The sequence below is a fragment of the Streptomyces sp. ADI95-17 genome, from assembly GCF_003846175.1.
Classification (GTDB): domain Bacteria; phylum Actinomycetota; class Actinomycetes; order Streptomycetales; family Streptomycetaceae; genus Streptomyces; species Streptomyces sanglieri.
On sequence record NZ_ML123048.1, the window covers coordinates 812,537 to 870,207 of the forward strand.

Consider the following 57,671-nt stretch of genomic DNA (forward strand, 5'->3'; position numbering starts at 1 on the left):
GGTGTAGCAGTCGGGTTCCTTGCGGCCGTCGGCGTAGTAGACGGGGCGCGGGGTGACGGTGATGTCGGTGTCGGCGCCCATCGCGTACCACCAGCAGATGTTGGCGACGGTGTAGCCGGGGTGGGCTCGGCGGGCGGCGTCCCAGAGTTTGTCGCCCGCGACCAGTCCGTTGTGCTGGCGCCAGAGCAGGACGTCGCCGAGCTCGCGGAAGTACCAGCCGTTGGCGACGATGCCGTGCTCGGCAGGGGTGGTGCCGGTGAGGAAGGTGGACTGGGCCGCGCAGGTGACGGCGGGCAGGACGGTGCCGAGCGGGGCGTGGGTGCCGGACTGTCCCAGGGCCTTCAGGTGCGGCATGTGGTCGAGGAGCTGTGGGGTGAGGCCGACGACGTCGATGACGAGGAGAGGGGTGGGGGTGAGGGTCCCGGTGGGCTGCTCGGCTGTGGTCATGGGAGCTCCTTGAGGCCGAGGTCGACCAGGAGGTCGCGGGCGAGGGTGAGTTCGGCGGCGATGCCGTCGGCGAGCTGGGTGCGGGTACGGGGCCGCAGCGCGGCCGGGAGCGCCTGCCAGGTGTACGTCTCGACCTCCAGGTGCCTGGTGAGGGGGCGTGCGCCGCCCACCAGGCGGGTCAGGGTGGATCGGAGTACGGGAAGGGTGGAGGTGAGCGGTGGCGCGGGTGGTGCGTGCAGGGGGACGTGGAAGTGGGCGCGCCAGGGGGCTCCGTCCGGCAGGGCCCGGCCGGTGACGGCCTCGTCGAGGTCGTCGGTGCCGCGCAGTCCGGCGGCGGTGCTGGTGCGGGTCTGGTGCAGGAAGCGGGGTTCGGCGAAGGCGGCGAGTGCGGTGCGTACCTCGGGGAGGTGGGGGTGTTCGGCGTGCAGTGCGGCGGAGAGCTGTGATTTGACGATCGGGATGTCCGCGGCGCCCAGTGTGTCCAGGGCGGTGTGGGGCTCCTCGAAGGAGGTGGCGAGGTGGCAGGTGTCGACGCAGATGCCGATGCGTGGGTGTGCGACGGCGGTGAGTGGGGCGATGGCGTCGGCGGTGGTCTCGACGGTGCAGCCCGGCTCGGGTTCGAGTCCGACGCGGATGGATTTGCCGGTGAGTTCGGCGAGGGCGTCGAGGCGTTCGCCGAGGGTGGTGAGCGCGGTGTGTGCGGTGCGGGCCGCTTCCGGGTCCGATTCGAAGGGGGTGCGCCAGGCGATCGGGAGGGTGGAGATGGTTCCTTCGGTGGCGTCGTCGGGGAGCAGGCCGGCCAGGAGCCGGGCGAGGTCGGTGGTGTGGGCGAGCCGTTCGGGGTCCGTCCAGTCCGGCTTGTACACCCGGTACTTGACCTCGTCGGCGCCGAATCCCTCGTACGGGAAGCCGTTGAGGGTGACGACCTCCAGGCCCCGGCGGTCCAGTTCGGCGTGCAGGGACCGCAGTTCGGCCGGGTCGTTGACCAGGGTGCGGGCCGCGTCCCTGGCGAGCCAGAGGCCGATGCCGAGCCGGTCGCGGCCGAGGCGCTTGCGGACGGGTTCGCAGTGGTCGCGCAGTTGGGCGCGGACGCCGTCGAGTGTCTCGGCGGGGTGGACGTTGGTGCAGTACGAGAGGTGGACGGTGGTGCCGTCGGGGTGGCGGAAGCGCATCGCCTCACTCCCCTCCGCGCAGGATGGAGTTGCCCTCGTGGAGGGGTTCGGGCGTGGCGATGCCCAGCTGGAGCCGGCCGCTCTGCCCGTAGAACTCGACGGGGTTGCGCCAGAGCACCTTGTCGACGTCGTCGTCGCCGAACCCGGCGGCGAGCATCGCGTCACCCACCTTGCGGGTCTTGAGCGGATCGCTCCGGCCCCAGTCGGCCGCCGAGTTGACCAGGATCTTCTCGGTGCCGTAGATCCTGAGAATCGCGATCATGCGGTCCTCGTCCATCTTGGTGTCGGGGTAGATGGAGAAGCCGGCCCAGCAGCCGCTGTCCCTGGCGTCCTTCACGGTCGTCTCGTTGAGGTGGTCGAGCAGCACCCGCTCCGGGGGGAGGTGGGATTCGCGGACGACGTCGATGGTGCGGTGCAGCCCGGCGAGCTTGTCCCGGTGGGGGGTGTGCACGAGGGCGGGCAGGCCGTGGTCGGCGGCGAGCTGGAGCTGGGTGGCCAGGGCGGTGTCCTCGGCCGGGGTCATGGAGTCGTAGCCGATCTCACCGACGGCCACGACGGAGTCCTTGACCAGATAGCGGGGCAGGGCGTCCAGGACGGGGGTGCAGCGCGGGTCGTTCGCCTCCTTGGGGTTGAGGGCGAGCGTGCAGTGGTGGGCGATGCCGTACTGGGCGGCGCGGAAGGGTTCCCAGCCGAGCAGGGCGTCGAAATAGTCGAAGAAGCTGGCGGGCGAGGTTCGGGGCTGGCCGAGCCAGAAGGAGGGCTCCACGAGGGCGCGGACTCCCGCGTCGTACATCGCCTGGTAGTCGTCCGTGGTGCGGGAGGTCATGTGGATGTGCGGGTCGAAGATGCGCATCAGGACTCCTCCGTGGGGGCGGCGGCACCGGGGGTGGTGAGTTCGAGGACGCGGGTGAGGTCGGCCGGGACATCGCGGCCCGCCGCGATGCGTTCGGCTGCGAAGTCGCCGAGCATCCGGGCGAGTTCGGCGTCACCGCGGGCGCGGCGGGCCAGGCCGTCGACGGCTTCGACTCCGACCCCGGTGAAGAGGCATTTGAGGACGGCGTGGCGCCAGTTGTGCGCTTCGAGATGGGTGGCGGCGTACGGTCCGACGGCCGCGGCGATGAGCCGGGTGTCATTGGTGCGCAGTGCGTCCTCGACGAGCGGAAGGGCGGTGGGGCCGAGGTCCAGCCGGTGCAGGGTGAGCAGGACGGCGCGTCGTTCGGCGGCGGTGCCCTGTTCGTAGAGCCTGGTCAGGGCGGGCAGCGTGGCTCTGGCTTCGATGAGCAGGAGGGCGCGTACGGAGTCGGCGTGTTCGAGTCCGGCGTGCCGGCCGGCCGCGGCGTAGCGCAGCTCCCACGGTGGGGCGGCGTAGGGGCCGCCGGGTTGTTCGGTGTCCTGGTGGGCGGCGGCGTGTTCCGCCTCGGCGAGCGCCTCGTCGAGCCAGGCGCGCGCGGCTCCGCCGAGCTGTGCGTCGAGCTCCTTGCGGGTCAGCAGCGGGGGGTTCGTCGGGGACATCGGCATGGCGTCGCTCCCTTCGGCGGTTCAGCGGCTCGACGGACTGTGGCTCGACGGGCTGTGGCTCGATGGGCTGTGGCTCGACGGGCTGTGCTTGCGGAGGAACTCGATGGAGGTGCGGGCGAGTTCGGGTCCGGCGTGGGAGTGGCGGGGCAGTTCGACGACGGTGAGGCCCCGGTAGCCGGTGTCCGAGAGGGTGTCGAGTGCTTCGAGCACGGGCGGGAAGTCGATCTCGCCCTCGCCGAAGGGGAGGTGTTCATGGACGCCGCGGCGCATGTCCTCGATCTGGACGTGGCGGAGCCAGGGGGCGGCCTCGCGGACGCAGTCGACGGGCATGGCGGGTTCCAGGCACTGGCAGTGGCCGATGTCGAGGGTGAGTCCGAGCGGTGCGGGATCTCCGGTGAGGACGCGCAGGTGGTGGAAGTCGGCGAGTGTGGCGAGGAGGTGGCCGGGCTCGGGTTCGATCGCGAGGGGGATGCCGGAGCGGTCGGCGGCTTCCAGTACCGGGGTGAGGGAGCCGGTGAGCCGTTGCCAGGCGGTGTCGGGGGTGGTGTCGGGCGGGGTGATGCCGCTGAAGCAGTGCACGGCGTGGGCGCCGAGGTCAGCGGCGATGCGCACGGCCCGGACGAGCAGCCGGGTGCGGGCGGCGCGGGCCTCCGGGTCCGGGTCGAGGAGGGAGGGGCCGTGCTTGCGGCGCGGGTCGAGGACGTAGCGGGCGCCGGTCTCCACGGTGACGCCGAGCCCGAGGTCCTGAAGCCGGGCCGCCACGTGGGCGGTGCGGGCGGCGAGGTCCGGGGCGAGGGGGTCGAGGTGCATGTGGTCGAGGGTCAGGCCGACCCCGTCGTACCCGAGGTCGGCGAGGAGCCCGAGGGCGTCGTCCAGGCGGAGGTCGGTGAGCCCGTTGGTGCCGTAGCCGAGGCGGATCGTCATGTCGGGCTCACCTTCCGGGCGAGAGTGCGGGCGATCGGTACGAGTCCCATGACGGCGAGCGCCGTGCCGACCGCTCCGGTGCGGGCGGCGAGTGCGGCCTGGAGCGGGATCATCGCCCGGATGCCGCCGCCGACGGCGCGCTGGGTCAGCGGCGGGGAGGGGTTGAGCGCGGCGTGCAGGAGCGGGACGGCGGCCGTCCGGACGTAGGAGCCGGTGAGCGCGGTGCGCACGAGGCCGGGGGCGGTGACGGCGAGGGGCGCGGATGGGCGGTGCGCGGGGCGCGGGAGGGACCGGTCTCCGCCCCGTCCACTCCGCATGCGCGGGGCTGCGCCCGGTGCCCCACGCCGTTCACGACGCGTCTGCGCGGTCGTCTCCGGGGCTGTGCCCGGTTCCCCGCCCCGCGCACGCTCCGTCTGCGCGGTCACCCCCGGGGCCGTCCCCCGTTCCCCGCCCCGCCCATTCTCCGTCCGCGCGGTCGTCCCCCGGGCCGTGCCCGGTTCCCCGCCCCGCGCACGCCGGGTGTGCAGGGCTGCCGCCCCCAGTGCGGTGACGGCCGCGAGGGCGGCGAGGGGGGCGGTGGTCGATCCGCCGTGTGCCTCGTGGCGGGAGACGGCGGTGACGGCGTAGGTGTGCGCGCCGAGCAGGCCGGCGGCCGGAAGGGCACCGAGCACGGAGCCGCGCGCGGCCGGATCCGGCCCCGCCCCGGGCCCCGTCGTCCGCACCGCCGCCCCGGTGGCGGTGGCTCCGAGCAGCAGGTCGAGTCCGCGGGCGGCGGCCATCGCCGCGGGTCCGGCCGGGGTGTGCTTCAGCCGCAGGTCGTACGCCCACACGGTGGCCGCCAGTCCGGTGGCCACCGCGAGGGCCGGGCGGCCGGCCCGGGCCGCGAGCCCCAGACCGGCGGCGGTCAGCGCGCCCGCCGCCGCCAGGGCCGCTCCGGGTGCGATCCGCCCCGAGGGGATCGGCCGGTGCGGGCGGTCGACGGCGTCCTCCGCGCGGTCGGCCCAGTCGTTGAGCGCCATGCCCGCCTCGTACAGGCAGAGCGAGGCGCCGACGGCGAGTGCGGTCGAGCCGTTGGGGCGCCGGCCGCTCGCCGCCGCCCCGGCCAGCGCGTCGCCGGGGACGGTGAACAACGCGGACACCCGTAGCAGTTCCGCCCAGGCGCGTGCCGTCATCGTTCCCCCCGCAGCGTTCCGGCGAAGGCGAGCAACTCCTGGTACTGCTCGAAGAGGGCGGCCGGGCCGCCGTCCGGGTCCTTGAAGTAGAAGCCGAGCTGGGGCAGCGGGCCGCTCAGTCCCCGCTCGTGGGCGCGGGCCAGCAGCCTGGCCAGATCCAGGACCAGGGGCGCGGCCAGTGCCGAATCGCAGCCCTGCCAGGTGGTCTGGAGCACCATCCGCGCGCCGAGGAACCCGTCGAACGCGATGTGGTCCCAGGCGGTCTTCCAGTCGCCGAGGGCCGGTACGTCGTCGATGTGGACCTCGCCCTCGGGTGCGGTGCCCAGGGTGTCGGCGAGTACGCGTTCCTTGCCCGCGTTCTTGGCGGCCGCCGCGCCCGGGTCGGCCAGCGCCGCTCCGTCGCCGCCGCCGAGCAGGTTGGTGCCGGACCAGGCCCGTACGGGCAGGGCGCGTTGCACGAACATCGGGGCGAGTACGGAGCGGAGCAGGGTCTGGCCGGTCTTGCCGTCGCGGCCCGCGTGAGGAAGTCCGCAGTCCGCGACGGTGTCCTGGAGGGCGGGGGTGCGCAGCCCGGTGGAGGGGGTGAAGTTGACGTAGGGGCAGCCGGCCCGCAGTGCGGCCGCCGCGTAGAGCGAGCTGGCGGGCAGCCGTTGTTCGCCGGGGTCCGGGAGGGGTTCGGTGGACGCCACGTTGATGACGACCGTCCTGGCCAGCTCGTTGCGGTGCGTGAAGTCGGTGAGGTCGGCGGCGAAGGCGGCGATGAGTTCCTCGTCGCTGCGGGTGTCGCCGGGCAGTGGCCCGCCGGGCCGGATCCCGGTGTCCGCGGCGGCGAGTTCGGCGTGCACCGCCGAAGGCAGTCCGTGCGGCAGTACTCCCCCGGCGGCCAGTGCCTCGGCCCGTTTCGGCAGCGGGCAGCCGGTGGTGTCGTGTCCGCCGAAGACGAGCGAGGTGAGTGCGGGCAGCCCGCTGTCGGCGAAGGGTGGGGTCTCGGTGACCATGCCTGCCGCCGGGTGGAGCCCTGCCGCGACCGCCGCGCACCCCGCGGTGGCGGTGGTGGCGACGGAGCCGCGTGCTCCGATGAACCAGACTCCGGTACGTACGGCGGGTGCTGACACGGGCTGCCTCCCTGGCTGGGGGTGCTGGCTGGGCAGAGCGGGTGGCGCTGTGCGTCGAGGGGTGGGACCGGCCGGGGACGGCGGGCGGGGGTGTTGTGGTCTCCCCCGCCCGCCGTCGCCGGGGTGCGCGCCCTACGCGGAGGGCAGTTCCTTCAGCTGGATGTTGCGGAAGGACACATGGTCGTCGGCACCGTGGTTCTGGATGCCGATGTAGCCGCTCTTCAGGCTGCGTACCGGATCGGTGTTGGTGAAGTCGTTGATCTTCACTCCGTTGAGGAAGACCTGGAGACGTTCGCCCTTGACCTTGATCTCGTAGCTGTTCCACTGGCCGGGCGGCCGCAGGACCTGGTCACGGGCCTTGGCGTTGGCCGCCTTGAAGGTGTAGATCGAGCCCGTGGTGCGGTCGGCCGCGTCGGAGGCGTCGATCTGGACCTCGTAGCCGTTGTTCACCGCGGACCAGGGGTCGTCGGACTCCGGGAAGCCGACGAAGACACCGGAGTTGTCGTCGCCCTGCATCTTCCAGTCGAGCTTGAGCGAGTACGACCCCAGCTCCTTGGCCTGGTAGGTGAGCAGGCCCATGCCGCCCTCGGAGCGCAGTTCACCGTCGACGACGTCGAACTTCCCGGGGCCCGCCTGCTTCCAGCCTTCGAGCGTCTTGCCGTTGAAGATCGACCGGTAGCCGGTGTCGGGCTTGCAGTCGGCCTTCACCTGGCCGGCCGCGTACCGCATGCCGCCGAGGAGCAGCTTGCGGAAGTCCGCTTCGGCGTAGGACTCCTTGGTGTGGCCGAGGCCGGTGTAGAAGGAGCGGCCGCCCTGGTAGGTCTGGCACCAGGTGATGGGGTGGTCGCCCTTCATGGTGCCGCCGGTGTAGGTGGTCTCGTCGAGGGTGGCGAGCACCTTGGCCTGACTGCGTGGATTCGTGCGGTAGTTGTACCACTCGTCGGTGCGGTTCCACTCGTCACCGAGGTGTGCGGTGGCGGGGTGGTCGTGGTCCTCGACGCGGACGGTGGCGGGCTGGATGGCGGGGTGCGAGGAGAAGTACGCCCCGACGAGTCCGCCGTAGAACGCCCAGTCGTACTCGGTGTCCGCCGCCGCGTGGACGCCCATGTAGCCGCCGCCGGTGGCCACGTAGTTCTCGAACGCCTTCTGCTGGTCGGCGTTGAGCACGTCGCCGGTGGTGGAGAGGAAGACGACGGCGTCGTAGCGGGCCAGGTTGCTGGTGGTGAACTGGCCGGCCGTCTCCGTGGCGTCGACGGTGATGTTGCTGTCCTTGCCGAGTTCCTTCAGCGCAGCGATGCCGTCCGGAATCGCGTCGTGCCGGAAGCCGGCCGTCTTCGAGAAGACCAGGATCCGCTTGGCGGCCTTGTCGGGGGCGCTGTTGGAGAGCTCGAAGTCGTCGATGTCGTAGAGCGCTCCGGCGCCGCCCTTGAAGACCAGGAAGAGTTCGGTGGACTTCTTCGGGACGCCGCGCAGCGGTACGTCGATGTCCTGGAAGTTGTCCCAGGCACCGGTCACCGGGACGGGTGCGGAGCCGAGGATCTTGCCGGTCGGCGAGCCGGTCCGGACTTCGAGGAAGCCGCCGGCTCCGCCGGAGGAGATCCGTGCGGTCAGCTTGGTGGATCCGGTCAGGAGGTACGGCTTGAAGGAGATCCAGTCGTCGTTGTGGATGTCACCGACAGTCTTGCCGCCGTGCGCGGTGGCCTTGTTCTGCGGGGCGACGCCGTGCGAGTCGCCGTAGTGCTCGGCCTGCCGGTGGCGCGGCTGGAGCTCGGACTGGTCATGGCCGGACAGGGGGGCCTGGCCGCCTCCGCCGCCGTCCGTGTACGAGGCGTCGATGACGCCGAAGATGTTGGCGTTGGGATCGTGTCCGCCGTCCATCTCCGTCTTGATGGTGCCGGAGCAGCCGTGCGCCGAGGTGATGGGGTGGCCGTGGCTGTCGTGGCCGAGGATGAAGCGGACCTCGACCTTCGAGCAGTCGATGGTTCCGTCCTCGGGGTCGGTGACGGTCACCTTGAACGGGATCTCGTCGCCGAAGGAGAACAGCTGCCCGTCACCGGGGAGTTCCAGGTTCACCTTGGGTGCGGTGTTGCCGACCGTCACATGGACGTTGGCCGAGCCGGTGCGGCCGGTGGGGTCCGTCGCGGTGACGGTGGCGGTGTAGGTGCCGTTCTTCTTGTACGTGTACGTCGGGTCGGCGGCGGTCGATGTGCCGCCGTCCCCGAAGTCCCAGCTGTAGCTGAGGGTGTCGCCGTCGGCGTCGGTGGTTCCGGCCGAGGAGAAGGCGACCTTGAGGGGTGCGGTGCCCGAGGTCTTGTCGGCACTCGCCTCGGCGATCGGCGATCGTCCGCCGGTGGCGTTCTCGATGCGGTAGAGCGCCGAGTTCTGGTCGCCGCCGAAGTAGCCGGTCCCGTAGTCCAGGACGTACAGCGCTCCGTCGGGACCGAACGTCATGTCCATCACCTGGGTTCCCGACCACGGGAAGGCGTTGATGGACTTGACCGTGCCCTCGGTGTCCTGGTCGATGCGCTTGATCCAGCGCCGGCCGAACTCACCGGCGAAGAAGTTGCCGTCGTAGGCCTCGGGGAACTTCACCGGCGAGTCGAGGGCGGCGTCGTAGTGGTAGACGGGTCCGCCCATCGGGGACTCGGAGCCGGTGCCGAACTCGGGCACGGATCCGCCGTCGTACGGGATCCAGGCGGGCTGGGCCGGCGGCAGGTCGACCAGTCCGGTGTTGTACCGGGAGGTGTTCTTGGGCGCCGCGCAGTCGAAGGCCGCACCGGAGGTCTTGGTCGCGAAGTCGTAGTCGATGAACGGGTCGTTCTTCCCGGTGCAGAACGGCCAGCCGAAGTTGCCGGCCTTGGTGACACGGGCGAACTCGACCTGTCCGGCCGGTCCGCGCTTCGGGTCGGCAGCACCGGCGTCGGGCCCGTAGTCACCGACGTACACGATGCCGGTGGGCTTGTCGACGGTGAAGCGGAAGGGGTTGCGGAAGCCCATCGCGTAGATCTCGGGCCGGGTCTTGTCGGTGCCCGGGGCGAAGAGGTTGCCGTCGGGGACGGTGTAGGTGCCGTCGTCGGCGACCTTGATGCGGAGGATCTTGCCGCGCAGGTCGTTGGTGTTCCCGGCGCTGCGACGGGCGTCGAACACGGGGTTGCGGTCCGGCCGGTCGTCGATCGGGGTGTAGCCGTCGGAGGCGAACGGGTTGGAGTCGTCGCCGGTCGACAGGTAGAGGTTGCCCTGCGCGTCGAAGTCGATGTCACCGCCGACGTGGCAGCAGATGCCGCGCGAGGCCGGGATGTCGAGGACCTTCTTCTCGCTGGCGGTGTCGAGCGTGCCGTCCTCCTTGAGGACGAAGCGCGAGAGCCGGTTCACTCCGTCGAACTTGGCGAAGTCGGCGGCGGTGCCGTTCTCCGGGGCGTCTCCGGACGGGGTGTCCAGCGGGGGCGCGTAGTAGAGATAGATCGCCCGGTTCTTGCTGAAGTCCGGGTCGACGCCGACGCCCTGGAGGCCCTCCTCGTCGTGGGAGTAGACGGGCAGGACACCGGCGAGGGTGGTGTCGCCGCCGCTGTCGGTGAGCCAGAGTTCGCCGCCGCGCGCGGTGTGCAGGACGCTGCGGTCGGGGAGCACCGCCAGCGTCATGGGCTCGCCGGTCTCGGCGACTCCCTTGGCGAGGGTGACCTGCTGGAACTCCTCGGCCGCCGCGTCGGTGGCGGCCGGCGAGGACGGTCCCGTCGCGGCTGCTCCGGGCGTGGCGCCCAGGGCCAGGGTGGCCGCGGCGAGCAGGCCGCCGGTGAACAGCGCGAGGGATTTGCGGACGCGGAGCCGTGTTCTGCTCCTGTTGCGGGTGGTGGTTCGGTGCACGAGTGTCCTCCGGGGTGTGCCGGTTGTACGGGCGGGGTGCTGCCGTGCCGTGCTGCGCGGGGACTGCCGCGCGGGTCGTCCGGGGTGCGTGGGACACCGGCGACCCGAGTCATGTCGTGTACACGTTGTGGACCGTAGACCTGTTCGTCCGGGACGGAAAGGCCTTGCGCAGCGGTCCGGTTGAACTTTTTCCTGCGTCAGGACAAAGCGGGACGAGGGCAGGGGTGGGCGCGGGACGGCCTCGGAGCTCTCTCCCGGCCCGTCCCGCCTCTGGAGCCGCCACCCCCGGCGGGAGTCGGTCAGTCGCCGCCCCCGAAGGCCGCGTCGAACGACGCCGCCGGCGGGTCGAAGTCGTACCGCTTCAGTGTGGCCAGCGCCTCCGGCGCACCGGCCAGCCGGTCCATCCCGGCGTCCTCCCACTCCACGGAGACCGGCCCGTCGTAGTCGATGGACCGGAGCATCCGGAAGACGTCCTCCCAGGGCACATCACCGTGCCCGGCCGAGACGAAGTCCCAGCCGCGCCGGGGATCGCCCCAGGGCAGATGCGAGCCGAGCCGGCCGTTGCGGCCGTCGAGGCGCTTGCGTGCCTCCTTGCAGTCCACGTGGTAGATCCGGTCCCGGAAGTCGTACAGGAAGTTGACCGGGTCCAGGTCCTGCCAGACGAAGTGGCTGGGGTCGAAGTTCAGCCCGAACGCCGTCCGGTGACCGACGGCCTCCAGGGCGCGGTGCGTGGTCCAGTAGTCGTACGCGATCTCGCTGGGGTGCACCTCGTGGGCGAACCGCACACCCTCCGCGTCGAAGACGTCCAGGATCGGGTTCCAGCGCTCGGCGAAGTCCTCGTACCCCCGCTCGATCATGTGCGGCGGAACGGGCGGGAACATCGCGACCAGGTGCCAGATCGACGAGCCGGTGAAGCCCACGACGGTACGCACCCCGAAGGCGGCTGCCGCCCGCGCGGTGTCCTTGATCTCCTCGGCGGCCCGGCGGCGGACCCCTTCGGGCTCGCCGTCGCCCCAGATGCGGGCGGGCAGGATCCCCCGGTGCCGCTCGTCGATCGGGTCGTCGCAGACGGCCTGGCCGACCAGGTGGTTGGAGATCGCCCAGCACTTCAGTCCGTACTTGTCGAGCAGCCGGCGACGGCCTTCCAGGTAGCCGGGGTCGGACAGCGCCTTGTCGACCTCGAAGTGGTCGCCCCAGCAGGCGAGTTCGAGGCCGTCGTAGCCGAAGTCCCGGGCGTGCCGGCAGACCTCCTCCAGCGGCAGGTCGGCCCACTGGCCGGTGAAGAGTGTGAAGGGACGGGGCATGGGCAGGGCCTCCTAGAGAGCCACGGGGGTGTGTACGGAGTTCTTCTCGGCGCTCTCCTCCACCGCTGCGAGCACCCGCTGCACCTGGAGTCCGTCGGCGAACGACGGTGCGGGGGCGGTCCCTTCGGCGATCGTCCGCACCAGGTCGCGGGCCTGGTGGACGAAGGTGTGCTCGTAGCCGAGGGCGTGGCCCGGCGGCCACCACGCCTCCAGGTAGGGGTGTTGGGGTTCGGTGACCAGGACGCGCCGGAACCCCGCCGTGGCGGCGGGTTCGTTGTGGTCGTGGAAGGAAAGTTCGTTGAGCCGTTCCAGATCGAAGGCGAGCGAGCCGCGCTCCCCGTTGATCTCCAGCCGCAGTGCGTTCTTCCGTCCGGCCGCCATCCGGGTCGCCTCGAACGAGGCCAGCGCCCCGGAGGCGAGCCGGCCGGTGAACAGCGCCGCGTCGTCGACGGTCACCGCCCCTCGCGCACCGGCGTCCGCCGCTCCGGACAGCCCGGCCGACGGGCCCGCGAGCCGCGGCCGTTCGCGTACGAAGGTCTCACTGACCGCCGACACCCCGACCAGCGGCTCCCCCGCCAGATACTGGGCCAGGTCGACGATGTGCGCGCCCAGGTCGCCGAGCGCGCCCGAGCCGGCGCGCTCGCGTTCCAGCCGCCAGGTGAGCGGCGATTCGGGGTCGACGAGCCAGTCCTGGAGGTAGGCGGCGCGGACGTGGCGCAGAGTGCCGAGCCGCCCCTGGACGATCAGCTGCCGGGCGTAGGTGATCGCGGGCACCCGGCGGTAGTTGAAGCCCACCATGGCGACCTGGCCGCGGGCCGCCGCGCGCGCCGCGGCCTCGGTCATCGCCTCGGCCTCGGCGACCGTGTTGGCGAGCGGCTTCTCGCACAGCACGTGCTTGCCCGCCTCCAGGGCGGCGATGGCGATCTCGGCATGGCTGTCGCCGGGGGTGCAGATGTCGACGAGTTGCACATCGTCCCGGGCGATGAGCGCGCGCCAGTCGGTCTCGGCCGCCGCCCAGCCGAGGCGGGCGGCGGCCGCGTCGACCGCGGCCCGGTCGCGGCCGCAGACCGCGGCGAGAGCCGGTTTCATCGGCAGGTCGAAGACGTGTCCCGCGGTGCGCCAGCCCTGTGAGTGGGCGGCGCCCATGAACGCGTATCCGACCATGCCGACTCCGAGCACCGGCACACTCGTCGCCGGTCGCTGCGTCGGCGGCGCTGCGGCCTCCTGATCCGTCTCTTCCCTACGGGCCATCGGGGCTTCCTCCTCGTCGGTCGTTCGATGAATACGGCAGGAGGGACGGTCAGCACCCCCCTGCGGGGCGGATCAGCTGAAGCCCGTCGGCAGGTACTGCTCGATGTTCTCCTTGGTGACCACCGCCGAGTAGAGGGTGAGGCTGGTCGGGATCTCCAGCTCGGCCAGGCCGCCGACGCCCTTGCCCTGGGCCAGCGCGCGGGCCAGGTCGATGGCGGACGCGGCCATCGTCGGCGGATAGAGCACGGTGGCCTTCAGGACGCTGTTGTCGGCCTTGATGGCGTCCATCGCGGACTTGGCCCCGGCACCGCCGACCATCAGGAACTCGTCCCGGCCGGCCTGCTGGATGGCGCGCAGCGCGCCCACGCCCTGGTCGTCGTCGTGGTTCCACAGCGCGTCGATCTTCTTCTGCGCCTGGAGGAGCTGGGCCATCTTCGCCTGGCCGGACTCGACGGTGAAGTCGGCGGCCTGACGGGCCACCAGTTTGATGTTGGGGTAGTTCTTCAGCGCGTCGGCGAAGCCCTGGCTGCGCTGCTTGGTGAGCTCCAGGTTGTCGATCCCCGCCAGCTCGACGACCTTGGCGTCCGCCTTGTCCTTGAGCTGTTCGCCGATGTACGTGCCGGCGTTGAGACCCATGCCGTAGTTGTCGCCGCCGACCCAGCAGCGGTAGGCCTGCGGGGAGGCGAAGATCCGGTCCAGGTTGACGACGGGGATGCCCGCCCGCATCGCTTCCAGGCCGACCTGGGTGAGCGCCTTGCCGTCGGCCGGGAGGATGACCAGGACATCGACCTTCTTGTTGATGAGGGTCTTGACCTGGCCGATCTGGGCGGCGGTGTCGTTGGAGCCCTCGGTGGCCTCCAGTGTCACCTCGGAGTACTCGGCCGCCCGCGACTTGGCGTTCTCGTTGATGGCGTTGAGCCAGCCGTGGTCGGCCTGCGGACCCGCGAAGCCGATGGTGACGGGCTTGCCGGGCTTGTTGTCGGCGGCGGGGCCGGTGCTCCTGGCGGTGTCCTCGGTCTTGGGGTCGTTGCTGGTGCAGGCGGTGAGCAGGGCGCCCGCGGAGACGGCTGCGGTGCCGAAGAGCAGTCGTCTGCGGCTGGTTTCTGGCATGGCTGTCAAACCCTTCATCCGGTGCGTGGCATGTCGCGTGGGGCGGGAGGGGCGGTGGGTGAGGCGGTGGGTCAGGTCTCGCCGTGCGCCGATGTGCGGCGCTGGACCAGTACGGCGGCGACGATGATCGCCCCCTTGGCGATCTGCTGGACGTCGCTCTGCAGATTGTTGAGCGCGAAGATGTTGGTGATGGTGGTGAAGACCAGCACACCGAGCACGGAGCCGACGATGGTGCCGCGTCCCCCGCTGAGCAGGGTGCCGCCGATGATCGCGGCCGCGATGGCGTCCAGCTCGTACAGATTGCCGTTGGTGTTCTGTCCCGAGCCGGACAGGATGATCAGCATGAAGGCGGCGATGCCGCAGCACAGTCCGGAGAGCAGATAGAGGTACAGCCGCTGGCGCCGTACGTCGATGCCGGCCAGCCTGGCGGCCTCCGCGTTGCCGCCGACCGCGACCGTGCGCCGTCCGAAGGTCGTACGGTTCAGCACCAGCCAGCCGACGACGGTCACCGCGGCGAACATCATCACCAGCGGCGGGATGCCGAGGAAGTAGGAGTCCGGAAGGCCCAGGTCGAGGACCGACTTGACGGTGACGATCTGGGTCCTGCCGTCGGTGATCTGGAGGGCGAGCCCGCGGGCCGAGGCGAGCATGGCCAGCGTCGCGATGAACGGCACCATCCGCCCGTACGCGATGAGCAGCCCGTTCACCAGCCCGGCACCGAGCCCGACGATCACCGCGGTGAACAGGATCCCCGCGAAGCCGTACTCCTGGGTGGCGACCGTGGTCGCCCACACCGAGGCGAGTGCGACCATCGCACCGACCGACAGGTCGATGCCACCGCTGGTGATGACGAAGGTCATCCCGACGGTGACGACCCCGATGACGGACGACTGGGTCAGGATCAGCTGGAGGTTCCCGGTGTCCAGGAAGGCGTCGGGCTCGGTGAATCCGCCGACGACGACCAGTGCGGCGAGGACTCCGAGGAGCGACAGGTTACGGACGTCCAGGCGCAGGCCGCCGCTGCGTGCGGGGCCGTCCTTCTTCCGGGGTCCGGAGACCTGGGCGGCGGCGGCCCCCCTGTCCGGCCTGCCCTGCTGCGTCGGGGAAACGGGCTGCGTCATGACGTCGGGCTCCCTTCCATCACTAGGTCGAGTACGCGGTGCTCGTCGAGCTCCCGGGCGTCGGCCGTATGCACGACGCGGCCCTCGCGGAGCACCAGCACCCGGTCGGCGAGGCCCAGCACTTCGGGCACCTCGCTGGAGACGAGCAGGACGGCGAGGCCTTCGTCGGCCAGCCGGCGGATCACGGCGTACAGCTCGGCGCGGGCGCCGACGTCGACGCCGCGGGTCGGTTCGTCGAGCAGCAGGACCCGGCAGCCGCGCAGCAGCCAGCGGGCCAGGACCGCCTTCTGCTGGTTGCCGCCGGAGAGCGTACGGACGGGGGTGTCCGGGTTGTCGGGGCGCAGCGAGAGTTCGCGGGTGGCCTCGCGGGCCGCCCGGCGTTCGGCCCCGCGGTCGATCCAGCCCGCCCTGGCGAAGCGGGACATCGAGGAGACGGAGACATTGCGGGTGACGGATTCCAGCATCAGCAGGGCCTGTGCCTTGCGCTCCTCGGGGGCGAGGCCGATTCCGGCGGCGACGGCCGCGCGGACGCTGCCGGGCCGCAGTGGTTTCCCGGCCACGGTCACCCGTCCGGCGCTCGGCTTGCGGGCGCCGTAGACGGTCTCCAGGATCTCGGAGCGTCCCGAGCCGACGAGTCCGGCCAGGCCCACGATCTCGCCGGGCCTCAACTCCAGGTCCACCGGGGCGAATTCGCCCTTCCTGGCCAGCCCCTCGACCTTCAGGACGGGCTGCGCCCCGGCCGTGCCCGCGCGGTCCGCGGTACGCGGCGGGAAGACGTACTCGACGTTGCGGCCGGTCATCATGGCAACGATGTCGCGTGTCGGGGTGGACTCGGCGGGCAGCCCCACCGCCACGGCGCGGCCGTCCTTGAGCACGGTCACCCGGTCGCCGATCCGGCGGATCTCCTCCAGGCGGTGCGAGATGTAGACGACGGCGACGCCGTCGGCGGTGAGCGAGTCGACGGTGCGGAAGAGGTTGTCGACCTCGTCCGGGTCGAGTGCGGCGGACGGCTCGTCCATGACGATGAGCCGTACGTCGTGCGAGAGCGCCCTCGCCATGGAGACGATCTGCTGCTGGGCGGCGGACAGTTCGCCGACCGGGCGGGCGGGATCGATCTCCGGGTGGCCGAGCCGCTTCAGCAGCGCGGCGGCGGCCGTGCGGCCCTCGCGGGTGCGGACGACGAAGCGGGCGGTGGTGGGTTCATGACCGAGAAAGACGTTCTCGGCGACGGACAGGCCCTCGACCAGGTCGAGTTCCTGGTAGATGGTGGCGATGCCCAGCCGCATGGCGGCGATGGGCGACTTCAGCGCGACCGGTTCGCCGCGCCAGGTGATCTCGCCGTCGTCGGGCTGGTGGGCCCCGGCGAGCACCTTGATCAGGGTGGATTTACCGGCGCCGTTCTGCCCGAGGAGACAGTGGACTTCGCCGGCCTGGACCTCCAGGTCCACGCCGTCGAGGGCGCGCACTCCGGGGAACGACTTGGTGATGCCGGACATGGTGAGCAGGGGTGGTTCTGGTGCCATGACGAATCCCCTCGGCGAATGGGGTCTCCCCTGCTCGAACGCAGCCGAGTGCTGGGGGAAGGCCGATGAGCGGGCAGGGCTGTACCAGGTGCGGTGGTGCGGGTGTTCCCGGCGCTCCCGGTGTTCCGGGTGCGGTGGTGCGGTGTTCCCGGCGCTCCCGGTGTTCCGGGTGCGCCCCTGTGCTGCCGGCCCGGGGTCAGGCCGGTGAGAAGAGGTGATCGCTGATGAGCCGGGCGGCGCCGATGACTCCGGCGGCGGGCCCCAACTCGCCCAGCACTATGGGGAGATTGCCGGTGGCCAGCGGCAGCGACTGCCGGTAGACCTGGGTCCGGACGCTGGCGAGCAGGGTGTGGCCGAGGCCGGTCACACCGCCGCCGATCACCACGAGACCGGGGTTGAAGAAGCTGACGAGTCCCGCGATGACCTGGCCGACCCGGTTGCCGCCTTCGCGGATCAGGTCGAGCGAGGTCGCGTCACCGGCGGCCGCGGCGGCCGCCACATCGGCGGCGGTGAGTTTACCGGCCGCTTCGAGCCGGCCGGCCAGCTCCGCCGACCGCCCGGTGCGGGCCGCGTCCTCGGCGTCGCGGGCGAGCGCGGCACCGCTGAAGTGGGCCTCCAGGCAGCCACGGTTGCCGCAGGCGCAGGCGCGCCCCTCGGGTTCCACCTGGATGTGGCCGATGTCCCCGGCGCTGCCCGTCGTACCGCGGTGGACCTCGCCGCCGACGACGATGCCGCAGCCTATTCCGGTGCCTATCTTGACGCAGAGGAAGTCGCCCACGGAGCGGGCGACGCCCGCGTGCTGCTCCCCCATCGCCATCAGGTTCACATCGTTGTCGACCATGACGGGGCAGCCCAGCTCCTGGCTGAGCGCCTCGCGGACCGGGAAGCCGTCCCAGCCGGGCATGATCGGCGGTGCGACCGGTACGCCCTCGGGGAAGCGCACCGGCCCGGGTACGCCGATGCCCGCGCCGTCGAAACCCTCGGCGAGTCCCGAGGCCCGGAGCTTGGCCGCCATGGCCAGCACCTGCTCGAAGATGGCGACGGGCCCCTCGCGTACGTCCATCGGGTGGTTGAGGTGGCCAAGTACCTCCAACTCGGCGTTGGTGACGGCCACATCGACGGATGTGGCACCGATGTCGACGCCGAGGAAACGCAGTTGCGGTGCGAGCCGGATGTTGTGCGAGCGGCGCCCGCCGCGGGATGCGGCGAGTCCGTCGGCGACGACGAGTCCGGTCTCCAGCAGTCTGTCGACCTCGACGGCGAGCTTGGAGCGGGAGAGATCCACCTGATCCCCCAGCTGTGCCCGGGAGTTGGGCCCGCCGTCGCGCAACAGCCGCAGCAGTCGCGCCTGATGCGCATTCGCGGGTCGTGCAGTCATACGTCTCACGCGCCCCTCCCCGCCACATCGGCCTGTACGTCGGGCTTTCGAGTGGAACGTAGCAGCGGTTGCCGGGAGTGGGAAGAAGTTGCGCAGGAATCCACCACAACTTTCTCCACACCGAGGACAAAGCCGGTCGGCGGGGGCCGGGACCCCGCCGGCCGGCCGGCTCAGCGCAGGATCCCGGCCTGCCGGGCGGCCCGTACCCAGGACGGGAACTCCGACAGGACCCGGTCGTACAGCTCCTGGTCGGAGATCTGCTCGATGTCGTCGACCGCGAAGAAGCCGACGTTGTCGACCCGGCGGCCCGGCATGGTGTCGAACCGTTCCAGCACGCCGTACTGGGAGCTGCCGAGCCCCACGAACTGCCAGAACACCGGTTCCTCGGCGGCCGCCCGCAGCTCCTGCTCGATCTCCCGGTTGCGGTGCACACCGCCGTCCGAGAAGAACAGGACCAGTGTCGGATCGGGCGTCGGGTGGGCCCGCACGAAGGCCCGCACCTCGGCGATGACCTTCTGTTCCTCGTTCTGGATCCCGACCGTGCGCATGTCGATCTGACCGGGGACCAGCCCTCTGGGCGGCTTCCTGCGGCCGAAGCCGAAGATCTGGCCGACGCGTACGTGCAGGGCGAGCCACTGGGGCAGGTCGCCGACGGCGAGGTCGGGCAGCCGGGCGGGGTTGGTGGCGAACGTCCAGGCCTGCATCTCGCCGTCGTCGTCGAGCTGTGCCGCGACGGCGACCATCCGCTCGGCGACGCCCGCGACCGTGCCGCGCCGGTAGAGGGTGCTCATCGAACCCGAGGCGTCGAGTACGAGGACGACGCGGGCGCGCAGTTCCGGTACGCCGTGTTTGCTCAGGCTGACCAGGACCTGCTGCTTGCGCAGCGACAGGCGCTTGCGCATGTCCACCGGCAGCCGCTCCTCGCCCTTGGTGAGCCGGGGGCCCGGCCCGCCGCCCCCGGTGCGCTCGGGTGCGGGCCACGAGGGCGGCGCGGGCGGCGCCGGAGGGGGGAACGGCGGCGCGGGGGCGGGGGCCGGAGTCGTCACGGGCTGCGGGCCGGGCCCGGCCGCGGGCGGTTCCTCGTCGACGCTGATCCCGAAGTCGGTCGCCAGCCCGGCCAGTCCGCTCGCGTAACCCTGGCCGACCGCACGGAACTTCCAGCCGCCGTCACGGCGGTAGAGCTCTCCGCCGACCAGCGCGGTCTCCGTACCGGCGGCAATGTCGAAGCGTGCCAGCTCGGCGCCGGAGGCCGCGTCGAGCAGCCGCAGACACAGCCCCGGCACCTGACCGAACGTGCCGCCGTCGGCGGAGGCGCAGAGCGCGACGCGTTCGACGTCCGGCCCCAGCGCGCCCAGCCGGACGTCCAGCGATTCGCTGCCGGGCTGTTTGCCGAGGTGGCTCACGGCGCCCGAAGCGTGGAGCGGCTGGTTGTAGAAGACGAAGTCGTCGTCGGAGCGCACCCGCCCGCCGCGCGTCAGCAGCAGGGCCGAAGCGTCCACGTCAGGGACTCCGGGCCCCGCCGACCAGTCGAGTACGGCCCGGACCGCGGAGGCCGGGACCGGCACGTTGGCGCCTTTGCTCAGTGTCGTCACACCGGCAAGTGTGCCTGCCGCCCCACGCACACGCCCCGAGGGGACGGCCCTCAGCCCTCGTCGCGCTGGTGGTACGTCCGGCGCGTGTGTTCCGTGTGGGAGCGCATGATCTCCGTGGCCCGCTGTTCGTCGTGCGAGGAGATCGCCGCGATGAGCGAGCGGTGCTCGATCCAGGACCCGGTGCCGCGCTGCCGGGCCACCGGGGTGTAGTACCAGCGGACCCGGCGGTCCACCTGGCCCGCGAGTTCGGCGAGGACGACGTTGCCCGCCAGCTCCATCACCTTGGCGTGGAAGGCCGCGTTGGTGGCGACCGCGAGGTCGACGTCGTCGTCGGCCACGGCCTGCTCGCCCTTGGCGCAGAGCTCCTCCAGGGCCGCGATGCCGGCCGGGGAGGAGTTGGCCGCGGCGAGGCGCGCGGCCTCGGCCTCCAGAAGGGTGCGGACCGAGAGCAGCTGGTCCGCCTCCTCCTCCGTGGGCTCGTGCACGAACGCGCCCTGGGCGGGCCGGAGATCGACCCAGCCCTCGGTGTTCAGCCGCTGCAGGGCCTCGCGCACCGGCTGGCGGGACACCCCGAGATGGCCCGCCAGCTCGCTCTCGACCAGGTGCTGGCCGGGGCGGAGGGCACGCGTCGTGATGAGTTCGAGCAGCGCCTCATACACGCGTTCGCGCAGCGGACCGGGCCGTTCCAGCTTCGGCACAGCCCCCTGCGGCAGTCCTGTGGACAACATCGCGGTCCCCCTCCAGCCGACGAGCACCAATTGCTTATCGTCTACAGTCTACCGAGCACAACACCCCTCAGGGACAGCGGATCACCTGACCCGCGTATGAGAGGTTCCCGCCGAAGCCGAAGAGCAGGACGGGCGCGCCGCTGTGGACCTCGCCGCGTTCCACCAGCTTGGACAGGGCCATCGGGATCGAGGCCGCGGACGTGTTGCCGGAGTCCACCACGTCCCTGGCGATGACCGCGTTGACCGCGCCGATCTTCCTGGCGACCGGTTCGATGATCCTCAGGTTGGCCTGGTGCAGCACCACCGCACCCAGCTCCTCCGGCGCCACACCGGCCTTCTCGCACACCTTGCGGGCGATGGGCGGAAGCTGCGTGGTGGCCCAGCGGTAGACGGACTGCCCCTCCTGGGCGAACCTCGGCGGGGTCCCCTCGATCCGTACCGCGTTCCCCATCTCCGGCACCGATCCCCACAGCACCGGGCCGATCCCGGGCCGGCCGTCTCCGTCCGGCTCCGCGACGACGACCGCCGCACCGGCCCCGTCGCCGAGCAGCACGCAGGTGGTGCGGTCGGTCCAGTCGGCGATGTCCGCCATCTTGTCGGCACCGATGACCAGGACGCGTTCGGCGGCCCCGGCCCGGATCGCGTGGTCGGCGGTGGCGAGGGCATGGGTGAAGCCGGAGCAGACCACGTTGATGTCCATCACCGCGGGCGAGCCCATCCCGAGCCGGGCGGCGACGCGCGCCGACATGCTCGGCGAGCGGTCGATCGCGGTGGAGGTGGCGACCAGGACCAGATCGACCTCGGCCGGCTGGAGCCCCGCCGCCGCCAGCGCCTTGGCGCCCGCGTGCGCGGCCATCTCGTCCACCGGCTCGTCCGGGCCACCGACGTGGCGGGTCTTGATGCCGACGCGACTGGTGATCCACTCGTCGCTGGTGTCGACCAGGGCCGCCAGATCGTCGTTGGTGAGCACCTTGGCGGGCTGATAGTGGCCGAGCGCCACGACACGTGAGCCGGTCATGTACGGGGTCCCCTCGCTACGAATGGCAGGAACCATCCAGTCTTGGTCGCTACCGCCCGGTACACGTGCACGTGTTCCCACAGGAATAGCGCCCGGCCGTTGGAGGCTTGACAACAGCCCCGGCCCCTCGAAAGGCATATTGTAGACAAAATCCTGTCAAGCGGCGGTGCGGGCAGGCGGCGGCGCCCTCCGCACATGCCGCGACACCGGCTGCGATGTCACACTCCAGGTGCAGGACCAGGGCCGGTTCGGCTTCCAGCGCGTTCCGGCCTCCACCACGTACAGAATCGGGTTCAACCGCCATGGGACGGGTCACCGAGCGTCGCCGCACCATCCGCATCCGGGACGGGGCCGTCTCCACCCGCCCCGACACCCTCGTCGCCGAGGAGCCCCTGGAGATCCGGCTGAACGGCAGGCCGCTCGCCATCACGATGCGCACCCCGGGAGACGACTTCGCGCTGGCGGCGGGGTTCCTGGTGAGCGAGGGCGTGATCGGTGACGGCTCCGAGGTGCAGTCGATCGTCTACTGCGCCGGCGCGACGGCCGACGGCGTCAACACGTACAACGTGGTGGACGTGAAGCTCGCCCCCGGAGTCGCGGTCCCCGAGATCACGCTCGAACGCAATGTGTACACCACCTCGTCCTGCGGGCTGTGCGGCAAGGCGAGCCTGGACGCGGTACGCACCACCACCCGGCACCCGGTCGCCGACGCTCCCCCGCTGCGGGTCGGGCCCGCCCTCCTCTCCGCCCTTCCCGACCGGCTGCGCGCCGCACAGCGGGTCTTCGACCGGACCGGCGGGCTGCACGCGGCGGCGCTGTTCTCCGAGGCGGGCGAACTGCTCGACATCCGGGAGGACGTCGGCCGGCACAACGCGGTCGACAAACTGGTCGGCCGGGCCCTGACCGACCACCGGCTGCCGCTGTCCCGGGCGATTCTGCTGGTGTCGGGGCGGGCCTCGTTCGAGCTGGCCCAGAAGGCGGTGATGGCCGGCATCCCGATGCTCGCGGCGGTCTCGGCGCCGTCGTCGCTCGCCGTCGATCTGGCGGCCGAGACCGGACTGACCCTGGTCGGCTTCCTGCGGGGCCCGTCGATGAACGTGTACGCGGGCGAGCACCGCATCGCCCTGGAGGCGGCGGCCGCCCGGGAGTGAGGCGACCGGCCCGCCCCGTCCTCAGCTCGCGACGGCGGGCCGGGGCGACACCGGCCCGTTCACCGGCTGCTCCTCCTGCGCGTCGCGCGAGCGGCGCTTGGCGATCACCGCGCACACCATCAGCTGCATCTGGTGGAAGAGCATCAGCGGCAGCACGGCCAGGGACGCCTGCGCCCCGAACAGCACGCTCGCCATCGGCAGCCCCGAGGCCAGGCTCTTCTTCGAACCGGCGAACTGGACCGCGATCCGGTCCTCCCGGTCGAAGCCGAGCCGCTTCGCCCCGTACCAGGTGAGCGCGAGCATCAGCGCGAGCAGCAGCACCTCGGCGCCGAGCAGCGCGCCCAGCCGGGCGGGGGTGACCTGGTGCCAGACACCCGCGACCATGCCCTCGCTGAAGGCCGTGTAGACGACGAGCAGGATCGAGCCGCGGTCGACGTAGCCGAGGACCTTCTTGTGGCGGGTGATGAAGCCCCCGATCCAGCGGCGGAGCAGCTGCCCGGCGACGAACGGCAGCAGCAGCTGGACCCCGATCTTCAGCAGCGCGTCCGCCGAGAATCCCCCGCCGTCGTTGCCGAGCAGGGCGGCCGCGAGCAGCGGGGTGAGGAAGATCCCTGCGATCGAGGAGAAGGAGCCCGCGCAGATCGCCGCGGGCACGTTGCCGCGGGCGATGGAGGTGAAGGCGATCGACGACTGGATCGTCGACGGGACGAGGCAGAGGAAGAGGAAGCCGCTGTACAGCTGCGGCGTCAGGACGTACGGAACCAGCCCCCGGCCGGCCAGCCCGAGCAGCGGGAAGGCCACGAAGGTGCAGATCAGCACGGTGAGATGGAGCCGCCAGTGCTTGAGTCCGTCCAGTGCCTCGGCGGTGGAGAGCCGGGCGCCGTAGAGGAAGAAGAGGAAGGCGACGGCCCCGGTGGAGGCACCGCCCGCCACCTTCGCGGCGCTCCCCGACGCGGGCAGTATCGCCGCGAGCACGACGGTGCCGATCAACGCCAGGATGTACGGGTCGAGCGGCAGCCAGGACGGCGGCTTCAAGGTGCGGCGGCTCATGTGCTCCACAGGTTCTCTTGGTTCTGGTCGTGCCCTCTCCATGCTGCTCCCGATCGGGGCGATCGGGAATCCCGCACACCGCTCTCACCGTCATCACGTTGCGCGATAACCTGGCGTCATGTACGAACCCGCACAGCTCCGTACCTTTCTCGCCGTCGCCCAGACGCTGAGCTTCACCCGGGCCGCCCGCCGGCTGGGGGTACGGCAGTCCACGGTGAGCCAGCACGTGCGGCGCCTGGAGGACGCGGCGGGGCGGCAGTTGTTCACCCGGGACACCCACCGGGTCGATCTCACCGTGGACGGCGAGGCGATGCTCGGCTTCGCCCGGACGATACTGGCGGCCCACGAGCGGGCCGCGGCATTCTTCACCGGCACCCGGCTGCGCGGGCGGCTGCGGTTCGGGGCCTCCGAGGACTTCGTGCAGACCCGGCTGCCGGAGATCCTGGAGTCGTTCCGCCGTGACCACCCGGAGGTCGAGCTGGAGCTGACGGTGGAGCTCTCCGGGACACTCCATCAGCGGCTCGCGGCCGGGCGGCTCGATCTGGTGCTCGCCAAGCGGCGCGCCGGTGACACGCACGGCGAGCTGGTCTGGCAGGACGCGCTGACCTGGATCGGCGCCCCGCAGCTGCGGATCGACCCGGACGGCCCGGTTCCGCTGATCCTCTTCCCGCCGCCGGGCATCACCCGGGCCCGCGCCCTGGAGGTCCTGGAGGAGCACGGCCGGTCCTGGCGGATCGCCTGTACGAGCACCAGCCTGAGCGGGCTGATCGCGGCCGCCCACGCCGGGCTGGGCGTGATGGCCCACAGCCGGGGGCTGATCCCGCCGGGTCTGGCGCCGGTGCCGGCCAGGGCGGGGCTGCCGGAGCTGGGCGGGGTGGACTTCGTACTGTCGCACGGCCGCCGTCGTGACGGGGCGCACGAGGCGGCGGACGCCCTGGCGGCGGCCATCCTGGCGGGCGGCGACCGGCTGATCCGGGGCGTCGGCCCGATGGGGCCGATCAACGGCCGGGACAGCACATGACCGCCCGCGCGTACGGGAAGCATGGAACGGCGGAGGCCGGGGAACCGACCCACCCGATTCAGGACGGACGAGGGCAGAACACCGCGCATGCGTCCGGAACGGGAGTGGCAGCGGCGTACAGATTCGGTGGAGATTCCGGCGCCGACCGCTCACTCTACGGTCCAGGCCACGCCCGAGCCTTGCCCATCTGGCCGGATTTCGGTGACTGACCTGTGCATATGCCCGGTTGTCCACCGGTCCGGGGCCCTCCCGCCGCGCCGCCCGGTGGGGTAGCGTCACGGCGCTGTGCGGAGCGCCACAAGGAGCAGGTCATTGCGCGAGTTCACTGTCCCACCCATGGCGGCCGCGCCCCTCGTGGGCGGCCTGGCCGATGTGGTGTTCGACCATGCCGAGGAGGACCCGGACCGAGTCGCGCTCGGTCGGAAAGACGCGAGCGGACAATGGCGGGATGTCACTGCTGCGGCGTTCCGCGACGAGGTGCTGGCGCTGGCCAAGGGGCTGATCGCGCACGGCGTCAGATTCGGCGACCGGGTGGCCCTGATGTCGCGCACGCGCTACGAGTGGACGCTCTTCGACCTCGCGCTGTGGGCGGTGGGCGCCCAGTCCGTACCGGTCTATCCGACGTCCTCGGCCGAGCAGGTGCTGTGGATGCTGCACGACGCCGAGGTGTCGGCGGTGATGGTCGAGCACGAGGACCACGCCATGACGATCGCCTCGGTGATCGACCGGCTGCCCGGTCTCAAGCGGCTCTGGCAGCTGGACGCCGGCGCGGTGTCCGAGCTGGTCGGAGCGGGGGCGGACGTCGAGGACGAGGTGGTGCACCGCCACCGCCGCGCGGTGACGCCCGAGTCGGTGGCGACGGTCATCTACACCTCGGGAACGACGGGGCGGCCCAAGGGCTGTGTGCTCACGCACGCCAATTTCATGTTCGAGACGGACACCATGGTCGCCCGCTGGCGGTCGGTCTTCCGGTCCAGGCCGGGTGACGAGGCGGCGACCCTGCTCTTCCTGCCACTGGCCCATGTCTTCGGCCGGATGGTCGAGATCGCGGCGATCCGGGGCCGGGTGAAGCTGGGCCACCAGCCGGAGCTGTCGGCCAGGGCCCTGATGCCGGACCTGATGTCGTTCCGGCCGACGTTCATCCTGGCGGTTCCGTACATCTTCGAGAAGGTCTTCGACGCCGCCCGCCGCAAGGCCGAGGCGGAGGGCCGGATCGGGCCGTTCGACAAGGCCGTGGACATCGCGGTGAAGTACGCGGAGGCACTGGAGGCGCGGGCGTTCGGGACCGGTCCGGGGCCGTCCGCCGGGCTGCGGATGCAGCACCAGTTCTTCGACAAGGTCGTGTACAAGAAGGTGCGCGACGCGATGGGCGGCCGGATCCGGCACGCCATGTCCGGCGGTTCGGGGATGGAGCGCCGGCTCGGACTCTTCTTCGGGGGCGCCGGCGTCACGGTGTACGAGGGCTACGGGCTGACCGAGTCGACCGCCGCGGCCACGGCCAATCCGCCGGAGCGCACCAGGTACGGCACGGTCGGGCTGCCGATCCCGGGGACGACCGTGCACATCGCCGAGGACGGCGAGGTGTGGGTGCACGGCGGCAATGTGTTCGGGGGCTATCTCGGCGACCCGCAGGCCACCGACGCGGTGCTGCGCGAGGGCTGGCTGGCCACCGGGGATCTCGGTTCGCTCGACGAGGACGGCTATCTGACGATCACCGGGCGGAAGAAGGAGATCCTGGTGACGTCGGGCGGCAAGAGCGTGTCGCCGACCGGTCTGGAGGAGCGGGTGCGGGCGCATCCGCTGGTAGCGCAGTGCATCGTGGTCGGCAACGACCGGCCGTACATCGCGGCCCTGGTCACGGTCGACCTGGAGTCGGTGGACCACTGGCTCGCGATGCAGGGGCGGGCGCCGCTGAAGCCGGAGGAGCTGGTGCGCGATCCGGACCTGGAGATGGAGGTCCGGCGGGCGGTGGTGGCCGCCAACACGGCGGTCTCGCAGGCCGAGTCGATCCGTACGTTCCGGATCCTGGCGCATCCCTTCAGCGAGGAGCACGGTCTGCTCACCCCGTCGCTGAAGCTGAAGCGCAGGGCGATCGAGACGGCGTACGCGGCGGAGGTCGACGCGCTGTACCGCTGAGGCCCGACGGGCCCCGGCGGTACAGCGCGTACGACGTCGGCCGCTAGGGTTTTTCGTTCGGATCAGGCCGGATCAGGCACCGGGGCACGCGAGCCCGGCGTGATCCGGACGAGAGGCCCTAGGTGATCGAGACGCGGAACAGCTTGTCCGAGCCGTCGGGTTCGTTGCCCTTGTTGTCGCAGTTGGTGGTGGAGAGCCAGAGCTGGTCCTGGCCGGGCACCTTGGTGACGGTGCGCAGCCTGCCGTACGTACCGACGTAGTACGCGCTCGGTGTGCCCAGGTTCTCGGTGTCACCGGTGATCGGCACCCGCCACAGCCGTTCGCCCTTCAGGGCGGCCATGTAGATGACGTTGCGGACGATGGCGATCCCGCTGGGCGAGGCCTCGGAGATGTTCCAGGTCTTCTTCGGGTTGGTCATGCCGGTGGTGGTGCAGGTGCCCTCGCAGACGGGCCAGCCGTAGTTCTTGCCCGGCTTGATGAGGTTGAGCTCGTCCTTCTTGCTGTCGCCGAACTCCGCTTCCCACAGACGGCCGTTGCGGTCGAAGGCGAGGCCCTGCGGGTTGCGGTGTCCGTAGCTGTAGACGTAGTTGCCGAACGGGTTGCCGGGGGCGGCCTTGCCGTCCGTCGTCATCCGAAGGATCTTGCCGTTCAGCGAGTTCTTGTCCTGGGCCAGGTCGGGGGTCTGCGCCTCGCCGGTCGACGCGTACAGATAGCCGTCGGGGCCGAAGGCGAGCCGTCCGCCGTTGTGGTACCGGCTCTTCTTGATTCCCTGGAGCAGAACCGTGTACCCGCTGAGCGAGCTTCCGTCGTAGGTCATCCGGGCGACCCGGTTGCCCTCGGACGCGGTGTGCATGAAGTACACGTAGTGGTTGCTGGACCACTTCGGGTCGACGGCGACCCCGAGCAGGCCGCCCTCGCCGTCGGTCGTGACGGCGTTGGGTACGGTGCCGACCTGGGTGCGGGTGCCGTCGGGGGTGGCCTTGAGCACCTTGAAGCTGTCCCGTTCGGTCACCAGCGCGGTCTTTCCGTCGGGCATCCAGTACGTGCCCCAGGGGATGGACCAGCCGCTGGAGACGGTGGCGATGCCGGAGGGCACTCCGCCGTCGGTGGCGCAGTCCGGGGTGGTGAAGGTGACCGCGTTGCTGGGCGGTGAGGCGTTGCCCGCCGCGTCCTTGGCGACGACGTCCAGGGTGTACGGGCTGGCGCAGGCGAGCCCGGTGAGTGTGGTCGTGGTGGCGGGCGGGGTGCCGGTCACGGTCTTGTAGACGGTGCTGCCGCTGCGTACCTCGTAGGCGGTCACGGCCTTGTCGTCCGTGGACGCCCCCCAACTCAGGGCGACGCTGTTCGCGGTGAGGTTCGAGGTGGACAGGGTGCCGGGTGCCGTGGGTGCGGTGGTGTCGGAGCTGCGCAGGGTGGTGCAGTCCACGATGGGGCTGACCGACGACACATTGCCGGCCGCGTCACGCGCGAACAGTGTGAGGTTGTACGTGGTACCGGGGGTGAGGCCGGTCAGGTTCTTCGTGGTGGTGGTGCCCGGTGCCTCGCCGAACTTGTTGCCGTGTTCGTAGATGTCGTACGCGACGACACCCACGTCGTCGGTGGCGGCGCCCCAGCTGAGCGTGAGGCTGTTCTCGGTGATCTCCGAGCAGCTGGGCGCGGTGGGCGCGGTGGGTGCCTGGGTGTCCGACGGGGCGGTGACGGTGACGTCGAGGTAGTCCAGGTTGGGCAGCCCGTTGGCCGTCGTGGAGGTGAGCCGGATCTTGTTGCTGCCCGCCTTGACCGGGGTGGTCAGGGTGGAGGTGGCCCAGGTGTTCCAGTCGGTGGTGGCGTTGAAGGCGCGGGCCGCCGAGACGACCGTGCCGCCCACGGCGACGTCGGCGGGCCGGGGGTCCGCCGTGCCGTTGGAGTACCGGATGGCGATCTTCCCGGTGCCGGCGGCGGCCGCGTCGACGGTGAACTCCACATAGCTGCCGACGACGTTGTCACCGTTGACGAAGCCGGTGCCCGAGTAGCCGGAGTGGTTGGACTCGGCGGCGCCCTCGACTATGGTCGCGGACTCCGCCTCGTACCGGATGGCGGCCGCGGAGGCCGGCTGCGGGACCGCCTGCACCAGTGCGGTACAGAGCAGCACGGCCGTGAGGGCGGCCACTCTTCCTCGTACCGTGGTGAGTGTTCTGGCCTGCATCTGAACCTCCGTCAGGGAACCCAGTAGTTGCCGGATGCGACGATCATCGACTGGAGCTGGACGCTCCCGCCGTAGTAGAGACCCGGGTCGATCGACGTGGTGGCGAGCTTGTTCCAGAGCGCGTCGAGCCAGGCCTGGGAGGCGGAGTCGGTCAGCGCGGTCACGACGAACGGGGCGGTGAACGCCATGTCGTTGCCGCTGTCGAACACCGAGCCGTTCAGGTGGTAGCCGCTGGCGATCTTGTCCGGGTTCCCGCCGGTCTTGGTCTTGATCCAGGAGTTGAGCTTGCGGGCCGAGGCGAGCGAGGCGCTGTCCCCGCTGGTGACGGCATCGGCGCCGATGCGCCACGGGTCGCGGCAGGCGTTCCAGGAGTAGTCGCCGTCGTTGGGGCTCTCCAGTACCTCGCCCGGGGCGGGCTTGGCGGTGCCGTTGGTGTTGACGACGAAGTCCGCCAGCAGACCTGTTCCGGAGGCGTACTTGGACTGCTGGGAAGTGATCAGGTTCTGGTGTGCGGTGCGCACGGTGTCCCAGGTGTTGTCACCGGTGGCGGCCCTGAAGGCGCGGAAGTGGTCGATCATCCAGTCCGAGGAGCGGGTCATCCAGTAGTGGGATTCGCCGGAGTCCGACCAGTCGCCGAACAGCATCAGATGCGTGGTCGGGTTGACCTCGCTCTTCTTGATGGCGTTGATGTGTCTGACCGCGAGGTCCTTGTAGTCGTACGTGCCGGTGGAGCCCCACTGCTTGTCGGCGAGGAGCAGCCCGAAGGCGACGTCGAGGTCCCCGTCGGTCGCCGAGTCGGAGCCGTCGACGCTCTTGCAGGAGGCGTCCTGCTCGGCGGCCAGCAGGTTGGCGTTGTTCACCGAGGGGTGCGCGAGCATGTACTTGACCATGCCGTCGAAGACGGTCTTCGCGTCGGGGTCGGCCCCCGCCATGGTCGCGGTGACGACCATCCCGTAGCCCTGGGCCTCGGCGACGTAGGGGTGGTCTGCGTCCGGCGAGATGACCTGGTACCAGCCGTTGCCGCAGTTCTTCTTGACGAACGCGGACTTCCAGGCGTTGTACGTCTTGATCACGGCCTGGTCGAGTGCCGACTGCGTTCCCGAGGGCTTCAGCATCCCGGCTGCGTAGGGGAGTTGATGGCTGCCGAAGGGGACCGCGGGGCCACCGGCCGCCGGGGCCGCGGTGTCGAGGTAGTCGAGGTTGGGGCCGCCGTTCGCCGTGGTGGCGGTGGCCCGGACGGTGTTGGTCCCGGCGGCGAGCTTCGCGCCGATGGTCTTCGTCTTCCAGGTGTCCCAGGATCCGGTCCCGGCGAAGGAGACGCCGGAGGCGACGACCGTTCCGTTCACACTGATGTCCAGCGGCCGGTCGGTGGTGGTGCCGTTGGCGTAGCGGACGGCCAGCGAGTCGCTGCCGGCGGCGGTGTTCACCGTGAACTCCACGGAGGATCCGGCCACGTTGGTGTAGTCGACGAAGCCGGTGCCCGAGTAGCCGTTGTGGTTCGTCGCCACGGCCGCCTGGGCCAGTACGGCGCTCTCCGCCTCGTAGCGGGTGTCCGCCGCGGCGGCGGACGGCGCTCCGAGCAGGGGCAGCAGCAGTCCGGCGGCGGCGAGTGCCGCTCCGCCGAGGGGCAGTCTGCTCTTGGTGGTACGCATGGGATCTCCTCAGCCCTTGTACTGGACGACGATCTTGGTGAAGTCGTACGGGGACTGGGACACCCCGCTGCAGGTGTCCCCGTCGCTGCCGGAGCCGCAGGCGCGGTCCCGGTTGACGGACCAGAAGGCGAAGCGCGCGATGTGGTGCTGCTGCGCGTAGCCGAGGATCGTCCGGAAGTCGGTGGTGGTGACGGTCTCGCCCGGCTCGTCCGTCTTCCCGTTCATCGAGGAGACCCCGATGTGCCGGTGGGCGGCGTCGTCGTCGTAGCCGTAGGCGCTCTTCACGGCGGCCTTCAGTCCGTCGAGGGCGCTGACCGTGGCGGCGCCCATCGTGCCGCTGTGCCCGCCGAAGTCGAACGGCATGACGACCCAGCCGTCGTTGTCGAGACCCGCGGCGGCGCCGCGCTTGATGAGGTCCTTGCCGGTGGCGTCGGGGCCGGTCGGGGTGGTCCCCATGGTCACGTACGTCACGATGCCCGGATTGGCGTTCTTGACGATCTTCAGGGCGTCGACCACCCGTTGCCGCACGGTGGCATTGGAGAACTCGGTGTCCTCGATGTCGATGTCCAGCGCCTTGAGGCGGTAGGCGTTGATCACCTTCTGGTAGGCCCCGGCCAGCGCGGTGGCGCTGGTGCACTTCTCGCCGAGCTTGTCGCCGCTCCAGCCGCCCACCGAGACGACGATGTCACCGCCGGCCGCCCGGATGGAGTCGATGGCCTTCTGGTCCGAGCCGCCGGTCAGCGGCCGGTCCCCGTCCCACTTCGGGTTGCAGGTGCCGTCCGAGAGGACGAACGCGAGCGTGAACCACTTCACGCCGGTCGCCGCCATCACGTCGGCCGGCTTCTGCGGGTCTCCCCAGCCGAGGTACTCGTACGGTGCCGCGGCCATGGCGCCGGGGCCCGCGGCCCTGATGCCGGGGGCCGGGGAGCCGGGGCCGGGGGCGCCGTTCGCCGTGCCGGCGGTGGAGTCGGAGCGGGCCCGGTCCGCGTTCTCGGCGGCGGAGGCCTTCGGGAGGTGGCCCAGCAGGGGCAGGAGCAGACAGCTGAGGCCCGCGAGGACGGCCACCAAGCGGCGTGGGGGTGCGGCAGGGTGCACGGATGATCCCTTCCGGTTGCGGTGTTAGGAAAGGTTCCTAACCGACACTGCATAGGATTCCCTGCGGAGCTTTCTGTCAATGCCCCGCGTGGGCCCAAATCCCGGACGGGGCAATCGGGTTGGCCGGTGTGCGGGCAGCCCTGCGGGGCGGCGGGGATTCACCCCGCCGCCCCGGGCACGCCGGTCGTGCCACCTCCTGACGGGACGGTCCGGGCCGGTCAGACCAGTTGGTGGCCGCGCATGCCGGTGAGCAGGAGATGGGTGTCCCGCAACGATCCCGAGGTGTCTCCGAGCGACCGGTAGATGCCCCACTTGGGCCGGACCCGGTCGGCGAGGAGCGTGTCGACACCGGACTTCGACCTGTCGATGACGGTGCTCGACCCGTCCTTCAGGATCCAGCGGACCGAGCCCGACGTCCCGTCACCGATCGTGATCCGGAAGTCGACGTCGATCCACTTGTTCTGGAGCGGTTCGAGGTCGGTGCGGCCGACGAGGATGTCGGCGACGGGCAGCTTGAGCTCGATGGTCTGTACGCCGCTCACCCGGCGCAGGGACTGGACGACGATCGGCGAGGTGCCGTTGCCCGGCTGCTTCATCTGCATGATGTGGGTGAAGCTGGTGGTCGCCTTCAGCGAGTCGGGGATGTACATGCGGTACGTGACCCGCCAGGTCTCCCCGGGCAGCCACTTCAGGTACGAGCCGCTGCCGGTGCGCAGCCCGGTCACCTCCTGGCGCTGACGGTCCGTCGCGGTGTCCCGGTCGACGGTGTGCATGTTGAACCGGAAGTTGTCGCCCTCCGCGAAGATGTGCGGCTGCCCGGCCGGATGGGAGTCGGCCCGGTCGTCCTCGACGGTCTCGAAGGCGCCGAGTCCGTCACCGCTCGCCGAGGGGGACCAGCGCAGTTTCCAGCTCGCCGCGTGGGCGGTGGCGGGGAGCCCGGCGGTTGCGGCGACGGCGCCGCCGAGGGCCGCACCGAGCAGTGCCCGCCTGGAAGGGTTCGTCACTTCGACCTCGCTCGGAGTCGTTCGTTCGGGATCTCGGGAGTTGTCGCGCCGTACCACGGGGGTATCACGGGATTTCTCGCGCCGTTGCCGCGCCGTTCTCGCGCGCTCTCGCGCGTTCTCGCACCGTCGCCGCGTTCACAAGGGTGTCCGTTGTTCAGCGACGTGCTCAAGAGTCGCGTGCTGACGGGTCTCGGTCAACGGCCCGGACGAAAGAGGCCGGAGCAAAGACAGTGCGTCGAGGGGCGACGGCGCGAGCCCTCGGAACTTCGGGCGGCAGGGGGAATGTCTGGCGGCCGGTGATCGTTGACCACGGGAGTACCAACCGACGACGTAAGGATCGACCGCTCGTGAGCCAGGTCCCCTCCATCACTCTCAACAATGGCGTCGAGATGCCTCAGCTCGGTTTCGGCGTCTGGCAGGTGCCGGACGACGAGGCCGCGAAGGCGGTCGCCACGGCCATCGAGTCCGGGTACCGGAGCATCGACACCGCTGCGATATACGAGAACGAGCAGGGCACCGGCCGGGCGATCGCGGCCTGCGGTGTCCCGCGCGAAGAGCTGTTCGTCACCACGAAGCTGTGGAACAGCGAGCAGGGCTACGACTCGACACTGCGCGCCTTCGACACCTCGCTCGACAAGCTTGGCCTGGACTACGTGGACCTGTACCTGATCCACTGGCCGGTGCCGGCCAAGGACGCGTACGTCGACACGTACAAGGCGTTCGAGAAGATCCACGCAGACGGCCGCGCGAAGGCCATCGGTGTGTCGAACTTCCTCCCCGGGCACCTGGAGCGGCTGCTCGGCGAGACCTCCGTGGTCCCGGCGGTCAACCAGATCGAGCTCCACCCCCAGCTCCAGCAGGCCGAGTCGCACGCCTTCCACGCCAAGCACAACATCGCCACCGAGGCGTGGTCTCCGCTGGGCCAGGGCAAGGGCCTCCTGGAGGTCCCGACGGTCGTCGCGATCGCCCGCAAGCACGACCGCACGGCCGCCCAGGTGGTGCTCCGCTGGCACCTCCAGCTCGGCAATGTGGTGATCCCGAAGTCCGTGACGCCGTCCCGGATCGCGGAGAACCTCGATGTGTTCGGCTTCGAGCTGGACGCCGACGACCTGGCCGCGCTCGCCGCGCTGGACGAGGGCAAGCGCCTCGGCCCGGACCCCGCCGAGTTCAACGTCGGCGCCTGAGCCACGACGAGACGGACCGCCGCCCGGCTGCCGAGCCGGGCGGCGGTCCGCCACTGGACAGCCCTGGGGCTGAAGGGACCGGAACCATGAGCGGGGACACCGCACCCGTCGTCGCCGCGGGCCGCTATCAGCTGCGCAATGTGGCCAGCGGACTGCTGCTGGAGGTGTACGGCTCCGCCAAGGGCGGCGGCGCCCCGGTGCAGCAGGGCCCGGAGACCGGATCGGCCTCCCAGCACTGGCAGCTCTCGCCCGTGCACGAGGGCGCGGCGCTCCACTACCTGGTCAATGTCCACAGCGGGAAGCGCCTGGACGTCGCCAACGCCTCGACCGAGAACGGCGCCGTGATCCAGCAGTGGCGGGCCAACAACTTCGGCGCCCAGGAATGGCTGGTCGAGCGGCACCTGGAAACGCCGGGAGTGGTGACCCTGGTCAGCTTCATCAGCGGACTCGTCCTCGAAGTCGCCGACGGCAGCACGGCGGACGGCGCTCGGGTCCAGCAGTGGGAGGACACCGACTCCCTCGGCCAGTGGTGGCGGCTGGAACCGGTGCGGGACGCCACCGGCGCATAGGCCGGATACAGGCCCGCACGGGGACATGTGCGGCTGTGCGTAGTGCGGACCGCCGTCCCGGCGACCCTTCGGGGCCGTCCCGCCCCGGGCCGTCACTCGCCTGGGCCAAGACGACCCGCCGACCCCCTGGCGGCTGGCACATGGGCGGCGTCTGCCACGCCGACGCCACGTTCTGCCGCCCGGTCGCCGGGCCCCGCCAAGGGCCGTACCGGTCGGCTGGCAGAGCCTCGCCGTCCGGCTTTAATATGGCCTGGCAGGTGTTCGAACCTGTGGTTGCTCGTTCAGGTCAGGCTATCCGACCGGGTCGCCCCGGTCGGATAGCCTGAATGGAGCCCCGGCCCGATTACGGCGGGCCGGGGTTCTACGTCACCTGAGTGACTCGGATTTACCAGTCCTTGCCACCGCGGTCGTCGTCGAAGTGACGCTCGATCACCCGGAAGCTGCCCACGACACCGTTCTTGACCCACACACCGCCCTCGACGTGGCCCGGGTGCACCCCGTTGCTGTCGCTGTGCGGTCCGACGGTGGCGATGGGGGCGCCGTTGTCGCAGGTGACCCCGCGGAAGACCTCGACCGTGTGGCGGCTGTCGTTGCGGATGTTGAGGGTCTTGGAGCCGAGGCCACTGACCACGGTCACGCAGCCGCCGAGCTCGTCACTGTACGTCCGCTCGTTGATGTGGATGCGACCCTCGTAGTGGTCCCGGCCCCCGCCGTAGCCGCCACCTCGCTCGTTGCCGCCGCCCTTGCCCTCGTTGCCCTTGCCGACGTCGCCGCCGCCGAGAGCCGAAACGGGAGCAGCCTGCTGGACGGCCGGGGCCGCCGCCTGAGCCGGCTCGGAGGTGGCAGCCGAAGCGTAGGTGATGCCGGTGGCGGCGAGGGCCGCGGCGGCCGCGACGGCAGCCGTAACGATCGTGGAACGCGTAATCATGTCGCTTCTCCTGTCTCAGAGAGACCGACCGATGCGGTCGATCTGCGGATGAAATTACTGACGATCCGAATACGTGTCATTTCAGACACGTCGAAGGTCGACGCCCGAGCGCCAGTCGGGTTACATGAAATACGCGATATGCGATTTTCACATCATTAGATGAGTTCCAACTGCCCCTGCTCGTAGGTGGGTTGACTCGCCATTAGGCTGCACAGGGGACTTTCTGATGCCCACTCACCCCGGCGGCAGTGTGTCTTGCCTTGACACGGGCCGGGCAAGACACTGGTGCCGCAAATGCCCAGGTCAGCCGTCCAGCCAGCGCCTGAGGTCCCCGGTGTGCTCACCGACACGCGGCGGCCGCCGTTCGTAGCGCGGCGGGGTGCGGGACAGCCCGATGGGGTTGGCCACCAGGCGCATGGGGTCGTCGGGGTCCGCGTCGGCCGGTGTGACCAGCGGCGACAGGCCCAGGCGCTCGGCGAGATCGAAGGCGCCCGCGAGGTCGTTGACCGGGCCGCAGGGCACCCCGAGCGGGGTGAGCAGGTCGAACCACTCGGCCGCGGTGCGCGGGGCGAGCCGCGTGGAGATCTCCTCGGCCAGCGCGTCGACGTGTGCGACCCGGCCCGCGTTCGAAACGAACCGGGGGTCGGTGGCCAGCTCCTCGGCGCCCAGGCCCCGGCACAGGGCACGGAACTGCCGGTCGTTGCCGACGGCGACGACCAGCGGCCGGTCCGCCGCCCGGTAGACCTCGTACGGGGCGATGGACGGGTGACGGTTGCCGAGGATGCCCGGCACCTGACCGGCCAGGGTGTAGCCGCCTGCCTGGTTCACCATGCTCGACAGCAGCGAGGACAGCAGATCGACCTCGACGTGCTGGCCTTCACCGGTCGCGTCGCGGTGGCGCAGCGCCGCCATGACGCCCACGGCCGCGTGCAGGCCGGTGAGCACATCGACGAGCGCCACCCCTGTCTTGACGGGCTGCCCGGGTGCGGGCCCGGTGACGCTCATCAGCCCGCCGACCGCTTGCAGCAGCAGGTCGTAGCCGGGCAGCGCGGCGCCTTCGCCGGATCCGAATCCGGTCACCGAGCAGTAGACGATGCCGGGGTTGAGCGCCTCGGCCTGCGCGTAGGAGAGGCCGTGCCTGTCCATCGTGCCGGGGCGGAAGTTCTCGAAGAGCACATCGGCCCGGCGCACCAGTTCGTGGGCGTCGCGGCGCCCTTCCGGTGTGCCGAGATCGATGGCGAAGGACCGTTTGTTGCGGTTCACGGACAGGAAGTACGTCGACTCCCCATGGGCGTGCGGCGGCCCCCAGGCCCGGGTGTCGTCGCCCGCGCCGGGACGTTCCACCTTGATGACGTCGGCGCCCAGGTCCGCGAGGAGCATCGTGGCGTACGGGGCGGCCAGCACCCGTCCGAAGTCGGCGACCACGACACCCGACAGAGGACCGGGAACGGAGGTGTCCCCCGGACGTCCGTCGGTAACTCGCCGTTGCGACTGGGAAGTTGACGCGGCTTCTTGAGCGGACGGGGTGGCTGGGGTGTGCTGCATTCGGCTCCCTCTCGATGCGGCTTCTCATGCGCCGGGCCACTGATGGCCGCGATCGCGAAGCCTCATCCTGGGCATGCCGCACACCCCGTGCCAGTGGACGAGATGTCCTGTCCGGACACCCCGAACCACTCCAATCCGTCGATGGGCCGCCGGGGCGGGCGTCAGCCCCGTCGGCCCAGGTGCACGGTACGCACCGAGAGCAGGAAGACATCGGAACGCCGGCGCAGTCCGGCCGGGTCCTCGGGGTCGAGCAGCCGGTCGAGTACGGCGATGTCCTCGGCCGAGAGGTCGTCGGCGAACATCTCGCGGCGGCGTCCGATTTCGGCGACGACATGGTCGCGGGCCTGGCCGGGGAGCGGTGCCGGAAGGTCGAGCAGGAAGCTGCGGGTGCCCTGCGGCTCCAGCCCCACCGCGGCGATCAGGGCGCTCCAGTCCTCCGTCTCCCGCTTGGCCCCGGGCAGCGCGGCCCGCATGTTCTCGAACCGTTCCGCGTTGATCGCTTCGAGCCTGGCCTCCAGGCCGGGCCGCCCCATGCCGATGTCGCGCGGGAGGCGGCGGGGCTGCAGACCGCCCTCGGCCAGGGCCACCGTTCCGCCGGGCCGCAGCAGTGCGGCGAAGCCGGCGAGGACGGCGCGCTGGTCGCCCATGTGGTGCAGGGCGTTGCCCACCCAGATGAGGTCCGCCTCGCCCAGTCCTTCGAGGTCGTCGGGGATGTCGGCGTGCCGGGTGCGGACCCGGTCGCCGAGGCCGAGCTTTTCGGCCCGGGCGCGGGTGCGCTCCAGAAGAGCCGGGGTGGCGTCGACGGCGACGACCTCCGCCTCGGGGAACACCTCGGCGAGCAGGCAGGAGATCACCCCCGGTCCGCTGCCGATGTCGAGGACCCTGCGCACCTGCGGCGCCGTGGGGAGCCCGGCGATCCAGCGGGCGGCTTCCTCGTACTGCGGCCGGCCGACTTCGGCCTCCTGCTCCAGCATCGGCCCCATGACGTCCCAGTCGAGGTCGTCGTTGTCGTGGTGATGCCCCTGGGGAGCGCCGTGGTGGTGGCCCTGGGAGGTGTGCCGGTGATGACCGTGGTCGGTTCGCTGACTCATGGAGCCAGCCTCACCCCGCACCGACGTTCTGGCAAGTATTGTTGCCGGTTCGGCAACTCGCACACATGACGCGTCATGCCCCCTCACCCGGCGAACCATTCACGCGTGAAGCACTGCCGGATCAAGATCACCCCCGAGACAGGGCGGCGCACCGCCTCGGAGGCATTTTCCCTGGTGAGCGAGGCAGGCGAGGGGCCGGTACCGCGAGCATCACCCCCACACCGGCCTTAGCGCGCTAATTCATCGCCCAACAAGCTTGTGCGGCAACAGTGTTGACGCGTTATGGCCGAGCCCATACGGTGCACTCGCCCGCCCCCATCGAGCCGACGCCGGAGCGTACTCATGAAGCGCCGCACCTTCCTTGCCGGAACCGCCGCCGTGTCCGCACCGGCCGTCGCCCTGGCCGCGGCGGCACCCGCCGTCGCCGCACCCGCCCCCGGTGACGACGCCACCGCCGCCGCCGAGACCGTGCGCCTCGTCATCGACGGCACACCGCACGATCTGCCGCCGACCACACTGCACAACACCACCCTCGCGGCCACCGGCACGGCCGGACAGGCACGGGTCACCATGACCGGCCCGTACAGCGAGTTCTCGATGGCGTTCCCGAGCCCGTACGTGCCCGGCCTCGCCCGGGTGTCGGTGTGGCTCACCGGCGTCACGCCGAAGAAGGGCAACCTCTGGCTGAAGCTCTTCGACGGGGACAGCGAGGAGTGGGGGACGCTGGCCGGCAGGGTCGACCCGGCCGGTTTCGACGGGCGGACCCGGGTCACGTTCGAGCCGCAGCGGCTGGCCCGGATGACATGGAGCGGGAAGGGCGACGGCCGGCTCACCCACCCGCTGCGCCGGCTGGTGCTGGTGTTCTTCCCCGACGACAAGCAGTCGGCCGATCCGCTCGTGCTCGACATCGACTCCGTGGAGGTGGTCGGTGACGGCGGGCCGGTGGCCGGCTGGAGCCGGGCCGGTGCGCTGGAGCTGACCAGCGGCGCGGACCGGGTCCTCATCGACGATCGCGGCCGGCTGCTCGACTGGAGGTCCGGCGGCCGGGTCCAGTCCCCCGGCGTGCTGCCGCTCGCCGTGCACTACGACAACGGCACCGGCGTCTTCTCCGACGAGGCCACGGTCGATGTCACCCGGGTCGCCGCCGACGAGGCCAGGGTCGGCCTCACCGTGCCCGGCTTCTTCGCCGCCGAGCTGACGGTACGGCTCCGTGCGGGCCGTCTCGAACTGCGCCCCACCGCCGTCCGGAACCTCTGGTCCCGGCCCATCCTCAAGATCACCTGCCCCGAGGTGGCGTACCGGGTGATCCCCGCCGACGGCACCATGCTCGGCATCGCGCCGAAGTGGGGCGGGCTCGCCCACACCCGGTCGGTGCTCGCCGGTGGCTTCTACGCGAATTACGGCATGCCCACCGCGACCCACGACCTGATCCTGTTCGAGGAGGACGACTCCGCGCTCGGCGTGTACTCCGTACAGCCCGCGAGCGCGAAGCCCTACCGCCCGACGCAGTTCGGTTTCGTGGGCGCCCGGGCCCGTGAGGAGTCCCTGACCGGGCTGATGCACCGGCTGGACGCCTGGATCGCCCCCGGCGGGTCCGGGGGGCTGCCCGCGACCCGGCTGGTGGCCGGAGGCACCGCGTTCGACCTGTTCGCGGCCTACCGGGCGGACAACGGGATGGACTCCTGGCGCGGGCTGCCGGACAAGCTCGGCCCGCGGCTGAGCGCGGGGCTGCCCGACGCGGTGCACCTCAAGGTGGACCTGTGGCAGCCTACCGGCGGCACCTGGGCGACGGGCCGGCCGGAAGCGGCCCTCGAATACCTGCGTGCCGTGCCCGGCGGGCCGTACAGCGTGGAGCTGGCCAGCTACTACTCCGACGGGCAGCACGACCACCACTACCCGGACTTCCTCACCTTCGACTATCTCGGCGGGCCGGCCCAGTTCCAGCGGATCGTCGACACCATCCACGACGGCGGGCACTACGCCAGCGCGTACACCAACCCGACGTGGTGGCACCCCGACAGCCGGGCGGTGGCGGAGCTCGGCGGCGTCGAGCGGATCGGGATCCGCGACGGGCACGGCAAGCTGGTCACCAAGACCCACACCGACAACCTCGGGTATCTCATCGGCGGCTGGCGGAAGGCGCCCCGGGCGCTGATCCTCGACCAGCTCCGCACGTTCCGCGACACCTACGGACTGGACATGATGTTCCAGGACGAGATCGCGCGCCGGGAGTACGACTACTCGGCCGACTTCTGCGCGCCGCCGTACGCGTACGGCGAGGAGCTGGTGGAGCAGACCGCGCAGTCCGCCGCGATCCTGCCGATCGGCACCGAGGGGGTGGGCGGGGACCGGCTCTTCCAGACCCTGGCGTCGAGCCTCGGCTTCTTCCTCAACACCATGCAGGGCGACCGGGCCAACACCTACGACGGGCCCAACCGCAACGGCGTCGTCGTGCAGCAGTGGCCGCTCGGCACGGCTGTCATGCACGACAAGGTCGCGTTCTACCCGCACAACCTCGACCGGGGCGTCGACACCACCGAGAACCTGAGCTGGGCGCTGGCCTTCGGCCTCAATCTGCACTACCAGGCGCAGCACATGGAGCGGGACTTCAGGGCGGGGCGCGGATTCGAGATGCTCAAGGGCCTCTCGCTGGTCCAGCGACGGGTCGCCGGCCGGTACTTCGGGCGGCGGATGACCGGGTTCCGGTACCTCACCGAGGACCTGAAGGTGTCGCGGACGGTGTTCGACGGGGGCGTGGAGATCGTGGCCAGCCACGACATCCAGCCTCGCGCGCTGCCGCTGCCCGGCACCCTGGGCACGGTGACCGTCGCGCCGCACGGCTTCGTCGCCTCCGAGCACGGAACCCCGACGTACGCGCTGATCGACGACGCGCACCACCGGCCCGGCCACCTCGCGCGCTGGACGGGCGGCCGGTTCGTTCCCGAGCTCGCGTGGTACCCGGCGGATCTGGCGGGCTACCGGTCCGACACGATCCACGCCGACCTGCGGCTCACCGCCACGCCCTCCGAGCTCCCCGCCGCCGGCACCACCCGGGCGGCGCTGGCCCTCGCCGCCTGGGACGGCGCACCGGTCGACCTGAGCGGCGCGGACATCGAGTGGGAGATCGAGGGCCGGCCGATCGCACACCTGGTCACCGACGCCGACGGCAGTGTGTGGCTCGCCCCGGACCCCGGCGGTGCCACGGGCTGGGTCACGGTCCGCGCCGTCGTCACCCGGGACGGGATACCGGCGTACAGCGGCGTCGAGTTGGTCAAGCTCACCGACGGATAAACGGACGCGGACGGGTCCGGGGCGTTCAGGGGTACGCCGTCGTTCCGGACACACCGCCACCGATTGGACACCGGCATATTGCCGGTAGGCCTCCGGGCCCATAACTTGCGCTTATGGAGCTGGAGTTACGCCATCTGCGTACCGTACGTGCCATCGCCGACACCGGGAGCCTGACCAAGGCGGCCGCGGCCCTCGGGCTCGCCCAGCCCGCCCTGAGCGCGCAGTTGCGGAGGATCGAGAAGGCGCTCGGCGGCCCGCTGTTCGACCGGGACCACACCGGCGCCCGGCCCACGCTCCTCGGCGAGCTGGTGCTGGAACGGGCCCGGGTGGTGCTGCCCGCCGTGAGCGAACTCCAGGAGGAGGCGGTGCGGTTCGCCAATGCCTGGGGGACCATGGAGCGCTTCCGGCTGGGCGGCACGCACGGACCGCTGCTGGGCGGTCTGGTGGACCGGCTGGTCAGCGCGCACCCGGCCGCTCCCGTGTCCACGTACACCTCCTGGTCGGTCGGTGAGATCGCCGCCCAGCTGGTCGACGGCAGGCTCGACTTCGCGCTCATCGGCACGTGCGGTCAGAGCCCGCCGCCCGCGCCCGACCGGTTGACCTGGCAGGTGATCGGCATCGACCCGGTCTTCGTGATGCTGCCGGATTCCCATCCGCTGGCCGGTGCGCAGGAGCTCAGCCTCTCCGCCCTGGCGGACGAGTGCTGGGCGGACGTGCCGGGCGAGGGCTGCTTCGCCGACTGTTTCGTCGGCGCCTGCGCGCGGGCCGGGTTCAGCCCGGTCTCGGTGTACGAGACGGACACGGCGTCGGTCGTCCATCTCGTACAGGTGGGCCGGGCGGTCGGACTGTGCCGGGCCACGTTCCCGCCGACGCCCGGGGTGGTGACACGGCCGATCGCCGGCTCGCCGCTCAGCTGGCGCCATCTGCTGGGCTGGCATCCGCGGTCGGCGGCGGCCGGTGCGGCGGCGGGCGCGGTGAGCGGGCACACCAGGGCGGCGTACGCGGAGGCGGCGGAGCGCAGCGAGAGCTACACGCGCTGGCTCGCCGCGCATCCGCGGTTCGGGGCGGCGATGTGACATGTGACGGGTAGCGCGTCATGGGCCGCGCCCCGTGTGCCACTCCGGCTACCGCACCCCGTGTCCGTCGGCGATCGCCGCCACTCGCGCGGCCAGCTTCAGGTCGTTCTCGGTGACCACATCGCCCGCGTCGTGCGTGTTCACGGAGAGGGAGACGGTGTTGTAGCCGAGGGTCAGGTCGGAGTGGTGGTTCAGCTCGTCCTGGATCGCGGCGACGTGCGCGGTCAGCCCGAGGGCGGCGAAGTGGCTGTGGAGCCGGTAGGTGCAGGTGATCCGGTCCCCTTCCAGCGACCAGCCGGGCAGGTCGCCCAGACGGTCCTCGATCTCCTGCTGCGACAGCGGTGCGGCGGGCATACGGCGACTCCCTCATCGGCGAACGGTGCCGGTCGGCGGTGCCGGTGACGTTACGGTCTGGGTATGACGACTGTCGCGATTGACACGGGGGTAGGGCCGCTGCTGCGCAGCTGGCGGGAGCAGCGCCGGATCAGCCAGCTGGAGCTGGCGCTCCGTGCCGATTCCTCGGCCCGGCACATCTCCTTCATCGAGACGGGCCGCTCCAGGCCCAGCGAGGAGATGATCCTGCGGCTGGCCGAGCACCTGGAGGTCCCGGTCAGGGAGCGCAACGCCCTTCTGGTGGTGGCGGGTTATGCCCCGCACTACGCGCAGACGGCGCTCGACGACCCCGCGCTGGACGCACTGCGCGAGGGCGTGGAGCGGCTGCTCCAGGCGTACGACCCGTATCCGGCGATCGTCGTCGACGGTACGTACAACGTGGTCGCGGCCAACCGGGGCATGGCTCTGCTGATGGACAAGGTGGCCGAGCACCTGCTCGTCCCGCCGCTGAACGCCATGCGGCTCACTCTGCACCCGGACGGCCTCGCCCCGCACATCCGCAATCTGCGGGAGTGGCGGGCCGATCTGCTGGCCCAGATGGAGCGTCAGATCGCCCTGGCCCGTTCGGCGGAGCTGCGTGAGGTGTACGAGGAGGTCGCGGCCTATCCCGTACCGGAGAGCACCGGGTCCTGCGGCGCCGGGCCCGCTCCGTCCCTGCCGTTCGCGCTGCCGCTGCTGATCGAGCACGACGGAGTGGTGCTCTCCTTCGTCTGCTCCATCGCGACGTTCAACACACCGATGGATGTGACGGTGGCCGAGCTGGCGATCGAGACGTTCCTGCCCGCCGACCGGGCCACCGCCGACCATCTGCGCTCGCTCACTTCCTGACGACCGGAGCGGCCCACGGCGCCCGGGAGCGCGCCAGGACTGCCGCCGCGACGGTCACACCGGCCAGCACGGCCACGGCGATCAGCAGCGGAAGCCTCGGATGTCCGTGCAGTACGGCCATGGCGCCGGCGACCGCGCCCAGCATCATCGCGGCGGCCGAGAGCACCCGCCGTCCGGCCCGGCTGCCGCCTCCGCCGGCGAACCGGCTGTCGGAGAGGATGCCGGTGATGGTCAGGGTCAGCACGGTGGTGGTGAGATCGGGAACCGCCAGTGCCCGGGACACGGCGTTCTGCACACCGAGCCCCAGGCCGAGGAGCACGACGAGCGCGAAGCGGACCCCGCCGGTGAACGGGTGGCCGGAGGCCCCGGCGACGATCAGCGCGGCCAGGACGCAGGCGGTCTCCACGAGGAGCGCGTACAGCAGCGTCCGGCCGCGGTGGCTCAGGGTGCGGTGCACGATCAGGCCGCCGAGCAGCGCCCCGACCGCGAACGCGGCGAGCGCGACGAGTGACGCGGCGAGCGAGAACCCCGGGGCCCCGGCGATGGCGAAGCCGGAGAAGACCACGTTGCCGGTCATGTTCGCCACGAACACCCGGCCCAGCTCCAGATAGCTGACGGCGTCGACCAGGCCGGTGACGACGGTCAGGGCGAGCATCAGGGGCGGCAGCGGTCCATGACGGTCGTTCAGGTCCGGAACGACGGTGGACCATGCCTCACGCAGCAGGCCGGGCAGGGGCACGGGCACACTCCGATCACGGGGGCGACTGCTCGGAATTGTGCGCCCCGGCCCGGTGGAACACCACGACCGGCGCAGGTGCGCCGCCCGGCCCGGCGGGCGGGGCGGCGCACCTGCCGCTAGACGCGTGCTCCGTTGTCGAGCGGGTCGCGGCGCGCCGTTCCCGTACCGGACCGGCGGCCGGGGGCCCGCTTCCGGGCGGGCGGCGGCGCCTTGCTGCTCCGTTCCAGGACCAGGGCGGCCGGGACGGCGGTCATCACCGAGGAGTACGTGCCCACGCAGATGCCGATCAGCAGGGCCAGCGCGAAGTCCGCGAGCGAGTCACCGCCCAGCACGGCGAGTGCGGTGAGGATGAAGAGGGCGCCCATTCCGGTGTTGAGCGTTCTCGGGACGGTCTGCAGGACGGCCCGGTTGGCGACCTCGGCGACGGGCTGACGGCGGGCCTTCGCCCACAGTTCCCGCACCCGGTCGAAGACCACCACCGAGTCGTTGACGGAGTATCCGATGACGGTGAGGAGTGCGGCCAGGAAGATGCCGTCGACGGTGCGCCCCAGCCAGGCGAAGGCGCCGACCAGGATGATGACGTCGTGGACGAGCGCCGCGACCGAGCCCACCGCGAACGTCCAGCGGAACCTGATCGCCAGATAGGCCAGCTGGACGAGGACGGCGATGCCGAGCGCGATCAGGGCGTTGCGCCGGAGTTCGTCGCCGAGGCTGGGGCCGATGAGTTCGTCGCGGACCTTGGTGGTCTTGCCGCCCTCCTCCGCGAGGGCGGCGCGCAGGGCGTGTTCGCCGTCGTTGTCGAGCTTCCCGGTCCGTACGGAGAGGTCGCCCGCGCCCGCCGTGGTGACCTCGGCGTCACCGAAGCCCGCACCGGCCAGGGCGGTCCGGGCCCGTTCCACGTCGACGGGCTGGCTGGTCGAGTACTCCACGAGCCGGCCGCCGGTGAATTCGACGCCCAGGTTGACGCCGCGTACGAGGATGCCGAGGACGGCGACGGCGACCAGGGCCGAGGAGATCAGCAGCCAGCGGCGCGGGGACCGCATCAACCGGGGGTCGCGGCGGGTCAGCCAGGTGCGCACCCGGCCGGGGCCGGAGATGCCGTTGACGCCCCGGTAGTCGCTGACGAACCGGGAGCCCGCGGCGATCTCGGTGAGTGCGCGGGCGATGACGAGCGCGGAGAACATGGAGGCCAGTACGCCGATGGCGAGGGTGACTCCGAAGCCCTTCACCGGTCCCGAACCGAGGAAGAAGAGCAGCCCGGCCGCGATCAGTGTCGTCACGTTGGAGTCGGCGACGGCGCTCCAGGCGCCGCGGAACCCGGCGGTCAGCGAGGAGCGCAGCGAACGGCCCGGATGCTGGGTGTGCTCCTCCCTGGCCCGCTCGAAGACCAGCACGTTGGCGTCGACAGCCATCCCGATGGCCAGGACGAATCCGGCTAGGCCCGGAAGGGTGAGGGTGACGCCGAGGGCGACCAGGGCCGCATAGGAGATCAGTCCGTAGGCGGCGAGCGCGACGGCGGCCAGTGCGCCGAAGAGCCGGTACACGACGGTGATGAAGAGCGCGGTGGCGGCGGCGCCGATGAGGGCGGCCCGGGCGCTTGCGTCGATGGCGGCGGCGCCGAGCGTCGGGCCGACGGTCCGCTGCTCGACGATCTCGACGGGGAGCGGCAGGGCGCCGCCCTTGATCAGCAGGGCCAGTTCGCGGGCCTCGTCCGCGCTGAAGGATCCGGTGATCTGGGTGGAGCCGGAGGGCAGGCCGGCGTTGCAGCCGACGGAGGGCGAGACCTGCGGCGAGGAGATGATCTGCTGGTCGAGGACGATGGCGACGCGGCGCCGGTCGTCCTGGACCGGATGGCAGGCGGCTTCCCCGGTCAGCCGGGTCCAGTCCCGGCCCGCCGCCTTGTGGAAGTCGAGGGAGACGGTCCAGCCGGCACCCTGCTGGCCGTCGAAGGCGGCGGTGGCGTCCTTGACCCCGGCGCCGGAGAGCCTGGCCGGGCCGAGGTCGAGGGTGCGGCCCTGTTCGTCGGGGAGCGTCGGCCCGGCGCCGGACTTCTCGTCGGCCGGTGTGCCGGACGCGCCGGACTTCTCGCTTCCCGGCGTGCCGGACGCGCCGGGCTTCTCGTCGGTCGGCGTGCCGGACGCGCCGGGCTTCTCGTCGGCCGGCGTGCCCTGGCCCTGGACCGCGTGGAAGCTCAGCTGGGCGGTTCTGCCGATGACCTCGGCGGCCTTGCGCGGGTCCTGGACGTCCGGGAGTTCGACGATGATCCGGTCCTCGCCGGAGCGGGTCAGTGTGGGTTCGGCGACGCCGAGGGAGTCGATGCGCTGGCGGAGCACCTCCAGGGTGCGGTCGGTGCTCTCCCGGTCCGCCTTCGCGGTGTCCGAGTCCTTGGCCTGGAGCACCATTCGGGTGCCGCCCTGAAGATCGAGGCCGAGTCTGGGTGACATGGTCAGCGTGATGAGCACGGAGACGAGCAGCACGGCCGCAGCCAGAACCGCTCGCACCGTGGTGGCGCGAGTCATGGGTTTCCTCCGAGGGGGCGCCGGGCGCCCTCACCTCGGCGAGGACGGGACGGCGGTTCAGCGGGACGGGACCGGTGGCAGGACCGGTGGCCGGTGAACGGCCGTCCACGGAGGCCCGCGTACGCCGGGGAGCGTGACGCGGGAGCGGTCGGTGGCACGAGGGGGTGCGGCGGGGGCCGGGCGGTGGGGGCGGCGTGGCGCGTGGATGCCGGGCGCGCCGGGCGGCAGGAGGAGGTCGGGACCGGGCGGCGGGAGGTGGTGCGCGGTGCGGGCCTGGTCGCTGCCGGCCCGGGGCTGGGGACGGGGTGCGGGCGGCGGCTGGGCGCGGTGGTGGTCGGTGGCCGTGGCGGTACGGCTGCGCCGGGTGTCGTGGAAGGTGCCGGTGCGGGCGGTCCGGTCGGTGTGCTGGGTGGGCTGATGGGCGCCGGGTGTGTACGCGGCGGAGGGCGGCACCCCGGCGGACGGCCGGGCTGTGAGCAGGGATCCGGCGGTTGCGGGGGTGGAGCCGACGACGGTGAGGACGGCGAGGAGGAGCGCGGCGAGGAGCAGCCGGGCCGCACGCGCGGGGCCGGGGTGTGCCGGGGCGCCCGGCCGTGCCCTCGGGGGCACATTCCCCGGGGGCGGCCCCGGGAGGGGGGTCACCCGGTTTCGCCGGTCGGGGCCGGTGCGGTGCCGGCCCGGCGGAGTACGGAGCTGAGGACCAGGCCGGCGCCGCGTACGACCGCGGTTGCCGGGTCGTCGGCGGGACGGACCGGGACGCCGAGGCGGACCGCGATCCCGTCGGTGATGTCGGAGCGGGCGGCGCCGCCCCCGGTCAGCAACGGGCCCTTGCGCAGGGCTCCGAGGACGGCACCGTGCCGGTCCTGCTTCCACATCTCCGTGATCATGTCCAGCACGGTGCGGACGACGGCGGTGGGCGGCCGGGCCGGGTCGAGGTCGTCGAGCCCGGTCTCGGCCTGGCGGGCGTCGCGGACCTGCCCGTCGACGAGCACGGTCGCCTCGGTCAGCCCGGCGCCGATGTCGACGACGAGCAGCGGCCCGCCGGTCCGTGGCCCGGCGCATGCGGCGGCGGCCCTCGCGCTGTCGAGGGCGATGACGGTCGTCGGCCCCAGAGCGGCGATCAGTTCCGCCGCCTCGGCGCGGTGCCGGGCCCCGGCGAGAACGGGGTGGCTGACCACGATCACGGTGCCGGTGCGGTCCGTACCCAGGGCCGTGTCGGCGATACGGCCGAGCAGCCGGCCGCAGGACTCGGGGTCGACGATGCGCCCCCGCCGGACCGGACGGCCGGGCCCGTACTCCGTACCGGAGTCGTCGCGGACGTCGGTGTCGGCCAGGACACCGTGTCCGGGGACCCAGACGCGGGTGCGGGAGCTGCCGAGATCGAGGGCGAGGCCACGGGTGACACCCCGGTGGCCCCGGCGGGCGGACGGGCCGAGGCGTCGTCCCTCGTGCAGCGAACGCATCGTCCCTCCCCCGCCCTGCTGCCGCAGCCACGCATGCCACCCATGGACCCGCTGATAGCGAGGCATGGCCGAGCCCTCACTATGCAATAGGGAGGCAAAGAAAGCCACTCCCAGGCAAAATCCAAGGGCCGGGCCTGTCGTACGTCACACCTCCGACGGCAGGAAGACTGCGACCAGTTCGGCGAACTCGTCCGGTGCGGCGATCCGGACGCCGAGGTCCTCGGCCTTGGTGCGCTTGGATCCGGCCTTCTCCCCGGCGACCAGGAGCGAGGTGCGCTTGGAGACGCTGGACGAGGACTTCCCGCCGGCCCGCTCGATCAGCTCGTTCATCTCGTTCCGGGAGAGTTTCTCCAGTGCGCCGGTCATGGCTCCGGTGACCACCACGGTCATTCCCTCCAGCGGCAGACCGTCGCCCTCCCCGTCCCCGCCGACGGCAGCGGCTTCCGTGCTCTCCTCGCCCGGCTCGGGCGGCGGCGTCGCGCCGGGCTCCGTCATGTTCACCCCGGCGGCCACCAGCTTCTCGATCAGCGGGGCCAGCTCCACCAGCTCCGCGACGACACCCGCGGCCTTCTCCTTGCCGATGCCGTCGACCCGCTGGAGCTCCTCGGCGTCGGCCGCCCTGATCCGGTCCATGTCCGCGAAGTACCGGGCGATGCGCCGTGACATCGAGCGCCCGGTGCCGCGTACGCCGAGCGCGCAGAAGACCCGGGACAGCGGCTGCGTCCGGGCCGTCGCGATGGCGGCCAGGAGGTTGTCGGTGCTGGTCTCGCCCATCCGTTCCAGGCCCAGCAGTTGTTCCCGGTCGAGGGTGAACAGGTCGGCGAAGTCGGCGACCAGGCCCGCGTCGACGAGCTGGACGACCCGGGTCGCGCCGAGGCCCTCGATGTCGAGCTGGTCGCGGCCCGCCGCGTACGAGATGGAGGCGACGAGCCGGCAGTCGCGGCCCCGGACACAGCGCCAGCGCTGCTCACTGGTGTCTATCTCGGAGCCGCACTGCGGGCAGGCCTCGGGGAAGTCGATGGGCTTCTCGTCGCCCGTGCGCAGATGGGCGACGGGGGCCTCGATCCGCGGGATGATGTCGCCCGCCTTGTAGACCATCACCCGGTCGCCCAGGCGCAGATCGCGGCGGGTGATGTCGGCGGGGTTGTGCAGCGTGGCGTAGCCGACGGTCGAGCCGTCGATCTCGACCGGCTCCAGCACGGCGCGCGGCGCGATGATCCCGGTCCGGCCCACGTTCCATTCGACGGCCAGGAGCCGGGTGACCTTCTCGACGGCCGGGAGCTTGTACGCGATGGCCCAGCGCGGCGCCCTGGTCCCGGACCCGGCCTCGCGCTGGTCGGCGGCGAGGTCGGCCTTGATCACGATGCCGTCGATGCCGAACGGCAACGAGGCGCGCAGGGCCGCGATTTCCTCGACCCGGCTCTGCACCTCCTCGACGGTGGCGACGGTGCGCGGGGCGACGTCCGTGTCCGCCGCGGTGTGCACGCCGAGCCGGGCGACGTAGGAGAGGACCTCGCTGTGCGGGAGTCCGGCGAGCCGGTCGGTCAGCTCGCCGGAGTCGGGCAGCGGCAGGGCACCGTAGGCGAAGAACGTCATCTCCACCGTGTAGCCGCGGTCCTTGGCGCGGAGGGTGCCCGCCGCGCCGTTCCTCGGGTTGGCGAAGGGGGCGCCGCCGTGTTCGGTCCGTACGGCGTTGGCCTGCTCGAACTGCTCGGTGGTCATGAGGATCTCGCCGCGCATCTCGATCGTCACCGGCTCGGCGAGCTGCTCGGGCAGGCCCACCACGGTGCCGATCGCGTGCGAGACGTCCTCGCCCGCGGTGCCGTCGCCCCGGGTGATCAGCTGCTCCAGGCGGCCCGCCCGGTAGCGCGCCGCGACGGCGAGCCCGTCGAGCTTCGGCTCCACGCTCCAGGCGGTGACGGGGCGGCCTATCCGGCGCTCCAGGGACGCCGTCCAGGTGACGAACTGTTCGGCCGAGAAGACGTTGTCCAGGGACAGCATCGGAACGGTGTGCGGCACGTCCCCGGTCGCGGCGCCGCCCGCCACCTTGCCGGTCGGGGAGGCGTCCAGCATCTCCTCGGGGTGCTCCTGTTCGTATGCGGCGATCCCCCGCACCAGCCGGTCGTAGGCGTCGTCGTCGAGCGTGCTCTCGCCCGTGGCGTAGTACGCGGCGGCGGCCCGCGACGCCTCTTCGACGGCGGCGGCGTAGGCGGCGGTGTCGGCGAGCACGACAGCTGAGTTCGTCATGGCCCCCATCCTGCCGCCCACCACTGACAACGGCCCTCAGCCGACTGCCCGGACCGTTCCGTCCGGCTCGTCGGTGCCGCCCGCCGCGCCCGGTGACGGCACCGGGATCTGCGGGCCCGAGCACTCCCGCAGCCAGCGCCGCAGCACGCCGTGCACCTGTTCGGCGCCGACCAGTTCCGTGTCCGGGGGCACCGGCGCGGACAGCTCGGCCGGCCACAGCAGGAACGGCCTGGACTGCTCGCCGCCCAGGCCGCCGTGCGAGCCGATCTGTTCCTCGAAGGCGTGCACACAGCCCGTGGCACCGTCGTACATCGAGTTGACCATGATGTCGGCGACGTGCGGAAAGGTGTCGGTCCGGCGCACCGCCGCGGCCGCTCCGGGGCCGAACGGGGCCAGCGGCCCCTCCCCGTCCACCAGCTCCGACACCGGGATCTCCGCCCCTCCGCGCCCCAGCACCACCGATCCGTGCCGCTCGCTGCGGACCAGCAGAAAGCCGATGCCGGGGTGGTTGGCGAGGGTGCCGAGCAGGGCGGGGTGGCCGCGGTCGAGCTGTTCGCGCGAGGCGCGGCCCTCGATGTCGGGGAAGGAGATCAGGCCGAGGTTCCCGGAGGCGAGGACCACCGGGTCGGACGGGGTCGCCAGGGGCTCCTCGGCGCCCTCGCCGACCGGCCGGTGCAGGGCGATGCGTACCGCGTCACGCGCCTCCGAGCCGCTGCGGGTGCGCTGCGCCCGGCGGGACACCGGCAGCCCGCAGCCGGCCCGGACCAGGTCCTTGAGGGTCAGCCCGTACGCCCCCGCGAAGGTCTCCCCGGGGCTCTGCCCGTGGTCGGAGAGCAGCACGATCCGGTAGGTGCGCGGGGTGTGTTCGGCGACCTTGACGATCAGGGCGAGCGAGCGGTCCAGACGGGCGAGCACCTTCTCCGCGTCGCGGCTGTCGGGTCCGGAGTGGTGCGCCACCTCGTCGTAGGCGACCAGGTCGGCGTAGACGGCGGTCCGGCCGGCGAACATGTCCCCGATGACGGCGGAGACCACCACATCGCGTTCGACGACGGTCGCGAAGGCCCGGATGAAGGGGTACAGCCCGCCGCGCTTGATCCGGGGCGTGACCTTCCGCATCCGCGCCCGGGTCGACTGGCCGATCTCGCGGCAGACCTCGGCGACGAACGAGAGCGCGGTGCGCACGGCGTTGGCCGGGTCGGAGAAGTACGCGAAGTATCCGGCCCGGGAGCGGCGGCCCTTGCCGAACCGGGCCGCCATGGACAGGACGAGCGCCAGCTGGTCGGCGCCGCCGCTGAAGAGGTTGCCCCGGCTGGCGCCGTCCAGGGTGAGCAGTCCGCCGTCGTGGGTGCGCGCGACGGCCCTGCGCTGGAGTTCGAGGGCGCTGGCGGGTCTGCTGGAGACCATGACGTCGCCGGTCTCCTTCTCGTACCAGCGGAAGGCGGGGACGTCGTGGTTGCTGCCGTGCAGGATGCCGAGCTGGCTGGCCCCGGTCTGGCTGGACCAGTCGGTGCGCCACGGGGTGAGCCGGTGCCCCTCCTTGTCGGCCAGCCACCGCGCGACGGTCGGCATCAGCCCTTCGTCGGCGGCGCGGGCGAGCGCGTCGTGGCCGACGCCGTCGAGCTGGATGAAGACGGTGCCCGGCTGTCCGCTGCGTCCGCTGTCCGTGCCGGTGCGGCGCCGGCGGCGGACCGCCAGCCGGGAGAGCCTGCGCCGGTAGGCGTTGTCGTCGCGGACGGCGAGCGCGGTGGAGGTGGCCGAGGCGACGGCGGACATCACCGCCGCGACGACGACGGCCGTCTGCGGGTCGGCGGCGCCGCGCCCGTCCGGGATGAGCCGCAGGGCGAGCAGCAGCAGCGATCCGTTCAGGAAGAAGACGAGCAGCCCGAGGACCAGCGCGGGCACGATGAGCAGCGCCCGCACCACGACGGGCCAGACCAGAGCGGAGAGCAGACCGAACGCGCCGGCGCCCCAGGCGGCGGTGAACGCGGTCTTGGTTATGCTGTCGCCGTCGTCCGACTGGAGCTGGAAGTCCGGCAGAATCCCGGCGAGCGCCAGCATCGTGAGCGTCGAGACCGCCCACACCACGACCACTCGCATCAGGGCGCTGCCGGCTGCTCGCCATCGCCCGTCACTCACGCCTTTTCCACCTCACGTCCGGCCCCCGCCTTTCCGGGCCTCGGCCCCCAGCTTTTCACAGCGGGGCCGTGGACCTCCGGGGCCGGACCGTCAGCAGCCGTCGTAGCCCGCGGTCGGCATGGAGAGTCTGCGGTGCACGCTCGCCTTGGTACGGGCGTTGTACGGCGGCTCGTCCAGCCCGGCGAGCTCCAGGCGCACACCGCGCCGCTCGCACTCGGCGGCGAACTCCGGCACCGAGGTGAGGGCCCGTGCCAGAACGCGGTCGTTGGCGGCGACGAAGACCTCGACGTCGCCGCTCTCGACGTCGGACCACAGGGCGTGGTGGTCGGGACGCAGTCCGTAGAGCCGCAGCTGCCGGGTGACGACGTAGCCCTTGTCCGCGGCCCAGCGGGCGCACATGTCCTGCTGGCTGCGGGTGTCCACGAGGAACGGGTCGCTGTCGAGCTCTTCCAGCGGTGTGAGGCTGGCGATGGCCGCCACCCTCACGTCCGTCACGTCCCCCATGGCCGTTCCCCCCGTGCTAGGCGTAACGGCGACCCTACCCTCCGCTCCGCCGCGCAAAAAGGCGCGTGCCGGGTCGGGAGGAGTGCGGGGCGCGGGCCCGGGACACCTGCGCGCCCCCAGCCCTTAGGCTCGATGCCGGGGACAGGATTCGAGAAGCCCGGGAACGAGGAGGGATCGCGTGCCGGTGGAAGTCACCTGGTGGGGTCATGCCACCTGCACGATCGAGGACTCCGGGGTCCGGGTGCTGACCGATCCGCTCTTCGTGCGGCGCATGGCGCATCTGCGGCGCCGCCGCGGTGAGCTGCCCGGTCCCGAGGCGACGGTCGCGGATGTCGTGCTCGTCTCGCATCTGCACTCCGACCATCTGCATCTGCCGTCCCTGGCCAGGCTCGCCCCCGGCAGCAGGCTGATCGTGCCGGTGGGCGCGGTGCGCTCGGTGCCGGGACTGCGGATGCTGCGTTCGATGCGCGGGCTGCGGATCACCGAGGTGGCCGCGGGTGACGAGGTCCGGGTCGGCGAGGTGCGGGTGCGGGCGGTTCCGGCGATGCACGACGGCAGGCGGCTGCCGATGGGCCCGCATCGCTCCCCCGCGCTGGGCTTCGTGGTCGAGGGCGAGGCGCGGACGTACTTCGCCGGGGACACCGGGCTCTTCGACGACATGGCCGAGGCCGTCGGCCCGGTGGACGTGGCTCTGCTGCCGGTCGGCGGCTGGGGCCCTTATCTGGGCCACGGTCATCTGGACGCGGGCCGGGCGGCGCAGGCGCTGACCCGGCTTGCACCGCGGTCGGCCGTGCCGGTGCACTACGGCACGTACTGGCCGATCGGCATGGACGGGGTCAGGCCGCACGAGTTCCACTCGCCGGGTGACGAGTTCGTCCGCAAGGCGGCGCTGCTGGCGCCGGAGGTGTCCGTGCACCGGCTGTCCCACGGCGAGCATGTGCGGCCGGAGGCCGCCAGGTGATCCATCAGGTGGTGGGGCAGCTGCCCCCGGAGTCGACGCAGCAGGCGGTCGGCTATCCGTCGCTGTTCCTGCTGGTGGCACTGGGGGCGCTGGTGCCGGTGGTGCCGACGGGCGCGCTGGTGAGTTCGGCCGCGGTGGTGGCGCTGCATCAGTCGTCGCCGTTCTCGCTGCTGATCGTCTTCGTGGTGGCCTCGGCGGCGGCGTTCCTCGGTGACGTCTGTCTGTACTGGCTCGGTCAGCGCGGGGTGCGGTCGAGGAACGGCTCGAAGTGGCTGCGGACGATCCGGGACCGGGCGGCTCCGGAGCGGCTGGCGCAGGCGCAGCGGAAGCTGGACGAGCACGGTGCGACGGTGCTGGTGCTGTCCAGGCTGGTGCCAGCCGGGCGGATTCCGGTGATGCTGGCGTGCCTGCTGGGCCGGATGCCGCTGCGGCGGTTCGCCCGTGGCGATGTGCCGGCGTGTCTGGCGTGGGCGGCGACGTACCAGCTGATCGGGATCCTGGGCGGTTCGCTCTTCCCCGAGCCGTGGCAGGGGGTGGTCGCGGCGGTGGGTCTGACGCTGCTGGTCAGCGGGGTGCCCGCGGTGTGGCGCAGGACGCGGGCGAGGTTCAGCCACTGATCGTGCGGGGTGCCGGTTCCAGTACCCGCGAGGCGCCGATCGGCAGGTCCCAGAGCCGGTCGCGTGGGTGTCCGGCCCGTTGCCAGGCGGTACGCAGCCGGGTCAGCGGTTCGAGTACGGGTTCCGCGGAGAGCAGGAAGGTGGCCCAGTGCATCGGCGCCATCGCACGGGCGCCGAGGTCCTCGTACGCCTGCACGGCCTCCTCGGGATCGGTGTGTACGTCGCCGAGCCACCAGCGCGGTTCGTACGCGCCGATCGGCAGAAGGGTCAGGTCGATCCCGGGGTACCGGCTGCCGATCTCGCCGAACCAGTGCCCGTAGCCGCTGTCCCCGGCGAAGTGGATCCGCTGCGCCCCGGGGCCGGGGGCGGTGATGATCCAGCCGCCCCAGAGGGAGTGGCAGGTGTCGGTGAGGGTCCGCTTGGACCAGTGATGGGCCGGTACGAAGTCGAAGCGGACCCCGTCGAGCTCGGCCGATTCCCACCAGTCGAGTTCGGTGACACAGGTGAAGCTGCGCCGGCGGCACCAGCGGCCGAGTCCGGCGGGGACGAGGAGCGGGGTGTCCCTGGGCAGTCTGCGCAGGGTGGGGGCGTCGAGGTGGTCGTAGTGGTTGTGGCTGATGACGACGGCGTCCACGGGCGGCAGGTCCTCCCAGCGGACGCCGACCGGGGTGATCCTGGCCGGGGTCCCGAGGATGCGGCGGGACCAGACGGGGTCGGCGAGGACGGTCAGTCCGCCGGTGCGGATGATCCAGCTGGCGTGCCCGGCCCAGGTGACGGACGTGGTGCCGTCGGGGGTGGCCGGCAGGGGTCCGGGGGCGTACGGGAGGCGGTCGATGCCGCGCAGGCCCTCCGCGTTGGGCCGCAGGGAGCGCTCACGGGCCAGTCGGGACATGCCCATGACACTCGGGAGCGGTGCGGTGAGCCGGTCCGCGAAGCTCCTGGGCCAGGTCCGGACCTCGCCGAGCGGACGCGGTGCGACGATCCGGCCGTGCGGGGCGCGGTGCGGCTGCGGCTGCGGCTGCGGCTGCGGCTGCGGCTGTGCGGTCCCGGAGCGGGAGCTCTCGGTCTGTTCCGTCATCGGGATACTCCCGTCTCGCAGTTCCTCATCGGAGTTCGTCGAGGGCCGTTGCGAAAATGCTCAGGGCCTCGGCCACATGAGGCAATTCCAGGGGCGCCACAGCGGTGAGGGACTCCAGTTGCTGCTGCGGGGTCGACCCCAGCAGCGTCCCGGTGCCCAGCCGTACCCGCAGCGCCCCCAGTTCGTCGCCGAACCGGTGCCCGCCCGGCGTCGGCGCGCCGAGACGTTCCGTCAGGTACTCCTCCAGTTCCAGCGAGTCCGTGACGCCGCGGCCGGCCAGCCGGGACCTGAGCGGGCCGAGATCGGCGTAGAGATGCCGGCCCGCCTGCGGGGGCCTGGCCAGCGCGCCCGCCGCCAGGACCGCGCGGTGGGCCGCGGCGGCGATCCGCGCCTGGAGCGCGGCGGCCCGGCGGGCCCGGTCCGTCACGGCCTCCGGTTCGCGCAGCGCGTGGGCGGCGGCCATGGCGACCGGCCCCGCGACGAGCGCGCCGAGCGCGGTGAGGATGTCGAGCGTACGGGCGTGGCGCACCGCCGCCCGTTCGGTGTCCGGGAACCGGGCGACCGCGACCGGCCAGGCGGACGGGGTCAGCGCGCCGGCGAGATCACAGACGACCGTGACGTCGTCGGGGCACATCTCGGCGGGGCTGAGCAGGACCGTGTCGTGCGGCCGGTGCAGGGTGTCGCGCCAGGTCTCGTCGCTGACGACGTGCAGCCCCTCGGCGATCGCCGCCTCGCAGGCCTCGCGGACCAGCTCCGGCGGGGCGACGGTGGCGGTCGGGTCGTCGACGACGGAGATCAGCAGCAGCCGGGGCCTGCCGCCCTCGGCACGGACCCTGCGCACGGTCTCCAGCAGCGCGTACGGGTCGGGCACGCCACCGCACTCGGCCGGGGTCGGCACATGGTAGGCGGGCCTGCCGAGCAGCCGGGCCTGCGGGATCCAGGTGGCGGGGCAGGGGCGCGGCATGAGTACGTCGCCGCCGTGCGCGGCGATCAGCGCGAGCAGCAGCGGCGAGGCGCCCGGGGCCGCGGCGACGCGCTCCGGGCTGCCGGGCAGCCCGCGCCGCTCCCAGTAGGCGGCCGCGGCGGTGCGCAGGGCCGTGCCGCCGCCGGTCGGTTCGGGCTCGCCGCGGCCCGCCGCCGCGGCGAGCACCTCGGCCAGTTCGGGCAGCACCGGCAGCCCGGGGTCGGGGGCGGGCGGCCCGTACCGGACGGGGCCGCGGTCCTCGCGTACGGAGCGCGCGCCGCCCCGTCCGGGCCGCTCGGTCCGCTGCCGCGCCATCCGGGCCTCCTTCGCCGCCGCCCCGTCACCCTGTCGCGCCGTCGCGCACTCAGGGCCCTTTATACGAGGGTTCGGCCGGCCGCGCCCGCCGGAAGAGCGGCGGAGCACCGATGACGCGGGATCAGCCGGCGAAGGGCGTACCGGGCAGTCCGCGCCCCGCGCCGGGCAGCACCAGCAGTGAACCGGACAGCGGATGCGGGGCGGTGAGCCCGGTACGGGCGGTGGAGATGTACAGGTCGTCGAGGTCCCGGCCGCCGAAGGCGCAGGCGGTCGGGCGCCGGACCGGTACCCGGGCGATCCGGTCCAGGGTGCCGTCGGGCGTGTACCGGCGCACCGCGGCGCCGTCCCACAGGGCGACCCAGACGGCCCCTTCGGCGTCGACCGTCAGCCCGTCGGGGAAGCCGGCGCCCTCCTCGACGGTGGCGAACGGGCGCCGGTTGACGGCGTGTTCCCCGTCGAAGTCGAAGACGTCGATCCGGCGCGTGGGTGTGTCGATGAAGTACATCAGCGATCCGTCCGGGCTCCAGCCGATGCCGTTGCCGCACGCCACGACGGGCAGCACCGCGGTCACCGCGCCGTCGGCCGCGACACGGGTGAGGCTGCCGCCGTCCGGGGCACCGTCGTAGCGCATGCTGCCCGCCCACAGCGCCCCGTCCGGCGCGACCGCCGCATCGTTGCCGCGCCGGCCCGGCACC

At 71.8% G+C, this 57,671-nt stretch carries 46 protein-coding genes (1 of these 46 cut by a window edge); 10 read left to right on the plus strand and 36 right to left on the minus strand.

The genetic code is table 11. The annotated features are described in order from the left end of the window. The 17 genes from EES42_RS46385 to EES42_RS26715 all read right to left on the minus strand — a co-directional run. Positions 1 to 447: alkaline phosphatase family protein (locus tag EES42_RS46385; protein WP_241196595.1), on the minus strand; the 447-nt coding region annotated here is incomplete at its 3' end. Next, a complete protein-coding gene (gene eboE, locus EES42_RS26640) occupies positions 444 to 1,619 on the minus strand; it encodes a metabolite traffic protein EboE (RefSeq protein ID WP_124720772.1) in 1,176 nt (391 codons plus the stop codon). The genes eboE and EES42_RS46385, both read right to left, overlap by 4 nt. A gap of 4 nt (positions 1,620 to 1,623) precedes the next feature. Beyond that, positions 1,624 to 2,472 carry a TatD family hydrolase gene (locus tag EES42_RS26645; RefSeq protein ID WP_124720773.1) on the minus strand — a complete coding sequence of 283 codons (849 nt, stop codon included), beginning with the start codon at positions 2,470 to 2,472 and terminating at the stop codon, positions 1,624 to 1,626. Then, positions 2,472 to 3,137 (minus strand): EboA domain-containing protein, encoded by a 666-nt coding sequence (locus EES42_RS26650; protein WP_124720774.1) that lies wholly within the window; start codon positions 3,135 to 3,137, stop codon positions 2,472 to 2,474. The genes EES42_RS26645 and EES42_RS26650 overlap by 1 nt, the downstream gene beginning before the upstream one ends. 21 nt (positions 3,138 to 3,158) lie before the next feature. Further along, complete coding sequence (locus EES42_RS26655) at positions 3,159 to 4,061, minus strand: sugar phosphate isomerase/epimerase family protein (protein ID WP_124720775.1); 903 nt, start codon at positions 4,059 to 4,061, stop codon at positions 3,159 to 3,161. After that, positions 4,058 to 5,233, minus strand: coding sequence for an SCO3242 family prenyltransferase (locus EES42_RS26660; protein ID WP_124720776.1), 1,176 nt, complete (start codon positions 5,231 to 5,233; stop codon positions 4,058 to 4,060). Before EES42_RS26660 ends, EES42_RS26655 begins: the two co-directional genes overlap by 4 nt. Next, the gene (locus tag EES42_RS26665; RefSeq protein WP_124720777.1) at positions 5,230 to 6,348 is read right to left on the minus strand and encodes an inositol-3-phosphate synthase; all 1,119 of its coding nucleotides are present in this window, start codon (positions 6,346 to 6,348) and stop codon (positions 5,230 to 5,232) included. Before EES42_RS26665 ends, EES42_RS26660 begins: the two co-directional genes overlap by 4 nt. Positions 6,349 to 6,480: 132 nt before the next feature. Next, positions 6,481 to 10,209 carry a ThuA domain-containing protein gene (locus tag EES42_RS26670; protein ID WP_124720778.1) on the minus strand — a complete coding sequence of 1,243 codons (3,729 nt, stop codon included), beginning with the start codon at positions 10,207 to 10,209 and terminating at the stop codon, positions 6,481 to 6,483. 299 nt (positions 10,210 to 10,508) lie between these two features. Continuing rightward, entirely contained in the window at positions 10,509 to 11,513 is a 1,005-nt protein-coding gene (locus tag EES42_RS26675; protein WP_124720779.1) for a sugar phosphate isomerase/epimerase family protein, read from the minus strand. Between the two features lie 12 nt (positions 11,514 to 11,525). Next, a complete protein-coding gene (locus EES42_RS26680; RefSeq protein WP_124720780.1) occupies positions 11,526 to 12,764 on the minus strand; it encodes a Gfo/Idh/MocA family protein in 1,239 nt (412 codons plus the stop codon). A 72-nt stretch (positions 12,765 to 12,836) separates the two neighbouring features. After that, positions 12,837 to 13,874, minus strand: coding sequence for a substrate-binding domain-containing protein (locus EES42_RS26685; RefSeq protein WP_124720781.1), 1,038 nt, complete (start codon positions 13,872 to 13,874; stop codon positions 12,837 to 12,839). Between the two features lie 71 nt (positions 13,875 to 13,945). Further along, positions 13,946 to 14,995: an ABC transporter permease gene (locus EES42_RS26690; RefSeq protein ID WP_124720782.1), complete on the minus strand. Its 1,050-nt coding sequence runs from the start codon at positions 14,993 to 14,995 to the stop codon at positions 13,946 to 13,948. Further along, positions 14,992 to 16,518 carry a sugar ABC transporter ATP-binding protein gene (locus EES42_RS26695; RefSeq protein WP_124720783.1) on the minus strand — a complete coding sequence of 509 codons (1,527 nt, stop codon included), beginning with the start codon at positions 16,516 to 16,518 and terminating at the stop codon, positions 14,992 to 14,994. Before EES42_RS26695 ends, EES42_RS26690 begins: the two co-directional genes overlap by 4 nt. A gap of 196 nt (positions 16,519 to 16,714) precedes the next feature. Then, a complete protein-coding gene (locus tag EES42_RS26700; RefSeq protein WP_124720784.1) occupies positions 16,715 to 17,896 on the minus strand; it encodes an ROK family transcriptional regulator in 1,182 nt (393 codons plus the stop codon). A 170-nt stretch (positions 17,897 to 18,066) separates the two neighbouring features. After that, positions 18,067 to 19,488, minus strand: a complete 1,422-nt coding sequence (locus EES42_RS26705; RefSeq protein WP_124720785.1) for a VWA domain-containing protein — start codon at positions 19,486 to 19,488, stop codon at positions 18,067 to 18,069. Between the two features lie 50 nt (positions 19,489 to 19,538). Then, the gene (locus tag EES42_RS26710) at positions 19,539 to 20,216 is read right to left on the minus strand and encodes a GntR family transcriptional regulator (protein ID WP_124720786.1); all 678 of its coding nucleotides are present in this window, start codon (positions 20,214 to 20,216) and stop codon (positions 19,539 to 19,541) included. 67 nt (positions 20,217 to 20,283) lie between these two features. Then, a complete protein-coding gene (locus EES42_RS26715) occupies positions 20,284 to 21,234 on the minus strand; it encodes a beta-ketoacyl-ACP synthase III (RefSeq protein WP_124720787.1) in 951 nt (316 codons plus the stop codon). A 302-nt stretch (positions 21,235 to 21,536) separates the two neighbouring features. Between EES42_RS26715 and fdhD the strand changes: the two genes are divergently transcribed. Continuing rightward, entirely contained in the window at positions 21,537 to 22,385 is an 849-nt protein-coding gene (gene fdhD / locus EES42_RS26720; RefSeq protein ID WP_124720788.1) for a formate dehydrogenase accessory sulfurtransferase FdhD, read from the plus strand. 21 nt (positions 22,386 to 22,406) lie between these two features. Here the strand turns inward: fdhD and EES42_RS26725 are convergent, their stop codons facing one another. Beyond that, positions 22,407 to 23,435, minus strand: a complete 1,029-nt coding sequence (locus EES42_RS26725) for a bile acid:sodium symporter family protein (protein WP_206433577.1) — start codon at positions 23,433 to 23,435, stop codon at positions 22,407 to 22,409. Between the two features lie 118 nt (positions 23,436 to 23,553). On the opposite strand from EES42_RS26725, the gene EES42_RS26730 reads away from it, so the two are divergent. Both EES42_RS26730 and EES42_RS26735 read left to right on the plus strand, forming a co-directional pair. After that, the gene (locus EES42_RS26730; protein ID WP_124720790.1) at positions 23,554 to 24,456 is read left to right on the plus strand and encodes a LysR substrate-binding domain-containing protein; all 903 of its coding nucleotides are present in this window, start codon (positions 23,554 to 23,556) and stop codon (positions 24,454 to 24,456) included. A 336-nt stretch (positions 24,457 to 24,792) separates the two neighbouring features. Continuing rightward, positions 24,793 to 26,592, plus strand: a complete 1,800-nt coding sequence (locus EES42_RS26735; RefSeq protein WP_124720791.1) for an AMP-dependent synthetase/ligase — start codon at positions 24,793 to 24,795, stop codon at positions 26,590 to 26,592. Between the two features lie 118 nt (positions 26,593 to 26,710). Here the strand turns inward: EES42_RS26735 and EES42_RS26740 are convergent, their stop codons facing one another. The 4 genes from EES42_RS26740 to EES42_RS26755 form a co-directional block, all read right to left on the minus strand. After that, positions 26,711 to 28,777: a PQQ-dependent sugar dehydrogenase gene (locus EES42_RS26740; protein WP_124720792.1), complete on the minus strand. Its 2,067-nt coding sequence runs from the start codon at positions 28,775 to 28,777 to the stop codon at positions 26,711 to 26,713. 11 nt (positions 28,778 to 28,788) lie between these two features. Beyond that, positions 28,789 to 30,429: a glycosyl hydrolase family 8 gene (locus EES42_RS26745; protein ID WP_124720793.1), complete on the minus strand. Its 1,641-nt coding sequence runs from the start codon at positions 30,427 to 30,429 to the stop codon at positions 28,789 to 28,791. A gap of 9 nt (positions 30,430 to 30,438) precedes the next feature. Next, the gene (locus tag EES42_RS26750) at positions 30,439 to 31,524 is read right to left on the minus strand and encodes a chitinase (protein WP_241196596.1); all 1,086 of its coding nucleotides are present in this window, start codon (positions 31,522 to 31,524) and stop codon (positions 30,439 to 30,441) included. A 218-nt stretch (positions 31,525 to 31,742) separates the two neighbouring features. Continuing rightward, positions 31,743 to 32,528, minus strand: coding sequence for a Tat pathway signal sequence domain protein (locus EES42_RS26755; protein WP_124720794.1), 786 nt, complete (start codon positions 32,526 to 32,528; stop codon positions 31,743 to 31,745). Between the two features lie 347 nt (positions 32,529 to 32,875). Between EES42_RS26755 and EES42_RS26760 the strand changes: the two genes are divergently transcribed. After that, on the plus strand, positions 32,876 to 33,712 hold the full coding sequence (locus EES42_RS26760) for an aldo/keto reductase (RefSeq protein ID WP_124720795.1): 837 nt from the start codon (positions 32,876 to 32,878) through the stop codon (positions 33,710 to 33,712). An 86-nt stretch (positions 33,713 to 33,798) separates the two neighbouring features. After that, positions 33,799 to 34,281, plus strand: coding sequence for an RICIN domain-containing protein (locus EES42_RS26765; RefSeq protein ID WP_124720796.1), 483 nt, complete (start codon positions 33,799 to 33,801; stop codon positions 34,279 to 34,281). Positions 34,282 to 34,666: 385 nt separating this feature from the next. Here the strand turns inward: EES42_RS26765 and EES42_RS26770 are convergent, their stop codons facing one another. The 3 genes from EES42_RS26770 to EES42_RS26780 all read right to left on the minus strand — a co-directional run bounded on the left by EES42_RS26770 (position 34,667) and on the right by EES42_RS26780 (position 37,845). After that, positions 34,667 to 35,209 (minus strand): hypothetical protein, encoded by a 543-nt coding sequence (locus tag EES42_RS26770; RefSeq protein ID WP_124720797.1) that lies wholly within the window; start codon positions 35,207 to 35,209, stop codon positions 34,667 to 34,669. 303 nt (positions 35,210 to 35,512) lie between these two features. Beyond that, complete coding sequence (locus EES42_RS26775; protein WP_266489132.1) at positions 35,513 to 36,634, minus strand: CaiB/BaiF CoA transferase family protein; 1,122 nt, start codon at positions 36,632 to 36,634, stop codon at positions 35,513 to 35,515. A gap of 281 nt (positions 36,635 to 36,915) precedes the next feature. After that, positions 36,916 to 37,845 (minus strand): class I SAM-dependent methyltransferase, encoded by a 930-nt coding sequence (locus EES42_RS26780; RefSeq protein ID WP_124720799.1) that lies wholly within the window; start codon positions 37,843 to 37,845, stop codon positions 36,916 to 36,918. A 342-nt stretch (positions 37,846 to 38,187) separates the two neighbouring features. Between EES42_RS26780 and EES42_RS26785 the strand changes: the two genes are divergently transcribed. Continuing rightward, entirely contained in the window at positions 38,188 to 41,136 is a 2,949-nt protein-coding gene (locus EES42_RS26785) for a hypothetical protein (protein WP_124720800.1), read from the plus strand. A 113-nt stretch (positions 41,137 to 41,249) separates the two neighbouring features. Next, complete coding sequence (locus EES42_RS26790; RefSeq protein WP_124720801.1) at positions 41,250 to 42,212, plus strand: LysR family transcriptional regulator; 963 nt, start codon at positions 41,250 to 41,252, stop codon at positions 42,210 to 42,212. A gap of 48 nt (positions 42,213 to 42,260) precedes the next feature. Here EES42_RS26790 and EES42_RS26795 read toward each other — a convergent pair whose 3' ends face one another. Then, the gene (locus EES42_RS26795) at positions 42,261 to 42,566 is read right to left on the minus strand and encodes a 4a-hydroxytetrahydrobiopterin dehydratase (protein WP_124720802.1); all 306 of its coding nucleotides are present in this window, start codon (positions 42,564 to 42,566) and stop codon (positions 42,261 to 42,263) included. Positions 42,567 to 42,629: 63 nt separating this feature from the next. Here EES42_RS26795 and EES42_RS26800 point away from each other — a divergent pair, with 63 nt between their 5' ends. Further along, positions 42,630 to 43,433 carry a helix-turn-helix domain-containing protein gene (locus tag EES42_RS26800; RefSeq protein WP_124720803.1) on the plus strand — a complete coding sequence of 268 codons (804 nt, stop codon included), beginning with the start codon at positions 42,630 to 42,632 and terminating at the stop codon, positions 43,431 to 43,433. Here EES42_RS26800 and EES42_RS26805 read toward each other — a convergent pair. The 7 genes from EES42_RS26805 to EES42_RS26835 all read right to left on the minus strand — a co-directional run bounded on the left by EES42_RS26805 (position 43,423) and on the right by EES42_RS26835 (position 53,041). Then, a complete protein-coding gene (locus tag EES42_RS26805) occupies positions 43,423 to 44,166 on the minus strand; it encodes a YoaK family protein (RefSeq protein WP_124720904.1) in 744 nt (247 codons plus the stop codon). The two genes, EES42_RS26800 and EES42_RS26805, sit on opposite strands and share 11 nt — an antisense overlap. 122 nt (positions 44,167 to 44,288) lie before the next feature. Further along, complete coding sequence (gene secD, locus EES42_RS26810; RefSeq protein WP_124720804.1) at positions 44,289 to 46,691, minus strand: protein translocase subunit SecD; 2,403 nt, start codon at positions 46,689 to 46,691, stop codon at positions 44,289 to 44,291. Between the two features lie 57 nt (positions 46,692 to 46,748). Further along, a complete protein-coding gene (locus tag EES42_RS26815; protein ID WP_124720805.1) occupies positions 46,749 to 47,300 on the minus strand; it encodes a hypothetical protein in 552 nt (183 codons plus the stop codon). A gap of 29 nt (positions 47,301 to 47,329) precedes the next feature. Further along, the gene (locus EES42_RS26820) at positions 47,330 to 48,154 is read right to left on the minus strand and encodes an acetate and sugar kinases/Hsc70/actin family protein (RefSeq protein WP_124720806.1); all 825 of its coding nucleotides are present in this window, start codon (positions 48,152 to 48,154) and stop codon (positions 47,330 to 47,332) included. Positions 48,155 to 48,298: 144 nt separating this feature from the next. Then, positions 48,299 to 50,410: an NAD-dependent DNA ligase LigA gene (ligA, locus tag EES42_RS26825; protein WP_124720807.1), complete on the minus strand. Its 2,112-nt coding sequence runs from the start codon at positions 50,408 to 50,410 to the stop codon at positions 48,299 to 48,301. 27 nt (positions 50,411 to 50,437) lie between these two features. Further along, positions 50,438 to 52,537, minus strand: coding sequence for a phage holin family protein (locus EES42_RS26830; RefSeq protein WP_124720808.1), 2,100 nt, complete (start codon positions 52,535 to 52,537; stop codon positions 50,438 to 50,440). 90 nt (positions 52,538 to 52,627) lie between these two features. Further along, positions 52,628 to 53,041 carry a hypothetical protein gene (locus EES42_RS26835; RefSeq protein WP_124720809.1) on the minus strand — a complete coding sequence of 138 codons (414 nt, stop codon included), beginning with the start codon at positions 53,039 to 53,041 and terminating at the stop codon, positions 52,628 to 52,630. A 178-nt stretch (positions 53,042 to 53,219) separates the two neighbouring features. Between EES42_RS26835 and EES42_RS26840 the strand changes: the two genes are divergently transcribed. Next, entirely contained in the window at positions 53,220 to 54,002 is a 783-nt protein-coding gene (locus EES42_RS26840; protein ID WP_206433578.1) for an MBL fold metallo-hydrolase, read from the plus strand. Further along, entirely contained in the window at positions 53,999 to 54,619 is a 621-nt protein-coding gene (locus tag EES42_RS26845; protein ID WP_124720810.1) for a DedA family protein, read from the plus strand. The genes EES42_RS26840 and EES42_RS26845 overlap by 4 nt, the downstream gene beginning before the upstream one ends. Here EES42_RS26845 and EES42_RS26850 read toward each other — a convergent pair. From EES42_RS26850 to EES42_RS26860, 3 genes are all read right to left on the minus strand, one after another. After that, entirely contained in the window at positions 54,609 to 55,697 is a 1,089-nt protein-coding gene (locus tag EES42_RS26850; protein WP_124720811.1) for an MBL fold metallo-hydrolase, read from the minus strand. The two genes, EES42_RS26845 and EES42_RS26850, sit on opposite strands and share 11 nt — an antisense overlap. A 25-nt stretch (positions 55,698 to 55,722) precedes the next feature. Beyond that, complete coding sequence (locus EES42_RS26855; protein WP_124720812.1) at positions 55,723 to 56,976, minus strand: aminotransferase class I/II-fold pyridoxal phosphate-dependent enzyme; 1,254 nt, start codon at positions 56,974 to 56,976, stop codon at positions 55,723 to 55,725. 121 nt (positions 56,977 to 57,097) lie between these two features. Then, positions 57,098 to 57,671 carry the 3' portion of an SMP-30/gluconolactonase/LRE family protein gene (locus EES42_RS26860; protein ID WP_124720813.1) on the minus strand. 278 nt of this gene lie beyond the right edge of the window, so 574 of the gene's 852 nt are visible here — the last part of the coding sequence; the start codon falls outside the window, past its right edge; it ends in the stop codon at positions 57,098 to 57,100.

What these genes read in the sequence shown, in the direction of transcription:
- EES42_RS26660 (WP_124720776.1), bottom strand. Translation starts at nt 5,233, where the DNA reads ATGACGGCACGCGCCTGGGCGGAACTGCTACGGGTGTCCGCGTTGTTC.
- EES42_RS26725 (WP_206433577.1), bottom strand. Translation starts at nt 23,435, where the DNA reads ATGAGCCGCCGCACCTTGAAGCCGCCGTCCTGGCTGCCGCTCGACCCG.
- EES42_RS26710 (WP_124720786.1), bottom strand. Translation starts at nt 20,216, where the DNA reads ATGTTGTCCACAGGACTGCCGCAGGGGGCTGTGCCGAAGCTGGAACGG.
- EES42_RS26735 (WP_124720791.1), top strand. Translation starts at nt 24,793, where the DNA reads ATGGCGGCCGCGCCCCTCGTGGGCGGCCTGGCCGATGTGGTGTTCGAC.
- fdhD (WP_124720788.1), top strand. Translation starts at nt 21,537, where the DNA reads ATGGGACGGGTCACCGAGCGTCGCCGCACCATCCGCATCCGGGACGGG.
- EES42_RS26820 (WP_124720806.1), bottom strand. Translation starts at nt 48,154, where the DNA reads ATGCGTTCGCTGCACGAGGGACGACGCCTCGGCCCGTCCGCCCGCCGG.
- EES42_RS26645 (WP_124720773.1), bottom strand. Translation starts at nt 2,472, where the DNA reads ATGCGCATCTTCGACCCGCACATCCACATGACCTCCCGCACCACGGAC.
- EES42_RS26680 (WP_124720780.1), bottom strand. Translation starts at nt 12,764, where the DNA reads ATGGCCCGTAGGGAAGAGACGGATCAGGAGGCCGCAGCGCCGCCGACG.
- EES42_RS26785 (WP_124720800.1), top strand. Translation starts at nt 38,188, where the DNA reads ATGAAGCGCCGCACCTTCCTTGCCGGAACCGCCGCCGTGTCCGCACCG.
- EES42_RS26695 (WP_124720783.1), bottom strand. Translation starts at nt 16,518, where the DNA reads ATGGCACCAGAACCACCCCTGCTCACCATGTCCGGCATCACCAAGTCG.
- EES42_RS26790 (WP_124720801.1), top strand. Translation starts at nt 41,250, where the DNA reads ATGGAGCTGGAGTTACGCCATCTGCGTACCGTACGTGCCATCGCCGAC.
- eboE (WP_124720772.1), bottom strand. Translation starts at nt 1,619, where the DNA reads ATGCGCTTCCGCCACCCCGACGGCACCACCGTCCACCTCTCGTACTGC.
- EES42_RS26690 (WP_124720782.1), bottom strand. Translation starts at nt 14,995, where the DNA reads ATGACGCAGCCCGTTTCCCCGACGCAGCAGGGCAGGCCGGACAGGGGG.
- EES42_RS26730 (WP_124720790.1), top strand. Translation starts at nt 23,554, where the DNA reads ATGTACGAACCCGCACAGCTCCGTACCTTTCTCGCCGTCGCCCAGACG.
- EES42_RS26850 (WP_124720811.1), bottom strand. Translation starts at nt 55,697, where the DNA reads ATGACGGAACAGACCGAGAGCTCCCGCTCCGGGACCGCACAGCCGCAG.
- EES42_RS26675 (WP_124720779.1), bottom strand. Translation starts at nt 11,513, where the DNA reads ATGCCCCGTCCCTTCACACTCTTCACCGGCCAGTGGGCCGACCTGCCG.
- EES42_RS26800 (WP_124720803.1), top strand. Translation starts at nt 42,630, where the DNA reads ATGACGACTGTCGCGATTGACACGGGGGTAGGGCCGCTGCTGCGCAGC.
- EES42_RS26685 (WP_124720781.1), bottom strand. Translation starts at nt 13,874, where the DNA reads ATGCCAGAAACCAGCCGCAGACGACTGCTCTTCGGCACCGCAGCCGTC.
- EES42_RS26770 (WP_124720797.1), bottom strand. Translation starts at nt 35,209, where the DNA reads ATGATTACGCGTTCCACGATCGTTACGGCTGCCGTCGCGGCCGCCGCG.
- secD (WP_124720804.1), bottom strand. Translation starts at nt 46,691, where the DNA reads ATGACTCGCGCCACCACGGTGCGAGCGGTTCTGGCTGCGGCCGTGCTG.
- EES42_RS26765 (WP_124720796.1), top strand. Translation starts at nt 33,799, where the DNA reads ATGAGCGGGGACACCGCACCCGTCGTCGCCGCGGGCCGCTATCAGCTG.
- EES42_RS26715 (WP_124720787.1), bottom strand. Translation starts at nt 21,234, where the DNA reads ATGACCGGCTCACGTGTCGTGGCGCTCGGCCACTATCAGCCCGCCAAG.
- EES42_RS26745 (WP_124720793.1), bottom strand. Translation starts at nt 30,429, where the DNA reads ATGCGTACCACCAAGAGCAGACTGCCCCTCGGCGGAGCGGCACTCGCC.
- EES42_RS26650 (WP_124720774.1), bottom strand. Translation starts at nt 3,137, where the DNA reads ATGCCGATGTCCCCGACGAACCCCCCGCTGCTGACCCGCAAGGAGCTC.
- EES42_RS26780 (WP_124720799.1), bottom strand. Translation starts at nt 37,845, where the DNA reads ATGAGTCAGCGAACCGACCACGGTCATCACCGGCACACCTCCCAGGGC.
- EES42_RS26835 (WP_124720809.1), bottom strand. Translation starts at nt 53,041, where the DNA reads ATGGGGGACGTGACGGACGTGAGGGTGGCGGCCATCGCCAGCCTCACA.
- EES42_RS26795 (WP_124720802.1), bottom strand. Translation starts at nt 42,566, where the DNA reads ATGCCCGCCGCACCGCTGTCGCAGCAGGAGATCGAGGACCGTCTGGGC.
- EES42_RS26700 (WP_124720784.1), bottom strand. Translation starts at nt 17,896, where the DNA reads ATGACTGCACGACCCGCGAATGCGCATCAGGCGCGACTGCTGCGGCTG.
- EES42_RS26855 (WP_124720812.1), bottom strand. Translation starts at nt 56,976, where the DNA reads ATGGCGCGGCAGCGGACCGAGCGGCCCGGACGGGGCGGCGCGCGCTCC.
- EES42_RS26740 (WP_124720792.1), bottom strand. Translation starts at nt 28,777, where the DNA reads ATGCAGGCCAGAACACTCACCACGGTACGAGGAAGAGTGGCCGCCCTC.
- ligA (WP_124720807.1), bottom strand. Translation starts at nt 50,410, where the DNA reads ATGGGGGCCATGACGAACTCAGCTGTCGTGCTCGCCGACACCGCCGCC.
- EES42_RS26655 (WP_124720775.1), bottom strand. Translation starts at nt 4,061, where the DNA reads ATGACGATCCGCCTCGGCTACGGCACCAACGGGCTCACCGACCTCCGC.